General features: G+C 71.5%; 37 protein-coding genes (1 of these 37 running past the window's edge). 13 read left to right on the top strand and 24 right to left on the bottom strand.

What is annotated here, in order from left to right; all coding sequences use genetic code 11:
• Positions 1-98: 98 nt before the first annotated feature.
• Entirely contained in the window at positions 99-917 is an 819-nt protein-coding gene (locus AB0F52_RS35765; RefSeq protein WP_360180574.1) for an inositol monophosphatase family protein, read from the bottom strand.
• A 67-nt stretch (positions 918-984) separates the two neighbouring features.
• Between AB0F52_RS35765 and ppgK the strand changes: the two genes are divergently transcribed.
• Both ppgK and AB0F52_RS35755 read left to right on the top strand, forming a co-directional pair.
• Complete coding sequence (ppgK, locus tag AB0F52_RS35760; RefSeq protein ID WP_285993743.1) at positions 985-1,749, top strand: polyphosphate--glucose phosphotransferase; 765 nt, start codon at positions 985-987, stop codon at positions 1,747-1,749.
• A 172-nt stretch (positions 1,750-1,921) separates the two neighbouring features.
• A complete protein-coding gene (locus AB0F52_RS35755) occupies positions 1,922-3,325 on the top strand; it encodes an RNA polymerase sigma factor (protein ID WP_360180572.1) in 1,404 nt (467 codons plus the stop codon).
• A gap of 78 nt (positions 3,326-3,403) precedes the next feature.
• Here the strand turns inward: AB0F52_RS35755 and AB0F52_RS35750 are convergent, their stop codons facing one another.
• From AB0F52_RS35750 to AB0F52_RS35700, 11 genes are all read right to left on the bottom strand, one after another.
• On the bottom strand, positions 3,404-3,796 hold the full coding sequence (locus AB0F52_RS35750) for a hypothetical protein (protein ID WP_360180570.1): 393 nt from the start codon (positions 3,794-3,796) through the stop codon (positions 3,404-3,406).
• A 167-nt stretch (positions 3,797-3,963) separates the two neighbouring features.
• A complete protein-coding gene (gene glgB / locus AB0F52_RS35745; protein ID WP_360180568.1) occupies positions 3,964-6,171 on the bottom strand; it encodes a 1,4-alpha-glucan branching protein GlgB in 2,208 nt (735 codons plus the stop codon).
• Positions 6,168-7,547, bottom strand: coding sequence for an aminoglycoside phosphotransferase (locus tag AB0F52_RS35740; RefSeq protein ID WP_360180566.1), 1,380 nt, complete (start codon positions 7,545-7,547; stop codon positions 6,168-6,170). Before AB0F52_RS35740 ends, glgB begins: the two co-directional genes overlap by 4 nt.
• Before the next feature lie 5 nt (positions 7,548-7,552).
• Positions 7,553-9,361, bottom strand: a complete 1,809-nt coding sequence (treS, locus tag AB0F52_RS35735; RefSeq protein WP_360180564.1) for a maltose alpha-D-glucosyltransferase — start codon at positions 9,359-9,361, stop codon at positions 7,553-7,555.
• Positions 9,362-9,399: 38 nt separating this feature from the next.
• The gene (locus AB0F52_RS35730) at positions 9,400-11,382 is read right to left on the bottom strand and encodes a maltotransferase domain-containing protein (RefSeq protein WP_360180562.1); all 1,983 of its coding nucleotides are present in this window, start codon (positions 11,380-11,382) and stop codon (positions 9,400-9,402) included.
• A 371-nt stretch (positions 11,383-11,753) separates the two neighbouring features.
• On the bottom strand, positions 11,754-13,904 hold the full coding sequence (gene glgX, locus AB0F52_RS35725; RefSeq protein ID WP_360180560.1) for a glycogen debranching protein GlgX: 2,151 nt from the start codon (positions 13,902-13,904) through the stop codon (positions 11,754-11,756).
• A 71-nt stretch (positions 13,905-13,975) separates the two neighbouring features.
• A complete protein-coding gene (gene treZ, locus AB0F52_RS35720) occupies positions 13,976-15,688 on the bottom strand; it encodes a malto-oligosyltrehalose trehalohydrolase (protein WP_360180558.1) in 1,713 nt (570 codons plus the stop codon).
• Positions 15,685-17,970 carry a malto-oligosyltrehalose synthase gene (treY, locus tag AB0F52_RS35715; protein WP_360180556.1) on the bottom strand — a complete coding sequence of 762 codons (2,286 nt, stop codon included), beginning with the start codon at positions 17,968-17,970 and terminating at the stop codon, positions 15,685-15,687. The genes treZ and treY overlap by 4 nt, the downstream gene beginning before the upstream one ends.
• Entirely contained in the window at positions 17,967-20,093 is a 2,127-nt protein-coding gene (gene glgX, locus AB0F52_RS35710) for a glycogen debranching protein GlgX (RefSeq protein ID WP_360180554.1), read from the bottom strand. The genes treY and glgX (AB0F52_RS35710) overlap by 4 nt, the downstream gene beginning before the upstream one ends.
• 72 nt (positions 20,094-20,165) lie before the next feature.
• Positions 20,166-22,121 carry a 4-alpha-glucanotransferase gene (gene malQ / locus AB0F52_RS35705; protein ID WP_360180552.1) on the bottom strand — a complete coding sequence of 652 codons (1,956 nt, stop codon included), beginning with the start codon at positions 22,119-22,121 and terminating at the stop codon, positions 20,166-20,168.
• 586 nt (positions 22,122-22,707) lie between these two features.
• Positions 22,708-23,280 (bottom strand): hypothetical protein, encoded by a 573-nt coding sequence (locus AB0F52_RS35700; protein WP_360180550.1) that lies wholly within the window; start codon positions 23,278-23,280, stop codon positions 22,708-22,710.
• A 109-nt stretch (positions 23,281-23,389) separates the two neighbouring features.
• On the opposite strand from AB0F52_RS35700, the gene AB0F52_RS35695 reads away from it, so the two are divergent.
• From AB0F52_RS35695 to AB0F52_RS35685, 3 genes are read left to right on the top strand one after another with little or no spacing between them, the layout of a single operon-like run.
• Positions 23,390-24,553, top strand: coding sequence for a histidine kinase (locus tag AB0F52_RS35695; RefSeq protein ID WP_360180548.1), 1,164 nt, complete (start codon positions 23,390-23,392; stop codon positions 24,551-24,553).
• The gene (locus AB0F52_RS35690) at positions 24,550-25,230 is read left to right on the top strand and encodes a response regulator transcription factor (RefSeq protein WP_360180546.1); all 681 of its coding nucleotides are present in this window, start codon (positions 24,550-24,552) and stop codon (positions 25,228-25,230) included. The genes AB0F52_RS35695 and AB0F52_RS35690 overlap by 4 nt, the downstream gene beginning before the upstream one ends.
• Before the next feature lie 17 nt (positions 25,231-25,247).
• Complete coding sequence (locus AB0F52_RS35685; RefSeq protein WP_360180544.1) at positions 25,248-26,711, top strand: amino acid permease; 1,464 nt, start codon at positions 25,248-25,250, stop codon at positions 26,709-26,711.
• Here AB0F52_RS35685 and AB0F52_RS35680 read toward each other — a convergent pair.
• From AB0F52_RS35680 to AB0F52_RS35670, 3 genes are all read right to left on the bottom strand, one after another.
• Positions 26,689-27,471, bottom strand: a complete 783-nt coding sequence (locus AB0F52_RS35680; protein ID WP_360180543.1) for a hypothetical protein — start codon at positions 27,469-27,471, stop codon at positions 26,689-26,691. The genes AB0F52_RS35685 and AB0F52_RS35680 overlap by 23 nt on opposite strands.
• Before the next feature lie 8 nt (positions 27,472-27,479).
• Entirely contained in the window at positions 27,480-28,832 is a 1,353-nt protein-coding gene (locus tag AB0F52_RS35675; RefSeq protein ID WP_360180541.1) for a glutamine synthetase, read from the bottom strand.
• 813 nt (positions 28,833-29,645) lie between these two features.
• Positions 29,646-30,449: an EamA family transporter gene (locus tag AB0F52_RS35670; protein ID WP_360180706.1), complete on the bottom strand. Its 804-nt coding sequence runs from the start codon at positions 30,447-30,449 to the stop codon at positions 29,646-29,648.
• A gap of 341 nt (positions 30,450-30,790) precedes the next feature.
• Between AB0F52_RS35670 and AB0F52_RS35665 the strand changes: the two genes are divergently transcribed.
• Positions 30,791-30,970 (top strand): hypothetical protein, encoded by a 180-nt coding sequence (locus AB0F52_RS35665; RefSeq protein ID WP_020645063.1) that lies wholly within the window; start codon positions 30,791-30,793, stop codon positions 30,968-30,970.
• Between the two features lie 130 nt (positions 30,971-31,100).
• On the opposite strand, the gene AB0F52_RS35660 is transcribed toward AB0F52_RS35665, so the two are convergent.
• The 5 genes from AB0F52_RS35660 to AB0F52_RS35640 all read right to left on the bottom strand — a co-directional run bounded on the left by AB0F52_RS35660 (position 31,101) and on the right by AB0F52_RS35640 (position 38,064).
• Entirely contained in the window at positions 31,101-32,282 is a 1,182-nt protein-coding gene (locus AB0F52_RS35660; protein ID WP_360180539.1) for an ROK family transcriptional regulator, read from the bottom strand.
• Positions 32,283-32,293: 11 nt separating this feature from the next.
• On the bottom strand, positions 32,294-33,757 hold the full coding sequence (locus tag AB0F52_RS35655) for an ABC transporter permease (RefSeq protein ID WP_360180537.1): 1,464 nt from the start codon (positions 33,755-33,757) through the stop codon (positions 32,294-32,296).
• Positions 33,758-33,777: 20 nt separating this feature from the next.
• A complete protein-coding gene (locus AB0F52_RS35650) occupies positions 33,778-34,551 on the bottom strand; it encodes an ATP-binding cassette domain-containing protein (RefSeq protein ID WP_285989855.1) in 774 nt (257 codons plus the stop codon).
• A 90-nt stretch (positions 34,552-34,641) separates the two neighbouring features.
• Positions 34,642-35,781 carry a substrate-binding domain-containing protein gene (locus AB0F52_RS35645; RefSeq protein WP_360180535.1) on the bottom strand — a complete coding sequence of 380 codons (1,140 nt, stop codon included), beginning with the start codon at positions 35,779-35,781 and terminating at the stop codon, positions 34,642-34,644.
• A gap of 546 nt (positions 35,782-36,327) precedes the next feature.
• Positions 36,328-38,064, bottom strand: coding sequence for a DEAD/DEAH box helicase (locus AB0F52_RS35640; protein ID WP_360180533.1), 1,737 nt, complete (start codon positions 38,062-38,064; stop codon positions 36,328-36,330).
• Positions 38,065-38,308: 244 nt separating this feature from the next.
• Here AB0F52_RS35640 and AB0F52_RS35635 point away from each other — a divergent pair, with 244 nt between their 5' ends.
• Both AB0F52_RS35635 and AB0F52_RS35630 read left to right on the top strand, forming a co-directional pair.
• A complete protein-coding gene (locus AB0F52_RS35635) occupies positions 38,309-39,463 on the top strand; it encodes a YihY/virulence factor BrkB family protein (protein WP_360180531.1) in 1,155 nt (384 codons plus the stop codon).
• A 96-nt stretch (positions 39,464-39,559) separates the two neighbouring features.
• The gene (locus AB0F52_RS35630; protein ID WP_360180529.1) at positions 39,560-42,700 is read left to right on the top strand and encodes an efflux RND transporter permease subunit; all 3,141 of its coding nucleotides are present in this window, start codon (positions 39,560-39,562) and stop codon (positions 42,698-42,700) included.
• A 118-nt stretch (positions 42,701-42,818) separates the two neighbouring features.
• On the opposite strand, the gene AB0F52_RS35625 is transcribed toward AB0F52_RS35630, so the two are convergent.
• Positions 42,819-43,655: a hypothetical protein gene (locus AB0F52_RS35625; protein WP_360180527.1), complete on the bottom strand. Its 837-nt coding sequence runs from the start codon at positions 43,653-43,655 to the stop codon at positions 42,819-42,821.
• Positions 43,656-43,818: 163 nt separating this feature from the next.
• Entirely contained in the window at positions 43,819-44,061 is a 243-nt protein-coding gene (locus AB0F52_RS35620) for a DUF3039 domain-containing protein (RefSeq protein ID WP_034284335.1), read from the bottom strand.
• A gap of 68 nt (positions 44,062-44,129) precedes the next feature.
• Here AB0F52_RS35620 and AB0F52_RS35615 point away from each other — a divergent pair, with 68 nt between their 5' ends.
• From AB0F52_RS35615 to AB0F52_RS35600, 4 genes are read left to right on the top strand one after another with little or no spacing between them, the layout of a single operon-like run.
• The gene (locus AB0F52_RS35615) at positions 44,130-44,915 is read left to right on the top strand and encodes a sporulation protein (RefSeq protein WP_360180525.1); all 786 of its coding nucleotides are present in this window, start codon (positions 44,130-44,132) and stop codon (positions 44,913-44,915) included.
• Positions 44,915-45,532 (top strand): HD domain-containing protein, encoded by a 618-nt coding sequence (locus tag AB0F52_RS35610; protein ID WP_360180523.1) that lies wholly within the window; start codon positions 44,915-44,917, stop codon positions 45,530-45,532. Before AB0F52_RS35615 ends, AB0F52_RS35610 begins: the two co-directional genes overlap by 1 nt.
• A 9-nt stretch (positions 45,533-45,541) precedes the next feature.
• Positions 45,542-46,447: a pseudouridine-5'-phosphate glycosidase gene (locus tag AB0F52_RS35605; RefSeq protein WP_360180521.1), complete on the top strand. Its 906-nt coding sequence runs from the start codon at positions 45,542-45,544 to the stop codon at positions 46,445-46,447.
• Positions 46,444-47,316: a sugar kinase gene (locus AB0F52_RS35600; RefSeq protein ID WP_360180519.1), complete on the top strand. Its 873-nt coding sequence runs from the start codon at positions 46,444-46,446 to the stop codon at positions 47,314-47,316. Before AB0F52_RS35605 ends, AB0F52_RS35600 begins: the two co-directional genes overlap by 4 nt.
• A 3-nt stretch (positions 47,317-47,319) precedes the next feature.
• Here the strand turns inward: AB0F52_RS35600 and AB0F52_RS35595 are convergent, their stop codons facing one another.
• Together AB0F52_RS35595 and AB0F52_RS35590 are read right to left on the bottom strand one after the other, a co-directional pair.
• On the bottom strand, positions 47,320-47,655 hold the full coding sequence (locus AB0F52_RS35595; protein ID WP_360180517.1) for a DUF3099 domain-containing protein: 336 nt from the start codon (positions 47,653-47,655) through the stop codon (positions 47,320-47,322).
• 17 nt (positions 47,656-47,672) lie between these two features.
• Positions 47,673-48,938 carry an amidohydrolase gene (locus tag AB0F52_RS35590; RefSeq protein WP_360180515.1) on the bottom strand — a complete coding sequence of 422 codons (1,266 nt, stop codon included), beginning with the start codon at positions 48,936-48,938 and terminating at the stop codon, positions 47,673-47,675.
• Positions 48,939-48,966: 28 nt separating this feature from the next.
• On the opposite strand from AB0F52_RS35590, the gene AB0F52_RS35585 reads away from it, so the two are divergent.
• On the top strand, positions 48,967-49,268 hold the beginning of the coding sequence (locus AB0F52_RS35585; protein ID WP_360180513.1) for a methyltransferase. 1,201 nt of this gene lie beyond the right edge of the window; the window shows 302 of its 1,503 coding nt (coding positions 1-302); the start codon lies at positions 48,967-48,969; its stop codon lies off the right edge, out of view.

Below are 49,268 nucleotides of genomic sequence, written 5' to 3'. Positions count from 1 at the left end.
CGCCCGGGGGCCGGGCCCCGTGGGCCCCCAACCCCCCCTGGCGCACCGCCCCGCCCCCTAATTCTTAATTGCCCCACCTCCCGCGCCCCGCGGAAGAGTCAGACCTCCGCCGCGCCGCAGTCCGCCAGCACCGTCCGCAGCGGGTCCGCGATCGACGGGGCCGCCGCGTAGGTCGCGTCCGCGCCCAGCTCCGGCGCCGTGCCCGGGAGGGACACCGCCGCGCCCGCCTCGGCCGCGATCAGCGTCCCCGCCGCCCAGTCCCAGCGGTTGAGCCCGTGCTCGACGTACGCGTCCAGCCAGCCCGCCGCCACCGCGCACAGGTCCAGTGACGCGGCGCCGTTGCGGCGGATGTCCCGCACCCGCCCGAGCAGCTCCGCCGCGAACCGCGACTGCCGCGTCCGCCGCTCGCGCGCGTACGCGAACCCGGTTCCGACCAGCGTCACTTCCAGGCTTGGCGGCGCGGACACCGCCAGCCGCCGTCCGTCCAGGAAGGCACCCTGCCCGCGGGCCGCCGACCAGACGCGCCCGCTCGCCGGCTCGACCACCGCTCCGGCCACCGACTCGCCGCCGACCTGCGCGGCCACCGACACCGCGAACCACGGCAGCCCGTAGAGGAAGTTGACCGTCCCGTCGATCGGGTCGACCACCCACGTCACGCCGTCGCCCGCGGCGCCGCCGCCTTCCTCGCCCAGCACCGGCTCCCCCGGCCGCAGCGCGGCCAGCCGCGCGCGCACCAGGCGTTCGGACTCGTGGTCCACCGCGGTCACCACGTCGGTGGCCCCGGACTTGGTGCCCACGGCCACCTCCCGGCCCTCCGCCATGCCGGCCCAGGCCTCGCGGACCAGGGCGGCGGCTTCCGTCGCGACCTGCACCGCGACGCTTTTCAGCAACGACTCGTCAACTCCCACGTCCGACATGTCACCACATCCGGTTAAAGTCTCCGAGGCAGGCTTCTGAATCGTGCGAGAAGGGACCACGTCCGTGGTGGAGGCGACCCGCCGAGGTTTCGGCATCGACATCGGCGGCAGCGGGATCAAGGGCGCCTTGGTCGACCTGGACAAGGGGCAGCTCATCGGCGACCGCATCCGGATCGAGACGCCGAAGCCGTCCACGCCGTCGGCGGTGGCGGACGTCGTGCACGACATCGTCACGCAGGCGGGCTGGGACGGCCCGGTCGGCGTGACCCTGCCGGCGGTCGTCAAGAAGGGCGTCGCGCACACCGCGGCCAACATCGACAAGCAGTGGATCGGCACCGACGCCGACGCGCTGTTCGCCAAGCGGCTCGGCCGCAGCGTCGACCAGGTCGCGATGCTGAACGACGCCGACGCGGCGGGCATGGCGGAGATCCGCTTCGGCGACCCGGTCGCGCGCACGGGCGTGACCGCGCTGCTCACCTTCGGCACCGGGATCGGCAGCGCGGTGTTCCAGGACGGCAAGCTCGTCCCGAACACCGAGTTCGGCCACCTCGAGATCGACGGCCACGACGCCGAGAAGCGCGCGGCCGCTTCGGTGAAGGACAACGAGGGGCTCTCCTACCCCGAATGGGCCAAGCGCGTGCACCGTTATCTGACCGTGCTGGAGAACCTGATCTGGCCCGACCTGTTCATCGTCGGCGGCGGGGTCAGCAAGAAGGCCGAGAAATGGGTGCCGCTGCTGGACATCCGCACTCCGGTGCTGGTGGCGAGCCTGCAGAACAACGCCGGGATCGTCGGCGCCGCGGCCGCCGCGGCGGAGGGCATCCAGCACTGATTCGGCGCTGAGGGTGATCGCTTCGCACCGCATGCGCGTACCGTCGTTACAATGGAACACGGCCCACGGCTGCGGAGGTCAAAACCGCAGGCCGAGGCGTGATCCCCGAATGTGAGGCAGCAGTGGCCCCAGGCCGTTGCTCGTCGTGATCGACCGCTGCGAAAGGGCGTAAGTGGCAGCCGCAAGAACCGCAACCCGAGGCGGGACGAAGACAGCGACCGCAGCCGGCGAGCCGGCCGAAGAGGCAGCCACCGGGACGGCGAAGCCGGCGGCCCGCAAGACCACCACCACCGCCAAGAAGGCCCCGGCCAAGAAGGCCCCGGCGAAGAAGGCCGTGACCAAGGGCGGCAAGACCGAAGACGGCGAGCCCGACGGTCCCGCCGACCTCGAGGACGACGAACTGGGTACGCCCGACCTGTCGGACCTGGAAGAGGTCGAGGTCGACGTCGTCGAAGAGACGGTCGCCGACGAGCCGGACGCCGACTCGGCCGACGACGACGATGACGACGACGAGTCGGACGAGGAGACCCCGGCGCAGCGGCGTCGCGGCGCGGCGGCCGACAAGGCCGCGGCCAAGGCCGACAACCCGGACTTCGTCTGGGACGAGGAGGAGTCCGAGGCGCTGCGCCAGGCGCGCAAGGACGCCGAGCTCACCGCCTCCGCCGACTCCGTGCGTGCCTACCTCAAGCAGATCGGCAAGGTCGCGCTGCTGAACGCGGAGGAGGAGGTGGAGCTGGCCAAGCGGATCGAGGCCGGGCTCTACGCCGCCGAGCGCGTGCGCACCGCCGAGGAGGAGGGCGAGAAGCTCGTCACCCAGATGCGCCGCGATCTCAAGTGGATCGTGCGTGACGGCGAGCGCGCCAAGAACCACCTGCTCGAGGCGAACCTCCGGCTCGTGGTCTCGCTGGCCAAGCGCTACACCGGCCGCGGCATGGCGTTCCTGGACCTGATCCAGGAGGGCAACCTCGGCCTGATCCGCGCGGTGGAGAAGTTCGACTACACCAAGGGCTACAAGTTCTCGACGTACGCCACGTGGTGGATCCGCCAGGCGATCACCCGCGCGATGGCCGACCAGGCGCGCACCATCCGCATCCCGGTGCACATGGTCGAGGTCATCAACAAGCTGGGCCGCATCCAGCGTGAACTGCTCCAGGACCTCGGCCGCGAGCCGACCCCGGAAGAGCTCGCGAAGGAAATGGACATCTCCCCGGAGAAGGTCCTGGAGATCCAGCAGTACGCGCGGGAGCCGATCTCGCTCGACCAGACGATCGGCGACGAGGGCGACAGCCAGCTCGGCGACTTCATCGAGGACTCCGAAGCGGTCGTCGCGGTCGACGCGGTGTCGTTCACGCTGCTGCAGGACCAGCTCCAGTCGGTGCTGCAGACGCTGTCCGAGCGCGAGGCGGGCGTGGTCCGGCTGCGCTTCGGCCTCACGGACGGCCAGCCGCGCACGCTCGACGAGATCGGCCAGGTGTACGGGGTGACCCGCGAGCGCATCCGGCAGATCGAGTCGAAGACGATGTCGAAGCTGCGCCACCCGTCGCGGTCCCAGGTCCTGCGGGACTACCTGGACTGAGTCTCCTTACGGGACAACGGAAAACCCCGCCACCGGCCTCCGGTGGCGGGGTTTTCCCGTGGCGGCTCGAGGGCAGGCTCAGGGCACGGCCAGCCCGCGCTCCCGCAGCGACTGCTCGACGCGCAGGCGTTCGATCTCGCGGTCCATCCCCTCGGGCAGCTCCCCGAGCCGGTGCGGGACGCCGACCTGGCGGCAGGCCACGGTGAGGAGTTCGTCGTACGCCTGCCGGGTGCCGAGCCGGCGCGCGGCCGGCGTCCCGGACGGGTAGCCGGCGAGCAGCCGGTGCACCCGCCGCAGGTCCGCGGCGACGCGTTCGATCGGCGGCCCTTCCGGCTGCGGCTGCGCCCGCTTCTCCCGGACCCAGCCGACCACCTTGGGGACGCGCAGCGCGCACCAGAACAGCACCGTGGGAGCGAGGCAGACCACGGCGAAGAGGATCAGGTTCGCAAGGACGTCACCGGTGCCGCCCATCCCCCGATGGTAAGCCCGCAACGCCCACCCCGCGGAGCCCTTTTCGCGTGATCGAAGGGGCATCATCCGTGATTGAAGGGGCATCTCGCGTGACTGGAGGGGCATCTCGCGTGATGCCCGCCCAATCACGCGAGATGCCCCTCGGGACACGCGTGATGCCTCTTTCGTTACGGGAGTTCGGGGGTCTCCGGGGACTCTTCGACCAGCCAGAGGACGCCGGTCGGGGGGAGCTGGAGGACCGCGGAGGCCGGTTGGCCGTGCCACGGGTCCTCCGTCGCCTCCACCGCGCCCATGTTCCCGACGCCGGATCCGCCGTACGCCTCGGCGTCGGTGTTGACGACCTCCCGCCAGCGGCCCGCCGCGGGCAGCCCCACCCGGTAGTCGTGGTGCGGCACGCCCGCGAAGTTGGCCACACAGGCCAGGCGTGAGCCGTCGGCGCCGATGCGGAGGAAGCTCAGGACGTTGCCGCTCGAGTCGTTCGCGTCGATCCAGCGGAAGCCGTCCGGCGAGGTGTCCTGGCTGTACAACGCCGGCGACGACCGGTACACCGTGTTCAGCGACCGCAGCAGCTCCCAGACGCCCAGGTGCAGCGGCTCGTCCATCAGGTGCCAGTCGAGCGACTTCGACTCCGACCACTCCCCCGGCTGGCCGAACTCGCCGCCCATGAACAGCAGCTGCTTGCCCGGGTGCGCCCACATGAACGCCAGCAGCGACCGCAGCCCGGCCGCCTTGTTCCAGGCGTCACCCGGCATCCGGCCCCACAGGGATCCCTTGCCGTGCACCACTTCGTCGTGCGACAGCGGCAGCACGAAGTTCTCGCTCCACGCGTACACGAGCGAGAACGTCATCTCGTTGTGGTGGTACGCGCGGTGGATCGGCTCGTGGGAGAGGTACCGGAGCGTGTCGTGCATCCAGCCCATGTTCCACTTGAAGCCGAACCCGAGGCCGCCGAGGTGGGTCGGGCGCGTGACACCCGGCCAGGCCGTCGACTCCTCGGCCACCATCACGATACCCGGGTGTCGCTTGTAGACGGTCGCGTTCAGCTCCTGCAGGAACCGCACGGCGTCGAGGTTTTCCCGCCCGCCGTACTGGTTGGGCAGCCACTCCCCTTCGTTGCGGGAGTAGTCGAGGTACAGCATCGACGCCACCGCGTCGACCCGCAGGCCGTCGAGGTGGAACTCCTCGATCCAGTACAGCGCGTTGGCGACCAGGAAGTTGCGGACCTCGTTGCGGCCGAAGTCGAACACGAGCGTGCCCCAGTCGGGCTGCTCGCCGCGGCGCGGGTCCGCGTGCTCGTACAGCGCGGTGCCGTCGAACTTCGCCAGCGCCCAGCTGTCCTTCGGGAAGTGCGCGGGCACCCAGTCCACGAGCACGCCGATCCCCCGCTGGTGCAGGCGGTCGACGAAGTAGCGGAAGTCGTCCGGCGAGCCGAAGCGGGACGTCGGCGCGTAGTACGACGTCACCTGGTAGCCCCACGAGCCGCCGAACGGGTGCTCCGACACCGGCAGCAGCTCCACGTGCGTGAAACCGGTTTCGACGAGGTAGTCGCCCAGCTGGTCGGCCAGTTCCCGGTAGTCAAGGCCGGGCCGCCACGAACCGAGGTGGACCTCGTAGACGCTCATCGGCGCCGCGGCCCATTGCGTGGCTTCGCGCTGAGCGACCCACTCGTCGTCTTCCCACAGGTGCGCCGAGCTGGTGACGACCGAGGCCGTCGCCGGCGGCTGCTCCGTGCCGAACGCCATCGGGTCGGCCTTTTCGTGCCAGTTGCCGTCGGCACCCAGGATCCGGAACTTGTAGCAGGTGCCCACGCCGACGCCGGGCACGAACAGCTCCCAGACCCCGGAGGAGCCGAGCGAGCGCATCGGGTGCCCGCGCCCGTCCCAGCCGTTGAAGTCGCCGATCACGCGGATGCCGCGCGCGTTCGGCGCCCAGACCGCGAACGACGTCCCCTCGACGACGCCGTTCGGCGTCTCGTACGACCGGACGTGCGCGCCCAGCACCTCCCAGAGCCGCTCGTGCCGGCCCTCGCCGATCAGGTGCAGGTCCAGCTCGCCCACCGTGGGCAGCCAGCGGTACGGGTCGTCGGAGGTGGCGGTGTGCCCGTCGTACTCGACTTCCAGCCGGTAGTCGCCGGGGTGTTCGGGCACGGCGACGGCGAACAACGCGTCGATCACCGGTTCCATCGGGTACTTGTGCTCGCCCGCGCACAGCGTGACGGCTTTCGCGCCGGGCAGCAGCGCCCGGGCCGCGAAGCCCTTGCCCACCGCGTGCACGCCCAGCACCGAGTGCGGGTCGTGGTGGGACCCGGCGAGCAGCCGGTCGATGTCCGCGGCCGGCGGGGCCGCGGCCGGGAGGCCTTCGGGAGCCGCGTTCACGGTTTCGTCCCTCCGCTAGTGATCCGGGCGATCGAGGCGAGCGGCACGCCCAGCCAGTCCGGCCGGTTCGCGTGCTCGTAACCCACTTCGTAGACCGCCTTGTCCAGTTCGAAAGCGCGCAGCAGCTCGCCCTGCTCCCGCGGGTCCGCCGCGATCGCGGCGTAGCCCTCGCAGAACGCCGCCCGGTTGCGCTCCGACCACTCGTGGGCGCGCTCGGCCAGCGCCGGTTCGTCCGGCTGGCCGACCAGCATCTGCTGGGCCGCGTAGTCGAACGACCTCAGCATGCCCGCCACGTCGCGCAACGGCGACCGCAGCGCGTGGCGTTCCTCGACCGGGGCCGCGGGCTCGCCCTCGAAGTCGATCAGCAGCCAGCCGCCGACGGTCCGCAGCACCTGACCGAGGTGCAGGTCGCCGTGGATGTACTGCATGGTCACCGAGCCCGCGGGCAGCGTGCGCAACCCCTCGAACGCCGCCCGCAGCTTGGGGGCGTGCGGGGCCAGCTCGGGTACCCGCCCGGCGAGCGTGTCGAGCCGGTCGAGCATCGCCTTCGTCGAGCGCTCGAGCTCGTCGGCGTCGGCGGGCTCGGTGCCGAGCGCCTCGGCGAGGTCCGCGTGCACCTCGGCGACGGCGCGCCCGAGCCGCTCGGCCTCGCCGGCGAAGTCGCCGCCGACCTCCTCGGGATGCAGTTCGGGGGCGGCCATCAGGTCGCGGACGCTGGTGGTGGCCATCGCCCAGCCGTCGACCGCGTCCGACACGAACTGCTGGAGCATGCCGACCGTGGTCGGCTCGCCGTTCAGTTCGCCGGTGACCGACCCGAGCACCGGTGCGATGTGCTTGCTGCCGACGCCCTGCAGCGCGCGGTGCAGCAGCAGGTCCTTGTTGTTGCCCGGCGACAGCTTCCGGAACAGCTTGAGGATGTACTGCCCGCCGTAGACCAGGGACGTGTTGCTCTGCTCCGACGTGATCGGCCGGGCGCGCAGGCCGGTCTCCAGCTCCACGCCGGGCTCGTGCTCGAAGACCAGCGCACCGACCCGCTCCTCGCGGGCCATCAGGTCCAGCAGCACGCCGGTGACGTCCAGGTCACCGGACGCCTCGTAGGCGTTGAGATCGCCGCCGGCGCCGATCCAGCTGGTCGAGGCGATCTCCGGCGGGTGCGTCCGCCGGCCCACCAGCAGCTGGTAGGGCTCGCGCCGGTCGTCCTGCACGACCTCGATGACGACGTGCAGCAGCTGCGGATCGCCGGCCACCAGCTCGGTCACGCCGAGCGGCCGGACACCGGTCACCGGCCGGTCCTTGCCGGCGAACCACCGCTGTTCCGGCAGCCAGCGCTTCAGGTCGCCGGTCAGTTCGTCGACCAGCTCGCGCGGGTCGGACAAGGGACTCACCTCGCTTCGCCTTCGTCTCCCGGGCTCGTCAGCTGGAACCAGTAGAAGCCGTGCCCGGGCAGCGTCAGCAGGTACGACAGGTCCCCGATGCTGGGGAACCGCACGCCGCCGGTGAGCTCCACCGGCGTGCACCCGCGGTGCGCGGACAGGTCCAGCTCCACCGGCTGCGGGAACCGGGAGAGGTTGTTCACGCAGAGCACGACGTCTTCGCCGCCGTCCGGGCGCCGCCACTGGCGCTTGTAGGCCAGCACGCTCGGGTTGGACCCGCCGAGGTCGACGAACTCGCCCTCGGCGAACGCGTGGTGCTGCTTGCGCACCTCGATCATCCGGCGAGTCCAGTTGAGCAGCGAAGACGCGTTGTTCGACTGCGCCTCGACGTTCAGGCCCTGGTAGCCGTACACCGGGTCCATGATCACCGGCAGGTAGATGCGGCCCGGGTCGCAGGAGGAGAACCCGGCGTTGCGGTCCGGGGTCCACTGCATGGGGGTGCGCACCGCGTCGCGGTCTCCGAGCCAGATGTTGTCTCCCATGCCGATCTCGTCACCGTAGTACAGAACGGGCGAACCGGGGAGCGACAGCAGCATCGCGGTGAACAGCTCCTGCTGGTTGCGGTCGTTGTCCAGCAGCGGGGCCAGCCGGCGGCGGATGCCGATGTTGGCCTTCATGCGCGGGTCCTTGGCGTACTCCGCGTACATGTAGTCGCGCTCGTCGTCGGTGACCATCTCGAGGGTCAGCTCGTCGTGGTTGCGCAGGAAGATGCCCCACTGGCTGCCGCTGGGGATCTCCGGGGTCTGGGTCATGATCTCCGAGATCGGGAACCGCGACTCCCGCCGCACCGCCATGAAGATCCGCGGCATCAGCGGGAAGTGGAACGCCATGTGGCACTCGTCGCCGCCGACCGCCGGGTCGCCGAAGTACTCGACGACGTCCGAGGGCCACTGGTTCGCTTCGGCCAGCAGGATCCGGCCGGGGTACTCGTCGTCGACGACCTTGCGGCAGCGCTTGAGGAACTCGTGCGTGCGCGGCAGGTTCTCGCAGTTGGTGCCCTCCTGCTCGAACAGGTACGGCACGGCGTCCAGGCGGAACCCGTCGATGCCCAGGTCCAGCCAGAACCGCAGGGTGTCGATCATCGCGTTCTGGACGTCGACGTTCTCGAAGTTCAGGTCGGGCTGGTGGGAGAAGAACCGGTGCCAGTAGAACTGGCCGCGCACCGGGTCGTAGGTCCAGTTCGACGTCTCGGTGTCGACGAAGATGATCCGCGCGTCGGCGTAGCGCGAGTCGTCGTCGCTCCACACGTAGTAGTCGCCGTACGGGCCGTCGGGGTCGCTGCGGGACTGCTGGAACCACGGGTGCGCGTCCGAGGTGTGGTTGAGCACCAGGTCGGTGATCACCCGGATGCCGCGCCGGTGCGCCTCGTTGAGCAGGAAGACGAAGTCCTCGACGCTGCCGAACTCCGGCAGCACCGCGCGGAAGTCGCTGATGTCGTACCCGCCGTCGCGCAGGGGCGACGCGTAGAACGGCGGCAGCCACAGGCAGTCGATGCCCAGCCAGGCCAGGTAATCGAGTCTCCCGGCCAGGCCGCGCAGGTCGCCGGTGCCGTCGCCGTTGGAGTCGGCGAACGCGCGCACCAGCACCTCGTAGAACACCGCGCCCTTGAACCACTCCGGGTTGCTCGGCGCCTGCTGCGCCGACCGGAAGTCCCCGGCCTGCGGTTCGACCAGCATGCCGTCGGCGGTCATCGCCTCACCGGTGTGCGGGACACCGTCCAGCCCCAACGCCGCGTCGGGCCGGGCTTCTTCCGCCATGTGTTCCACCTCGTCCCTCGAGTGCCTGTCCTTCCACCTCAGCCGGCCAGCCGGCGTCTCACCGAAACCACGTGTGCCACCGCCCGCCAGGGTTCGAGCCGGACGTAGTTCGCCGGCCCCCAGTCCCAGGTGTCGCCGGTGACCGCGTCGTGGGCGATCAGCCGCTCGTGCGCTTCGAAGCCGAGCGCCGCGGTGTCGAGCCACAACGTGCCCTCCTGCGGCCCGTACGGGTCGAGGGTGACGACGGTGACCACGGTGTCGCCGGTGGCCGGGTCCTGTTTGGAGTAGGCCAGCAGCGCGTCGTTGTCGATGTGGTGGAAGTGCAGGGTGCGCATCTGCTGCAGCGCCGGGTGGGCGCGGCGGACGGCGTTCAGCTTCGCCAGCCACGGCTCCAGCGAGCGGCCTTCGGCGAGCGCGCGCTCGAAGTCGCGCGGGCGCAGCTGGTACTTCTCGGAGTCGAGGTACTCCTCGCTGCCCTCGCGGACCGGGACGTGCTCGAACAGCTCGTAGCCGGAGTAGACGCCCCACGTCGGCGAGATCGTCGCCGCCAGTGCCGCCCGCAGCGCGAACATGCCGGGGCCGCCGCGCTGCAGCGACTCGTGGAGGATGTCCGGGGTGTTGACGAACAGGTTCGGGCGGCCCTCGTTCCAGTGTTCGCGCAGGTCGATGGCGAAGTCGATCAGTTCCTGCTTGCCGGTGCGCCAGGTGAAGTAGGTGTAGCTCTGGGTGAAGCCGAGGCGGGCCAGGCCCCACAGGCGCGCCGGGCGGGTGAACGCCTCGGCCAGGAACAGCACGTCCGGGTGGGCGTCCTTGACCGACTGGATCAGCCAGGCCCAGAAGTCCGGCGGCTTGGTGTGCGGGTTGTCGACCCGGAAGATCTTCACCCCGTGGTCGATCCAGACGGTGATGACCCGCAGCATCTCTTCGTAGACGGCCTTGGGGTCGTTGTCGAAGTTGATCGGGTAGATGTCCTGGTACTTCTTCGGCGGGTTCTCCGCGTACGCGATCGAGCCGTCCGGGCGGGTCGTGAAGAACTCGGGGTGCTTGAGCACCCACGGGTGGTCGGGCGCGGCCTGCAGCGCGAAGTCGAGCGCCACCTCCATGCCGAGCTCGCCGGCCCGCGCGACGAAGGCGTCGAAGTCCTCGAAGGTGCCGAGGTCGGGGTGGATGGCGTCGTGGCCGCCCTCGTCGGCGCCGATCGCCCACGGCGAGCCGACGTCTTCCGGCTTGGCGTCGAGGGTGTTGTTGGGCCCCTTGCGGTTGACTCGCCCGATCGGGTGAATCGGCGGGAGGTAGACGACGTCGAAGCCCATCTTCGCGACGCGGTCGAGCGCGGTAGCGGCGGTGGCGAAGGTGCCGTGCACCGCCTTGCCCTCGGCGTCGAGCCCGCCGGTCGAGCGGGGGAACAGCTCGTACCAGGAGCCGTACGCGGCGCGGCGGCGGTCCACCCACACCTTGTGCGGCTTGCCCTTGGTGATCAGTTCCCGCACCGGGAACTCGTGCATGATCTGGCGGACCTCGGGCGAGAGCGCGGGGCCGACGCGTTCGGCGAGGCTGCGCTCTTCATCGCGCAGGGCCTTCACCGCGCCGACCAGCAGCGCCTTCTCGCCCCGGCGGTCCGGTCGGCGGGAGACGCGCTCGATCAGCCGGGCGCCGTTCTCGATGTCGTTCTCGAGGTCCTCGGGCCCCTGCCCGGCGGCGATCTTCACCTCGACGTTGTGCTCCCACGTCGCCCAGGGATCGCCCCACGCGTCGATCCGGAACGTCCACAGGCCGGTGATGTCCGGGGCGATCACCGCGGCGAACTCGTCGGGGTGATCGGGGCCGCGCGGCGCCATCCGCGTCTGGCGCGTGAGCCGGTCTTCCGGCCCGCGCCACGCGACGGTGGCCGCGACCGCGTCGTGGCCCTCGCGCCAGACGGTCGCGAAGACCGGGATGTGTTCCCCCACAACGGCTTTGGCCGGATACCGGCCGCAGCTCACGCTGGGGGAGACGTCGTCGATGCCGAGCCGGCCGGTCATGGGCAACGCCCTTCGATATGTCGGTTGGACGCAGACGGCGTCAGTCTGCCTGACTCGATCAAGCGCCCACACGGCAGGGTTCTCTTCCCGGGTACCCAAACCGGATCAGGTGAAACGCTGTCCGCGCAAGGAGTTCCGCCCACGTGTCCGGCAGGTTACGACCGGACGCCGCCGCGGCCGCCGGCCCCGCCCGGACGACACGCGAACCCGAAGGGCCAAAACCCGTACCCCAACGGACGACTCGCGTACCCGAGTGGACGACACGCGTACGCCGATGGACGACACGACGCCGGGCTCGCCCCTCGCCGTGTCGTCCGGCTGGGTACGCGCGTCGTCCCGCTGGGTACGCGTGTCGTCCGGCTGGGTGCGGGTCAGTAGGGCTCGGGGTGGTGGGGTTCGGCGGCCAGGCGGGGGGCGCGGAGCAGGAGCAGGGAGCGGGACTGGAGCGTCAGCCGGCTTTTGGCTTCGAGGGGGCCCGGGTTGGCCGGGCTGCCGTCCGCGGTGCTCGTGTCGAGGGTCGGCTTGAACGTCTCGCCGTACTCGCGCCCGGGCAGGACGACCTCGCCCGGGGCGTCGCCGGCGTGCAGCCACAGCAGCCACGAGTGGTCGGGCACCAGCGCGCCTTCGCGGTTGCGGGCCTGGCTGTTCGAGCCGTCGATCCACATACCCAGCGTGTGCCGGTCCTCGAACCAGTCGCTTTCGCCGAACTCCTCGCCGTCCGGGCGGAACCAGACCAGGTCCGGCTTGCCGGTCGGCGTCGTCCGGCCTTCGAAGAACTCCGGCTGCCGCAGCGCCGGGCTGTTCGCGCGCAGCCGCACGACCCGGCGGGCGAACGCGAGCATGGCCTCGGCCTCCGGGTCGTCCGGCGTCCAGTCGAACCACGACGTCTCGTCGTCGAGGCAGTACGCGTTGTTGTTGCCGTGCTGGGTCCGCCAGAACTCGTCACCCGCGGTGAGCATCGGGGTGCCGGTGGACAGCAGCAGCGTGGCGAACATGTTGCGCGCCTGCCGGGCCCGCAGGTCGCGGATGCCCGCGTCCGCCGTGTCACCCTCGGCGCCGTGGTTCCACGAGCGGTTGTCGTTGGTGCCGTCGCGGTTGTCCTCGCCGTTGCCTTCGTTGTGCTTTTCGTTGTAGGACACCAGGTCCCGCAGCGTGAAGCCGTCGTGGGCGGTGACGAAGTTGATCGACTGCCACGGCCGGCGCAGGTTGTGGTCGTACAGGTCCGACGACCCGGACAGCCGGTAGGCGAGGTCGCGGACGCCGGTCGCGCCGCGCCAGAAGTCGCGCACGGTGTCGCGGTAGCGGCCGTTCCACTCCGCCCACTGGGCGCCGAAGCCGCCGACGCGGTAACCCTCGCCGGTGGCGTCCCACGGCTCGGCGATCAGCTTGCAGTGCGAGAGCACCGGGTCGGTGGTGATCGCGGTGAGCAGCGTCGACGCCGGGTCGAACGCGCCGCCGCGCGGCCGCCCGAGCGTGCTGGCGAGGTCGAACCGGAAGCCGTCGACGCCCATCTCCTGCGTCCAGTACCGCAGCGAGTCGGTCACCAGCCGGACCACGGTCGGCGAGCCCGCCTCGAGGGTGTTGCCGCAGCCGGTGATGTCGGCCATGTGCCCGCGCTCGGTGTGCAGGTAGTACACCGGCGCGTTCAGCCCGCGGAAGCTCAGCGTCGGCCCGTCCGGGCCGCCCTCGCAGGTGTGGTTGAACACGACGTCGAGGATCACTTCGATGCCGGCCGCGTGCAGGGCGGCCACCATCAGCCGGAACTCCTCGACCTCGTGGCCCGGTTCGCTGGCGTAGGCGGCGTGCGGGGCGAAGAAGCCGAGCGGCGAGTAGCCCCAGTAGTTGTGCCGCCCGGCGCGGACCAGCGACGGCTCGTCGAGGAACGAGTGCACCGGCAGCAGCTCCACCGACGTGACGCCGAGCCGGGTCAGGTACTCGATCGCGACCGGGTGGGCCAGGCCGAGGTAGGTGCCGCGCAGGGCCTCCGGGATGAACGGGTGCTGCTGGGTGAACCCCTTGACGTGCAGCTCGTAGACCACCGCCTCCTCGAACGGGACCTCCGGCTTCGTCCCGGTGTCCGGGCCGCCCGGCGAGGTCACCACCGACAGCGGCACACTGCCCCGGGAATCCACAGTGGACATCGGCCCGCGCTCCGGGTCGCCGGTGAAGCCCTGGGCCGCGCGCAGGTCGGTGAGGCCGCCGGTGATCTGCCGGGCGTACGGGTCGAGCAGCAGCTTGTGCGGGTTGCACCGCAGGCCGCGGGCGGGGTCGTACGGGCCGTGGATCCGGTAGCCGTACCGCTGCCCCGGCGTCACCCCGGGCACCAGGCCGTGCCAGACGCCGAAGGTGCGCTCGGTCAGCGCGATCCGGCGTTCCGACCCGTCGGCGTCGATCAGGCACAGCTCGACGGCGTCCGCGACGGCGGACGTGATCGCGAACCGCACCCCGCCGGCCTCGGGGTGGGCTCCGAGGGGGAAGGGGCGGCCGGCGAGGACGTGGTCGGCGGAGGGTCGTGTGGCCATTCCTGAATCGTCCCAGATCGGCGGTGGTCCGTGCGCGCCATGACCGGACAGTTACCCGGAGGTAACCGCGGTCAAGGTGTCGTATCGGCCACGACGAAGGTGTCCGGGGGCAGGTGGGCGGCCCCACCGTCCACGGTGGCCTCCCCCCACGTGAGCAGCGACACGGTCGCCCCGAGCGGCAGCGTCACCGGGCCGGGCCCGAAGTTGACGGCCAGCCGCAGCCCGCCGCGGTGCAGCACGAGCCAGGAGCCGTCCGGCGCGGAGTCGACGCGCAGGTCCGCGACCCACGGGTCGGCCAGCTCGGGCCGCTCCCGGCGCAGCCGGATCAACGCGCGGTACAGCTCCAGCATGTCCCGGTGACCGGGACGTTCCGGCTCCGCCCAGTCCAGCCGCGAACGTTCGACGGTGGCCGGGTCCATCGGGTCCGGCACGTCCGATTCGCCCCAGCCGTGCCGGGAGAACTCGCGACGGCGGCCGGTGCGGACGGCCTCGGCCAGCTCCGGGTCCGGGAAGGACGCGAAGAACTGCCACGGCGTGCTCGCCGCCCACTCCTCCCCCATGAACACCATCGGCGTGTACGGCGAGCAGAACAGGACCGCCGCACCGCAGGCCAGCCGGCCCGGGGCGACCGTCGCGGACAGCCGGTCGCCGGTCGCGCGGTTGCCGATCTGGTCGTGGTTCTGCAGGTAGCCGAGGAAGCGGTGGCCGGGCACGGTCCGCGTGTCGACCGGGCGGCCGTGGGTCCGCTCCCGGAAGGACGACCACGTGCCGGCGTGGAAGAACACCTCGCGCAGCACCCGCTCGAGCGCGTCCGGCGCGGCGAAGTCCGTGTAGTAGCCCGTCGTCTCGCCGGTCAGCTTGACGTGCAGGACGTGGTGCAGGTCGTCCGACCACTGGGCGTGCAGGCCGTACCCCCCGCGCTCGCGGGGGGTGACCAGCCGCGGGTCGTTGAGGTCGGATTCGGCGATCAGGGTCAGCGGCCGGTTCAGCGCCGCCGACAGCGCGTCGACCTCGGTGGCGAGCTGTTCGAGCAGGTGGACGGCCCGCCGGTCCAGCAGCGCGTGCACGGCGTCCAGGCGCAGCGCGTCGATGTGGAAGTCGCGCAGCCAGCTCAGCGCGTTGTCGATCACGTACCGGCGGACCTCGTCGGAGCCGGGTCCGTCGAGGTTGAGGCCGGGGCCCCAGTCGTTCTGGCCGGCGAAGTACGGCCCGAACTTGTCGAGGTAGGCCCCGGACGGCCCGAGGTGGTTGTAGACGACGTCGAGCACGACGGCCAGGCCGCGCGCGTGGGCCGCGTCGACGAACCGCTTGAGCCCGTCCGGCCCGCCGTAGGGCTCGTGGACCGCGCCCCAGAGGACGCCGTCGTAACCCCAGCCCGCGGTGCCGTCGAAGGCGTTGACCGGCAGCAGCTCGACGTGGGTGATGCCGAGGTCGACGAGGTGGTCGAGCCGGTCGATGGCCGCGTCGAAGGTGCCACCCTCGGTGAAGGTGCCGACGTGCAGTTCGTAGAGGACGGCGCCGGGCAGCTGCCGCCCGGTCCAGGCGTCGTCGGTCCAGGCGAACTCGCTGTGGTCGTAGACGCGCGACTCCGCGTGGACGCCGTGCGGCTGCCACCGCGACCGGGGGTCGGGCAGCGGCTTTTCGTCGTCGAGCAGGAAGGCGTAGTTGATGCCCTCGGCCTCGGCGTGCCACCAGCCGCCGTCGGCTTCGGTCATCTCGTGCACGCCGGCGTCGACGCTCACCCGGACCCGGCGGGCCGCGGGGGCCCACACGCTGAACCTCATACGTCTCCTCGCACCAGCAACGCGACGGGATAGCGGTCGAACAGGGCGGCGACGCCCGAAGAGGCGTCGCGACCGGTCAGGACGTCGGTCCAGGTGCCGTCCGGCAGCGGTAGCACGGTGTCGCGCCAGCCGCCGCCGGCTTCGAGGCCGACGGGCAGCCGGGTGACCACCACCGCGAGGTCCGGGCTGCGCGTGTAGGCGAGGACGTGCTTGGCGGCCGCGCCCTCGGCCCGCAGCGGCCGGTAGCCGCGGAACAGCGCGGGGTGCTCCTGGCGAAGCTTCAGCGCCTTGTGCACGACGAGGAGCTTGGCCGCGCCCGACGCGTCGATCTCCGGCAGCTCGCCGTCGGCGATCCGGGCCAGCAGCTCGCGACGCAGGGCGTAGTCGACCGGGCGGCGGTTGTCCGGGTCGACCAGCGAGAAGTCCCACAGCTCGGTGCCCTGGTAGACGTCCGGGACGCCGGGCGCGGTCAGCTGGACGAGCTTCTGGCCGAGCGAGTTCGCGTAACCGGGGCCCTCGATGCGCTTGACGAACGCCTCGACGTCCGCCGCGAGCTCGGCATCGTTCATGACGTCTTCGGGCCACGCGGCGACGTCGGCCTCGAAGGCCTCGTCGTGGTCGGTCCAGCTGGTCCGGAGCTTGGCCTCCTTGGCCGCCTTGTCGAGGTAGTCCCGCAGCCGGGCCGGCTCGATCGGCCAGGTCGACACCAGCGTCTGCCAGGCCAGCAGGTCGAGCGAGGGTTCGTCGATCCCGCGCCGGGCGGTCCACCGCCGGACGGCCTGGGCGAACTCGCCGGGCACTTCGGCCAGCACCGCCATCCGGGCGCGGGTGTCCTCGGAGCGCTTGGTGTCGTGCGTGGTCAGCGTCGTCATCGCGGCCGGGTAGCCGGCCTCGCGCTCGGCGGCCAGCCGGTGGAACTCCTCGACGCCGAGGCCGAACCGGTCCGGGTTGCCGCCGACCTCGTTGAGCGCGGCGAAGCGCGTGTAGCGGTAGAAGGTCGTGTCCTCGGTGCCCTTAGCCACGACCATGCCGGAGGTCTGCTGGAGCCGGGTGGCCAGCTCGCTGTCCGGGTTCTTGCGCATGACGGCGTCGAGCATCGCCAGCGGCTCGGCGAGGTCGGGCCGGGCACGGCGGGCCCCGTCGATCGCGGCCGCCCAGTGCGCCGCCCCCTCCGGGAGGTAGGAGCGGTAGACGGGGAAGGCGATCATGGTCTCGGCGACCGCCTGCCGCGCCGCTTCGGGGTCGACGTCCCGCAGCTGCGCGGCGATCCGCCGGACCTCGGCGACCAGGATGCGGTCGGTGACCAGGCGCCGGGCCTCGGCCTCGACGCGGTGGTAGCCGGTCTTCACGCCCAGCTCGTTCGCCAGCGCGGTGAAGTCGGGCTCGCCCGCCGGGTCGATGAAGACGCCGGCGATCTCGCGCAGGGCGTCGTAGCCGGTGGTGCCGTCGACCGGCCAGCTCTGCGGCAGCGGCTCGCCCGGGTGCAGGATCTTTTCGGCCACGATCCACGCGTTCGGCGCGTTCTCGCGCAGCCGCCGGAAGTAGCCGCCCGGGTCGGCGAGGCCGTCCGGGTGGTCGACGCGCAGGCCGGTGACGTCGCCGTCGGCGACCCAGCGCAGCACCTCGCCGTGCGTCTCGGCGAACACCTTCGGGTCTTCGACGCGGACCGCGGCCAAGGTCGTGATGTCGAAGAACCGGCGGTAGGTCAGCTCGGCGTTGCCGCGGCGCCAGCCGACCAAGCGGTAGTGCTGGCGCTCGTGGATCTCTTGCGGCGTACCGGTTCCCGTGCCCGGAGCGATCGGGAACCGGTGGTCGTAGTAGACCAGCTCGTCGCCTTCGACCGACAGTTCCGAGACGGCTCCATCCTCGCTGTCGTCGCCCAGGACCGGCAGCAGGATCGGGCCGCGGTCCCAGTCGATGTCGAAGAAGGACGCGAACTCCGAGTCGCGGCCGTGCTCGAGCACGTCCCACCACCAGCGGTTCGCCTTCGGCACCTCGACCGACATGTGGTTCGGCACGATGTCCACCACCAGGCCCAGCCCGAGCTCCTTCAGCAGCGCGGAGAGCTCCTGGCGAGCCCCCTCGCCGCCGAGGGCGGGCCGCGCGCGGGTCGGGTCGACGACGTCGTAACCGTGCGTCGAGCCCGGCGCCGCGTCCAGCACCGGCGACGCGTACAGCGCGCCGATGCCGAGGTCGCGCAGGTAGCCGGCGATGCCGGCCGCGTCGGCGAAGGTGAACTCCGGGCGCAGCTGCACCCGGTAGGTCGACTCCGGCACCGTCATTCGGCTTCCGTCTCCGTCCGTTGCAGCACGATCAGGGACCGGGCGGGGAGGGTGAGCCGGCCGCCGCCTTCGATCGGCTTCGCGTCGGCGGGCTCCACCTCCCCGGTCGCGGTGTCGACCACGACGGTCCAGCTCTCCCCGTAGCCGTTGCCCGGGAGCGTGGCGTCGATGTCTTCGTAGTGGGCGTTGAAGGCGAGCAGGAACGAGTCGTCCTCGACCTTCATCCCGCGCTGGTCGAGGTCGGGGATCGCCTTGCCGTTGAGGAAGACGACGACCGCCTTGCCGAAGCCGTCGTCCCAGTTCTGCTCGGTCATCTCCTCGCCGGCCGGGGTGAACCAGGCGATGTCGCCGAGCTTTTCGCCCTTGCCGACCGGACCGCCCTGGAAGAAGCGGCGGCGGCGGAAGACCGGGTGCCGGTGCCGGAACGCGCCCAGCCCGCCGGTGAACTTGACCAGGTCCGCGTTCTCCTTGGCCAGTTCCCAGTCCATCCAGGACAGTTCCGAGTCCTGGCAGTAGACGTTGTTGTTGCCCTGCTGGGTGCGGCCGAACTCGTCGCCGTGCAGGATCATCGGCACGCCTTGGGACAGCAGCAGCGTGGCCAGCATGTTCCGCTGCTGCCGGACGCGCAGGGTGAGGACCTCGGCGTCGTCGGTGTCGCCCTCGACGCCGCAGTTCCACGACCGGTTGTCGTCGGCGCCGTCGCGGCCGTCCTCACCGTTGGCCTCGTTGTGCTTTTCGTTGTAGGACACCAGGTCCCGCAGCGTGAAGCCGTCGTGCGCGGTGACGAAGTTGATCGACGCGAACGGGCGGCGGCCGTCGTCCTGGTAGAGGTCCGACGAGCCGGTGATCCGCGAAGCGAACTCCCCCAGCGTCGAGGGCTCGCCGCGCCAGAAGTCGCGGACGGTGTCGCGGAACTGCCCGTTCCACTCCGTCCACAGCGGCGGGAAGTTGCCGACCTGGTAGCCACCGGGGCCGACGTCCCACGGCTCGGCGATCAGCTTCACCTGGCTGACGATCGGGTCCTGCTGCACCAGGTCGAAGAACGTCGAAAGGCGGTCCACGTCGTAGAACTCGCGCGCCAGCGCCGAGGCGAGGTCGAACCGGAAGCCGTCGACGTGCATCTCCGTCACCCAGTACCGCAGCGAGTCCATGATCAGCTGCAGGGTGTGCGGGTTGCGCACGTTCAGCGAGTTCCCGGTGCCGGTGTAATCCATGTAGTACTCGGGCTCCCCCTCGACCAGGCGGTAGTAGGCCTCGTTGTCGATGCCGCGCATCGACAGGGTCGGCCCGAGGTGGTTGCCCTCGGCGGTGTGGTTGTAAACCACGTCGAGGATCACTTCGATGCCCGCCTCGTGGAAGGCCTTGACCATGCCCTTGAACTCCTGGACCTGGCCGCCCTCGCCGGGCATCGCCGAGTAGGAGTCGTGGGGGGCGAAGTACCCGATCGTGTTGTAGCCCCAGTAGTTCGTCAGGCCCTTTTCGGCCAGGCCGTGGTCGGTGACGAACTGGTGCACCGGCAGCAGTTCGACGGCCGTCACGCCGAGTTTCTGCAGGTGCTCGACGACGGCCGGGTGCGCGAGGCCGGCGTACGTGCCCCTCAGCGCTTCGGGCACGAACGGGTGATGCACGGTCATGCCCTTGACGTGGGCCTCGTAGATGACCGTCTCGTTGTACGGCCGCTTCGGCTGCCGGTCGTTGCCCCAGTCGAAGAACGGGTTCGCCACCAGCGAATACGGCACGCGGCCGGCGCTGTCGGCGTCGTTGCGCTCGTCCGGGTTGTCGAACTGGTAGCCGAACAGCGACTCGTCCCACTTCACGCCGTGCGAGACGGCCTTCGCGTACGGGTCGATGAGCAGCTTGTTCGGGTTGCAGCGCAGGCCGCGCTTCGGGTCGTACGGGCCGTGCACGCGGAACCCGTAGCGCTGGCCGGGACCGACGTTGAGCAGGTAGCCGTGGTGGACGAAGCCGTCGACCTCTTCGAGCGCGTAGCGCGTCTCCTTGCCCTCTGCGTCGAACAGGCACAGTTCGACGCGCTCGGCCACCTCGGAGAACAGGGCGAAGTTCGTCCCGACTCCGTCGTAGGTGGCGCCGAGCGGGTAGGGCGTTCCGGGCCAGGGCCGCACTGGGTTTCTCCTCGAGCTTGGGTCGTGCCGGTGGCGTCCGCGTATCGGGGGTCGCGCGCGACGGTGTGGTCGTTACCGGGGCAGCGGCCGGGCCGCCGCCAGCGGTGCGACCGCTGCGCGGACCCCCTGCGCGGTGAAGAAGCCGTCCACGCTGACGGGCAGGCGAATCCGCCAGTTAGGGTACTGGTCGACCGTTCCGGGCAGATTCGGCTGCCGCACCTGGCCCGCGACGTCGGCCGGCGAGGTCAGCACGAGCCGCGACGCGGCCTTCGCGAGCAGGGTGTGCAGCGCGACGACCGGGTCGTCGTCCGGAATCCCTTCCCGCGCAACGAGTTCCAGCAGCGCCTTGCGCTCCCCGGCGGCCGCTTCTTCCTCGGCTTCGACCCCGCGGTCCAGCAGTCCGAGCTCGGCGCGGACCCGGACGTGCTCGCTCTTCAGCCAGCCCGAGACGGTGGGCAGGTCGTGTGTGGAGATGCTGGCCATGGCGTCCGGGTCCCAGCTGCCCGGCGGCGTGAACGGCTGGCCGGGCGCGTCCCAGTCCCGCTCGAACCACAGCACGGCGGAGCTGAGCATCCCCCGTTCGTGCATGGTGTCGGTGACGACCTCCTCGACGGTCCCGAGGTCCTCCCCCACGACGACGGCGCCGGCGCGGTGCGCTTCGAGCGCGAGCACGCCGACCATGGCTTCGGCGTCGTAGTGGACGTACGTACCGCGGTGGGCGGGCTCGCCCGGCGGGATCCACCACAGCCGCCACAGGCCCGCGATGTGGTCGACGCGGATGCCGTCGGCGAAGCGCAGGACGCCCCGGATGACGTCCCGGAACGGCGCGTACCCGGCCTCGGCCAGCTTGTCCGGCCGCCACGGCGGCAGGTTCCAGTCCTGCCCCTGCTGGTTGAACGCGTCCGGCGGCGCGCCGACCCGCACGTCGGCGGCGAAAACGTTTTTGAGCGCCCACGTGTCGGCCCCGCCAGGGTGCACCCCGACCGGCAGGTCGTGCACGATCCCGACGCTCATCCCGGCCTCGCGCGCAGCCGATCGAGCCGCCTCCAGCTGGACCCGGCAAAGGTGCTGAAGCCACGCATGGAAGGCGACGCGGTCCTTGAGCTCCTCGCGCGCCTTCGCGGTGGCCGGTCCGGCCGGGTCGCGCAGGTCCTCGGGCCAGGCGCGCCAGTCGGCGCCGTGCTGCTCGGCGAGGGCGCAGAAGAGGGCGAAGCCGAGCAGGTCCCCGTCCTCGGGCACCGCTTCGACGCGGTGCGGCCACAGCAGCTCGAGCGCGGCCCGCTTGGCGGTCCAGACGGCGTCGTAGTCGATCAGTTCGCCTTCGCGGTCCGGGGCCAGGGACTCGACGGCCGACCGGGTCGCCTCATCGGCTTGCTCGAACGTCTCGGTGGCGGTGACGCGCAGGTAGACGGGATTGGCGAACCGCCGGCTCGCCGGCGAGTACGGCGACCGTTCGATCGGGTGCGCGGGGCTGATCGCCTGCACCGGGTTCACCAGCAGCACGCCGGCGTCCAGTTCCGCGGCCGACCGGGCGGCGAAGGTGGCGAGGTCGGCGTAGTCGCCGATGCCCCAGGATCCGGCCGAGTGCAGGGCGTAGAGCTGCAGCATCCACCCCCAGGCGGGCGTGACTTGCGGCAGCTTCGCCGGCACCACGGCCAGAACGACGTCCTGGTCGGCGGTGACGACCCGGTGCCACCCGAGCGGCAGGTCCGCGGGCAGCCGGCCATCGGCCCGCCGCCGCGTCCCGTCTTCGAGGACGATCTCGGCGTCGACGCCCAGCGCTTTGCCGGTGCCCTCCCGCACGACGATGGTCGGCGGCAGCGCGGCCGGCGCTTCCCGCGCGGCGGTGAGAGCGGCGGCGATGGCCGGGTCGCTGGTCGCATCGACGCCGAACTGTCCGAGGACGGCGACGACGACGTCATCGTCCACGTCGACCCAGACCCGATCGGCGTTCTGGTACCGGGTGGCGACCCCGTGGAGGTCGGCGAGCTCGTGCAGGGCGCTGCGGGCGGGGATCTCTTCGGGCACGGGACCAGCATTCCGGTGCCCGGCCGTTCCCGCCATCTGCACGGGCGACGTCACTCCCGGCACCCGCTGCCCGCGGCGGGAGCGGCAGTCCCCCGGCCGCTCCCGCCGCCCTCCCCGGCCCCCTGTGGACCTTGTCCGGCCGCGGTTCGCGGGCGGCTCACCCTCGTTCGCGGGCCGCTCACCCCTCTGGCGTGCGCGGGCACCCGCCGGCCAGCACGCTCTCGAGCGGCCCGTCTGCCGCCGCACTCCTCCCTCCAGCCGACCAGCACGCCTGATCAGCGCGGCACCTCCTCGCCGTGGCCGATCGGCACCCACCCAAGCAGCTCAACCGCCGCAGCACCTCGCCCGCCCGCCGACCAGCACGCTCTCAAGCGGCCGCCTATTGCCGCACTCCGCCCGCCGGCCGAACAGCACGCCACTCAACCAGCCGGATCACCACCGCCCCTTCCTCGCGGCCAGCCGGCACCCTCCGACCAACCCGATCACCGCCGCACCTCCTCACCGTGGCCGGACAGCACGCCCGCCAACCAACCCAATCGCCACATCGCCTTCCTCCCAGCCGGTCAGCGCCCTCCGGCCAGCCCGATCACCGCCGCACCTTCGCCCGCGTACCGGACAGCTCCTCCCAGAGCGGCCCCGTGACCAGCCAGATCGCCGACACGGCGCCCAGCCGGGGGAACCAGTCCCACAGCGGTGCGACCTGCTCCGGCGTGCCGACCGCGAAGATCGCCGCCAGCAGGGCGGCCGCCGCGATCCCGCAGGCCAGCAGGCACTTCACGAACTCCCTCCACTCGTGGTGCAGCCTCTCCTTCCCCTCCCGCTTCGGTGGCGCCGGGCCGCCGGCGAACCGTTGCGCGAACCGCACGTCGGCCCAGCGGACCAGGCTCGGCCCGAACACCACGCTGAACCCGAGGTACACCGCCGCGAGACCGTGCGTGAAGTTCGCCTTCGCGCCGCCGGCCAGGTCGGCGGCGGCCGCCACCAGCACCACGACGTCGATCAGCGGCACCAGCGCGAGCAGCACCGCCGACGTCCGCCGGGCACGCAGGCCGTACCGCGCGGCGAGCCCCGCCGCGATGAGGACCCAGAACCCGGCCTCGCCCGCCGCGATGACGGCGGCCGTCGGGTTCTCCGCGATGAACTTCCCGATTTCGTCCACTTCTCCACGCTCTCCCAGGCGCCCGGCCGGCCGCGTCGGCGGAGAGGAGGACCGGGCATCATCACTTCGTAGGACGCACACCAGGCACCCGGTGTGCTGGGATGGTCACATGCAGTTCCCCCGCCTCCGCTCACTCCCGGTGTGGCAGCAGGACGCCCTGATCGCCCTCGCCACCTGGGTGGTCGGCTTCGGCATCTACGCCACCGGCAACCACCGGCTGCTGGGCGGCCACGACAACGCGCCGCTGTGGGTGCGGCTGATCGAACTCACCGTGCTCTGCGGCCTGGCGATGCTGCGCCGCTGGGTGCCGGGCGCACTGATCATCGCCACCGCGGTGCTCGCGGTGGACGTCTGGATCAGCGCGTCGCTGCCGGCGTTGATCGTCTACACCGACTTCCTGTACGCGGCGACGCTGTACGGCTCCCGGCGCACGAGCCGGGTGATGATCGGCCTCGCCGCACTGTCGGTGGCCGGCGCGCTCGTTGCGGTACTGGTGCTCGCGCACGAGTGGCGCACCGCGGTGCTGGCCGCGGTGACCGTGCTGCCCTTCGCCGTCATGCCGGTGTGGTGGGCGACGAACGTCCGGCAGCAACGCGACATCGCCGAAACCGAGCGGGCGAACGCCCGGCAGCTCGCGAAAATAGCGGAGCTGGACCGGCGGGCCGCGGTCGCCGCCGAGCGCGGGCGGATGGCGCGCGACCTGCACGACGTCATCGCCGGGCACCTTTCGGCCATCGCGATCCAGTCGGAGGCGGCGCTGTCGATGCCCGATCCGAAGCTGGCGAGGACGGTGCTGCGGTCGGTGCGGGAAAACAGCGTGAGCGCCCTGGAGGAGATGCGCGCGATGATCGGGTTGCTCAAAACGGACGGCGGAACCGCGGAAACGACCGCGCCGGCCCGGCTCACCGAACTGCTCAAACTGGTGGAGTCGGCGCGGGCGAGCGGGCTGGACGTCGCCGTCGGGTCCACTGTGGACGTGGTGCTGCCGGCGGCGGTCGACCTGACCGCGTACCGGATCGCGCAGGAGGCGCTGACGAACGCGGCCAAGCACGCGCCCGGCGGCCGGGTCGACGTCGACGTCTGCTTCGTCGACCAGGTCCTGCAGGTCGAGATCCGCAACGACGTCTTCCACGCCGACACCGAGCCCGCCGACGGCGCCGGTCTGCTGAACATGCGCGAACGCGCGGACGCGGTCGGCGGCACGCTGACCGCGGGCCCGGCGGACGGGGGCTGGCTGGTTCGCGCGGACCTCCCGGTGAGCGACCAGCGATGACCGTCACCGTGCTCATCGCCGACGACCACGAAGCCATCCGGTTCGGTCTCACCACCATCCTCAACCACGCCGAGGGCATCGAGGTCGTGGGCGAAGCCGCCGACGGCGCCGCCGCCGTGCGGAAGGCACGCGCCCTCCGTCCGGACGTCACCCTGATGGACGTCCGGATGCCGGGCACCGACGGCATCGCCGCCACCCGGCAGCTGGTCGCCGAAGGGCTCACGCAGGTGCTCGTGCTGACCACGTTCGACCTCGACGAGTACGTGGACGGGACACTGCAGGCAGGCGCCGCCGGGTTCCTCCTCAAGTCGGTCGAAGCACCGCAGCTGATCGAGGCCGTGAAGCTCGTAGCGGCCGGAAAGGGCGTGCTCGCTCCGCAGATCACCCGGCGGCTGATCACCGCCTTCGCCGCGTCGAGCCGGGAACCGGCGCCGGCACCCCAGGGCCTCGGCGACCTCACCGAGCGCGAGCGCGAGGTGCTCGGCTGCCTGGGTGAGGGCCTGTCCAACGCCCAGATCGGCACCCGGCTGTACATCGGCGAGACGACGGTGAAGACGCACGTCTCGCGCGTGCTCGCCAAACTCGACCTGCGCTCCCGCGTGCAGGCCGCGATCCTCGCCCAGGAGAACGGCCTGACCCGGGAAAACTCCGTCGCCGATCTGCGGGAGGGCCCATGACCTTCTAACTTCTCCTCATGGGTGAGCGGCGAACGCTGAACGTGGACGAGGTCCTGGAACGTCAGGACTCCGGGGAGCTCAAACGGCGGCTGCGCGGACGCGACCTGGTCGGGTTCGGCGTCGGGATCATCATCGGCACCGGCATCTTCACCTTGGCGGGCGTCGAGGCGAAGACCCACGCCGGGCCCGCCGTGACGCTGTCGTTCGTGCTCGGCGCGGTCGTCGCCGGGCTCGCGGCGCTGTGCTACGCCGAGCTCGCCTCCAGCGTCCCGACGGCCGGAAGCGCTTACACCTACGCGTTCGCCACCCTCGGCGAGGTGTTCGCCTGGATCATCGGCTGGGACCTGCTGCTGGAGTTCGCGCTCGGCGCCGCCGTGGTGTCGCGGGGCTGGTCCGGGTACCTGGCGAACCTGCTCGGGCTGTCGCCGGAGTGGTTCGGCGAAGACGCGAAGGTCAACATCGGCGCGGTGCTCATCATCGCCGTGCTGACCGTCGTCGCCGTGCTGGGCATCAAGGAGTCGGCCTGGCTGACCAACCTGCTGGTGTGCGTCAAGGTCGCGGTGTGCGTGCTGGTGCTCGCGGTCGGCTTGTTCTTCGTCAAGGGCGCGAACCTGACGCCGTTCATCCCGCCGGCGAAGGCGCCCGAAGCCGGCACGACGGTGCTGGAACAACCGGCGGTCCAGGCGGCGCTGGGGCTGGAGCAGTCGGTTTACGGCATCGCCGGGATGATCACCGCGGCGGCCGTGGTCTTCTTCGCCTACACCGGTTTCGAGGCGCTCGCGAACCTCGGCGAGGAGACGCTGAACCCGCGCAAGGACCTCCGGGTCGGCATCCTCGGCGCGCTGGCGGTGTGTGCGCTGCTCTACATCGGCGTCTCGATCGTGCTGACCGGCATGATCCCGTTCACCGACATCGACACGGGCGCGCCGCTGGCCGACGCGTTCGACCGGGTCGGCCAGCACTGGGTCGGCGCGCTGATCTCGCTCGGCGCGGTGACCGGGCTGACGTCGGTGATGATGGTCGAGCTGGTCACGATCGGGCGGATCGGGTTCGCCATGGGCCGCGACGGCCTGCTGCCGAAGGCGCTCGGCACCGCGCACCCGCGCTGGGGCACCCCGCACCGGATGACCATCGGCGGCGCCGCCCTGATCGCGGTGCTGGCCGCGTTCATCCCGATTTCGGAGCTGGCCGACATGGTCAGCATCGGCGCGCTGTCGGCGATGATCATCGTGGCCGTGGCGGTCCCGGTGCTGCGCCGCCGACGTCCCGACCTCGATCGGCCGTTCCGGGTGCCGTTCTCCCCGGCGATCCCGGTCGTGGCCGCGCTGGCGTGCCTGTACCTGATGCTCAACCTGAACGTGCTGACGTGGCTGCGGTTCGCCGCGTGGCTGGTGATCGGCCTGGTGATCTACTTCGCCTACGGCCGCCGCCACTCCCGCTTCGCGCCCGGAGCGCCGGTCAGTCCCAAAAGGACGGACTGAGCCCGGCGGCGCGAGCCGCCGCGCGGACCACGTCGGCTTGGTCGGCGTCGACGACCACGAGCACGCCGAGGCCGGCCAGTGCCGCCGTCACCCATTCGACCGGCTGGTCGTGGCGGCCGTGGTCGCCGAGGGACGGGTAAGTGTCCACAACGGACAGCAGGGTGCCCTCGGCGCCGATGCGGATGCCCGCCAGGAGCACGAAGTGGCCGCCGGGCGGGCGCCAGCGGGACGTCCACAGTGGCGGGACGCCGGTGTCGAGGTAGTCGAGCAGCGCGCGTTCCGGGGTGTCGTGGGCGCCGAGCTCGGCGCCGTCGATCCGGGCGAGCACCGCCACGCGCGGGACGTCCCACAGGCCGACGAGCAGGTCGAACAGGGCCTCGGTGGTCCACTCCCCCGTCACCGGCACCGCCGCGAGCGCGCTCCGCGACAGCGACCCGAGGGCCGCCGCCAGCCCGGAAACCCGGGTGCCGGCCGCGGCCGGGTCGTCGACGACCGGCAGCGGCAGCCGGAAGTCGTGGCGGCCGGGCTCACCCGGCGGGCGCACGGCCGGACCCCGGACCGTGCCCGCGGCCGCCGCGACGGCGTCCTGATCGGCCACGTCGAGCCCGGCCGCCCGGAGCGCGGCGAGCCCGCAGAACGCCGCGGCCAGTCCGTCCTTCTGGGGCAGTTCCGCCTGGGCCACCGCGGCCAGCCGGGCGCCGCCCGGCAGCCACCGCACCCCGGACAGGTCGAGCTGCCCGCCGTCGATCCCCGAAGACATCGGTCCCCTCAGTAGCGCCAAAGATGGGCGGCGACGATCTCGTCGGCCGTGCGTTCGACCGCCCACGCCGCGTCGGAGGCCCGGACGGCGCGGAAGGCGCCCAGCAGCTCGTCACCGAGCACGCCGGCGATCCGCGGCGACGCCACGAGCGCGGCGTCCTGCTCGGCGGGGTTCGTCGGCAGCCGGCACACCCCGCGGACCTCCCGTTCTTCGTCCGTCCAGACACCCGGGTCTTCGTCGATCGGCTCCGGCAGCGCGGGCGCGTCCTCGATGCCGGCCATCCCGGCGGCGAGCACCGCGGCCAGCGCGAGGTACGGGTTGGCCGAGGCGTCGGACGTCTTGAGCTCGACGTTCGCGTGGCCCTCGCCCAGCAAGGCCGAGCCGGGGACGTACCGCAGCGGCGCTTCCCGGTTCTCGACACCCCAAAACGCGTACGCGCCCGCGAAGTAGCCGGGCCGCAGCCGCAGCGTCGAAGGGACGCTCGGCGCGGTGATCGCGGTCAGGGCCGGCAGGTCGCGCAGCAGCCCGGCGAGGTAACCGGCGCCTTCCCCGTCCGGCCGCCCGTCGCCGTCGAGCAGGTTGCGCCCCTTGCGGCGGACCGAGGTGTGCAGGTGCCACCCGTTGCCGGCGGCGCCGAGGCCGATCAGCGGCGCGAAGCTGACGGCGAGACCGTGCACGCGCGCGGCGGCGTGGATGGTCTGCCGGGCGAGCAGCTGGTCGTCGGCGGCGGAGACGGGATCGGTGGCGGCCAGCGACAGCTCGAGCTGCGCGACGCCGTACTCGGCGTGGAGCTGGCCGATCCGCAGGCCGTTGGCCGCGAAGTCGTGCAGGAGGGCGCCGACGAAGCCGTCGAGCCCGATGAGGGCGTGCGGGCTGTAGGCCGGCCCGGGGTGACCGGGAGCGGCCAGGACGTCGACACTGCCGGCGGGAGCGACGGCGAACTCCAGCTCGTAGCCGGCCCGGAATTCGAGCCCGCGCTTGCCGGCCTCGGCCACCTGCGCTTCCAGGACGGCGCGCTGGCAGTAGGGCCAGGGATCGCCGTCCCGGGTGAGCTGCCGCACGGGTGCCCAGGCGAGCGCGGGCTGCCCCGCGAGCCGCCGCAGTCGCTCGACGACGGGCACGAGCCGGATGTCGCCGGAGGGCGTGCCGAGGTTTTCGTGCCGGTAGGTGATGGAGTCGTGGGTGTCGAGGACGGCGAAGAGCGAGGTCGCCCCGACACCGCGAGTGGCGGCATCCGCCAGCCCGGAGACGGGCACGATCCGCGAGCGCGGAATGCCGTTGTTGTCCGCCCAGGCAAGGTGCACCCCACCCACTCCGGCCGCGGCGAAGTCCTTCGCCGCGGCCGACGCCGCCTTGGTCATGGCCACCCGCTTCCTGCCGCCCGCGCTCAGTATCCCGGGCGCGCGCGGCGGGGGCCATCACGATCCGATCCTGGCGCGGGCCAGGGCTTCATCGGCTGCCGATCCGGCCGTCGCGCCGGGGTGGCATGCCGTGCGATGGCGCACGGGTGGCCGAGTCCGGGCAGGACGGCGAGGTCGGGGAACATCGGGAGGTCGCTGGGGCCGGAGCGCCCGCCTCCAGCGGCCCGCACCGTGCGCGGTCGGGAACATCGGGAGGTCGGCTGGGCCACCGCAGAGCCCCCACCGCAGAGCCCCCACCGCAGAGCCCCCACCGCAGAGCCCCCACCGCAGAGCCCCCACCGCAGAGCCCACCCTCCCTGGGGGATCCGCCCCGCTTCAGCCTATCGGGGGCAGCCGACGGAAACGGCCGAAAAGCACTCGCTGCGGAGAGGTTGTCCACAACGCCGGAGGCATGTGGACAACTCGCCTCGGCCACCCGAATCGGGTACTCGGAGCGCCGCATTCACCTCACCTGGTGCACAGGACACCCCGGTCACCCACGAGGCCATCGAGCGCGCCCACCCACCCAACCAGGCCAGCCAGCACAACCCACTCACCCACGTGCCCGCTGAGCGCACCCGCTCGCCCACGCCCAGCGCCCCCCCACACACATGGCCACCCAGCACCCCAGCGCCCAGGCACCCAAAGCCCAGCTCGGCACCCCCGGCCGAAACCCGACCGAAGCACCCGCCCCAGCCCCCAGGTCACCCCAGCCCGCAGAAACCCTCGCACCCCACCCGCAGCCCCGCAAAACCCACCAAAGCCCCCAGAGGGTCACCCCGGCGGCTCCACCGCCCGCGACCCCCGCCCCTCCCGGCTCCGCAACCCCACCCCCGCCACGACAGCCAGCGTCCCCGCCGCCTCCGGGACGCTCGGCACCTGCGCCAAGAGCACGAACCCCATCACCCCCGCCGTCACCGGGAGCAAGGCCAGGAGCGTCGCGAACCGGGCCTGGCCCACGCGTCGCAGCACCAGCTGGTCCAGTGCGTACGGCACCACCGTCGACAGCACGCCCACCCCGATGCCCAACCCGAGCAACCGTGGCGAGGACCACACCGGCCCCGTGCCCAGCGCCAGCGGGGACAGCACGACCGTCCCCGCCGCGAAGCCGATCGCCAGGCTGTCGATGCCGTCGCCGTCCGTGGCGACCCTCTTGCCGAGGAGGATGTAGCCCGCCCACGCCGCCGCCGCTCCCAGGGCGAACACCACTCCCCAGAAACTGCCGCCGAGGTGGACGTCCGCGATCGCCACCACCCCCGCCGCCACCAGGAGCAGCGCGAGGACGTCGCGCACGGTGCGGGAGCCCAGGGCCGCCACCACCACCGGGCCGGCGAACTCCACCGCCACCGCCGTGCCCAGGGGCAGGCGGGCGATCGACTCGTAGAACAGCACGTTCATGCCCGCCGTCACCACGCCGAACACGATCGCCAGCAGCAGGCGCCTGCCGCGCCACGCCGCGCGGCCCGGGCGGCGCCAGGCCAGCAGGACCACCGCCGCGCCCAGGCAGCGGAGCCAGGCCACCCCCGCCGGGGTCGCGTGGCCGAAGAGGTCGACCGCCACCGCCGCTCCGGCGTACATCGAAATTCCGCTGAGAACGAACAAGAGCGGAGCGGGCACCGCGGAAAGCCGTCGTGGGGAAGTCACCGAACTCACCAGCCCATGGTGCCTGACCACGGAAAATGTAACTCTCCGGGTAATCGTCTCCTGGAATGCGGGACAGCGCTACGGCATCCGGGGTAAATCGACGTGACTCAGGTCCCACCGGCGCGGGAACACTTGCGAGCCGCGAAACGTCTGGAACAGTGGAAGCACGAACACGCGGAGCCGGAGGCGATCGCCGTCACCGGTAGCAGTCCCGAAGTGGGCGTAGCTGGATCGATGGCACCGGGCGACCGGTGCCGGGACGGAGGGAGACCCCCATGACATCGCCGACGCTCACCCGCCCCGAACTGACCGCCACCGACCGCTGTGACCGGTGCGGAGCAGCAGCTCAGGTACGAGCCATCCTCAGTACGGGTGGCGAACTACTGTTCTGCGGGCACCACGCCCGCGAGCACGAGGCCAAGCTCAAGGAACTGTCCGCCGACATCCAGCGGTAACCCTGCAGACGCGAAAGGCGGTCGGTGCGCACAGGCACCGGCCGCCTTTCTGCATCTTGCAGATTGCGTGGTATAAATCACGGTTCGGCCGCGATAAGTGGTGATTCCGGACACGAAACCGGACAGGAAATCAGACAGAATCCAGCACGACTTCGAACGCCACCTCGGCGGCGCCGAGCAGCTTCCCGTCGGCTCCCAGCGCCGAGCTGATGATCCGCGTGCCGCCGACCGCCCGGCTCACCAGGCTGCGCCGGCGGACCTCGGTGCCGACGTACCGCAGCACCGGCTCCGGCAGCACCGTCAGCAGGTCGCCGAGGATCACCAGCTGCGGCCCCAGCAGGTTGACGACGTTGATCAGCCCCAGCGTGAGCCACTCGGCGAACTCCGCGAGCCGCGTCATCGCCGTCTCCGGGTCGCGGCCCAGCTCGCGCAGCTCGAACAGGATCGCCCCGCGGGCGGTGTCCTCGGCCAGGCCGAGCGCCCGGCACAGCGCCGCCTCGCCGACCTCGGTCTCCCAGCAGCCGCTGCTGCCGCAGTAGCAGGGGCGCCCGTCGGGGCGGATCACCATGTGCCCGATCTCGCCGACGTACCCCGAGCCGCCGCGCAACGCCGAGCCTTCGGCGATGACGCCGCCGCCGACCCCGACGTCCGCCGAGATGTACACCACGTCGGACGCCCCGCGGGCGGCCCCGCGCAGGTGCTCGGCGACCGCCCCGAACTCGGCGTCGTTGCCGACCAGGATCGGGATCTGCAGCACCCCGCCGAGCCGCTCGCCGAGGGCGACGTCGGTCCAGCGCAGGTTCGGCGCCTCGTGCACGTGCCCGTCCGCGCGCCGGACGACGCCGGGCACCGACACCCCGGCCGCCACCGGGCTCACGTCGAGGTCGCCGGCCAGGATGGCCGTCGACTCGATGATGTGGGTGATGACCTCTTCGGGCTGGTTCATCCGGCCGCGCAGGTTCCAGCTGTTGCGGCCCAGGATCTGCCCGCCGAGCCCGACGAGGGCGATCGCGACGTGCTCGACCTGCAGGTCGACCGCGAGCACGACCGCCGCGTGGGGCTGGGGCAGGACCAGGAGCGAGGGGCGGCCCGCCCCTCGTCCCGGCCTCGGCACCTTCTCCTCGACGACGCCAGCTTCGGCGAGCCCGTCGACGAGGGTCTTGATCGTGCTCCGGTTGAGCCCCAGCTCGGCGGCCAGGGTCGCCCGGGTGCTCGGCCCGCCGACGTGCAGCAGGCGGAGCAGGGTCGTGCGGTTGTGCCGGCGCACCTCGTCGGGTCGAGCAACGGGCGAGCTGGTCACGGGTTTGATCATCCCATGCTGGTTCAGCGCGCCGACGCAGCCGCGCGGCGCCGGGACAGCGCGTCGACCGTGGCGGCGAGCAGCAGGACCAGACCGGTGATGATGTTGACCACCGCGGCCGGCTGCTTGAGCAGGCCCAGGCCGTTGATCACGACGGCGATCACGAGCCCGCCGACCACGGCGTCGGACACGCGGCCCTTGCCGCCGAACAGCGACGTGCCGCCGATGACGGCCGAGCCGACCGCGAACAGCAGCGTGTTCAGGCCACCGGACTGCGGGCTGACCGAACCGACCTTCGAGGCGGCGACGATGCCGCCGACGGCCGCGACCGCCGAGCCGATGACGAACACGCTCGCCCGGATCTTCGGCACGTCGATACCGGCGCGGCGGGCGGCTTCCTTGTTGCCGCCGACCGCGTAGACGTACCGGCCGTACTTGGTCCGGTTGAGCACGTAGGTCCCGGCCACGAGCAGCACCAGCATGATCGGGATGACGTACGGGACGCCCTCGATCGTGACGACCGCCTTGTTCGGCGAGCGGTTGATCGTCAGCAGCCAGGTGCCCAGCGCCGACAGCACGACGAGCGCGCCGACCTTGATCATGACCAGCGCCGTCGGCTGGACGACCAGGCCGCGCTGGAGCCGCTTGAAGTGGCTGATCAGCGTGATCACCGCGAACCCGCCGGCGGCGATGAGGAAGAAGATCCAGCTGCCCAGGATGTTCAGGTTGCCGTTGGCGATCTTGTACAGGACGTCGGAGTTGCTGATGCCGATCGTGCCGCCCTCACCGATGAACTGCAGCAGGACGCCCTGCCACACGATGAACAGCGCCAGCGTCACGACGAAGGACGGCATGCCGATCTTCGAGACGAGGAAGCCGGTGATGCAGCCGATCGCGGTACCGACGCAGATGGCCAGCAGCATTTCGAGCCAGGCGTTGGCGGGCACGCCGATCGCGACGATCAGCAGCCCGATCAGCGAAAGCGCGGCACCGGCCCAGATCCGCTGGTAGGCCGACAGCAGCATGGCGACGGCGAGAACCCCGATGAACGTGATGAACACGCCGGTCCCGAGGGTGCCCAGCAGGTTCCCGGCGTGCACGTAGTGCAGGGCCATCACGGAAGCGGCGACACCGGAGGCCACGCCGGCGGCGAGGTCGATCTCGCCGAGCAGCAGCACGAACACGATGCCCATCGCGATGATGATGACGCCCGCGCCCTGCGGGAACACGTTGGCGATGTTGGCCAGCGTGAAGAAGTTGTCCGACAGCGCGCTGAACAGGATCACCAGCACGAGCAGGCCGAACAGCGACGGCAGCGCGCCCAGCTCGCCGGCCCGGAGGCGGGCGAAGTAGTCGCGGACCGCCTCGCCGGTTGACATCGATGTCGTGTCGATCCCGAAGTCGGTGATCGCCGCGGACGGGTTCTGGGTCTGCGCGAGCGCTTCGGCGGGGGTGCCGACCTCGTGCTTGGCAGGGGTTTCAGTCATTTCCGGTTCTTTCTTCCCGCTCACAGGACCACGGCTTCGGGCCGGGCCAGGCCGAGGTCACCGGAGCGACCCGCGGTGATCAGCTCCACGACCTGGCCGTGGGAGACGTCCTTCGTGTGCACCTCGGCGACGAGCCGGCCGAGGTAGAGCACGGCGATGCGGTCGGCGACCTCGAACACGTCGGCCATGTTGTGGCTGATGAGCACGACCCCCAGCCCCTGCTCGGCCAGCCGGCGGACCAGGTCGAGCACCTGCCGGGTCTGCGCGACACCGAGGGCGGCGGTCGGCTCGTCGAGCACGACGACCTTGCTGTTCCACAGCACCGATTTCGCGATGGCGACGGTCTGCCGCTGGCCACCGGACAGCGAGGAGACCGGCGTGCGGACCGACTTCACGGTCCGCACGGACAGGGAGGCCAGCGTCTCGCGGGCGGCCTTCTCCATGCTGGCTTCGTCGAGCTTCCACGAACTACCGCGCTCGCGGCCGAGGAACATGTTCTGGACGATGTCGAGGTTGTCGGCGAGCGCGAGGTCCTGGTAGACGACCTCGATGCCGAGGTCCGCGGCGTCGCGCGGGCCGCGGATGTGCGTGTCCTCGCCGTTGAACCGCACGGCCCCCGAGTCGTACGGGTGGATGCCGGCGATGCACTTGACGAGCGTCGACTTGCCGGCGCCGTTGTCGCCGACCAGTGCGGTCACTTCGCCCGCACGCACGTCGAAGTCCACGTCGTGGAGGACGTGGACCGGGCCGAAACTCTTGTTCAGGCCCTTGATCTCGAGAATGGGCTCACTCATGGATGGGCTTTCTCCTGGGTGGGGACCGGGCCGGGACGCGCCGTCGGGGTGCGCGTCCCGGCCCGGCTGTTCATGGGGTACCGCGGGTGCTCAGGAGATGCCGAGCGAGGTGCACTTGGCGGCGAGGTCGCCACCGCAGATCTCGGCCGCCTTCACGTAGCCCTGGGTCACGACGGTCTTGATGTCCTTCGCCAGGATCGTCGTCGGCGTGAGCAGCACCGACTTGATGTCGCGGTTGCCCTTCGGGTCGTGCAGCTTGCCCGTCGCGATGGCGTCGGCACCGGCCTTGTCACCCTTGGCCAGCGCGGCGGCCAGCTTCGCGGTCGCCTCGGCCTCTTCCTTGATCGGCTTGAACACGGTCATGTACTGCTCGCCGCGCATGACCGCCATCAGGCCGTCGGCGGTGGCGTCCTGGCCGGTGACCGGGACCTTGCCGTTGAGGCCGTTCTTCTTCAGGATGGTGATCACCGCGCCGGCCAGGCCGTCGTTCGCCGCGACGACGCCGTCGACCTTGCCGCCGTTGGCGGTGAAGATCTGCTCGAACGTCGTGCCGCCGAGCTGGTTGTCCCAGTCGTTGATCGGCTGCTTCTGGATCCGCTTCAGCTTGCCGCTGGTGAACAGCGGCTCGAGGACGGAGTCCTGGCCGTTGGTGAACAGCGTGGCGTTGTTGTCGGTCGGGGCGCCCTCGATCTGGACGACACCCGCGCCGGCCTTGTCCTTCAGCGCGTCCGCCATGGCCTGGCCCTGCAGCTGGCCGACCTTTTCGTTGTCGAACGAGACGTAGTACTCGGCGGTGCCGCCGAGGCTCGGCCGGTCGTAGTCGATGACCGGGATGCCCGCGGTCTTCGCCTTGGCCTCGACCGCGGCACCGACGGCCGGGTCGGCCGGGGCGATGATCAGGGCCTTGACGCCGGAGCTGATGAAGCCGTCGGCCAGGCTGCTGAACTTCTGGGCGTCGCCCTGGGCGTTCTGGACGTCGGCGTCGAAGCCCTGCGCCGCGAGGGCGGCCTGCAGCATCGGCTTGTCGAAGGCCTCCCAGCGAGCCGAGCTGGCGGTCTCCGGCAGGATGACGCCGACCTTGCCGTTGGCGCCACCACCGGCGGCCGGGGCGGACGAGGAAGCGGAGTTGCTCCCCGTGCCCCCGCTGTTCGAACTGTTGGTGCCACAGGCGGTCAGCGCCAGGCCGGCGCTCACCGTCGCGGCGAGGAGGGTAAGGGTTCTGCTGCGCATCCTCGTTCCTTCCGGATCCAAGCATTGGTGACGAGTGGCCGTCGGCGTGTGCTTCGGGCCAGCGGGACGGTGATCCGGGGAGGCCCGGCGCACCGTCGCGCATATGTTGTGGGCGACAACATATGCCGCTGAGCGGCTGCGGGGAAGATAGCTGGATCGATTAAATGACACCAATTGGACACGGTTCGGCAACACAGGCTGAAGCTCGCCCGGAAAGAGTAGATCCGCTGACGATGTGATCGCCAGCACTCACGTTAAGTTACATCGATGTTTCACGGGGCCGCGAGATTGCTCCGGTCGTGTGCACCCAGCGCAACCCGTGGCCCGTCCACGACTCTGCGGCGCGATTGGTCGCCGACTTGCGAAATCGGGGCGATGAGGTGCCCGGGAGGCCATCCGGCGGGGCACGGAGGGGCAGCCCGCTGGTGACAGCGCGATACGCAGCGTCACAAGCCTGGCGGTGGAGTGATCACGGCGTCCCGGAGACGGACGGTGATCGCCGGAACTTCAGTCTCCCGGGCGACAGCGCACCGGGACCGGCCACCCTCACCAGGAGCGCAGCGTGACGATCCGTTCTTCCAGCTGCTCGACGGTCGCCATGGCGGTCACCGGGCCGCCGCACACCCGCCGCAGCTCGTTGTGGATCGCGCCGTGCGGCTTCTTCGTGCGGTGGTGGTACATCCCCACCAGCGCGTTCAGCTCCTTGCGCAACGCACCCAGCCGCTCGCTCACCGACTGCGGGCGGGCCGTCGGCGGCGGTGCGGCCTCCTTGGCCGGCTTGCGGCGCTTCTCGTCCGCGACCTGCTCTTCCTGCCGCTTCCGCAGCAGCGCCCGCACCTGGTCCGGCTCCAGCAGCCCCGGCAACCCCAGGTACTCCTGCTCTTCGTCCGACCCGGAGAACACCGCCGTGCCGAACGAGTTGCCGTCGTAGATGACCTGGTCGAGCTCGGCGGAGGCGCCCAGGGACGTGAACGCCTTCTCCTCCTCGCCCGGCTCGTCCTCGGTGCGGTTGGCCTGGGCGAGGAGCTCGTCCTCCCAGCCTTCCTTCTCCCGGTGCGGCTTGCCGAGCACGTGGTCGCGCTGGGCCTCCAGCTCGCTGGCCAGCTCCAGCAGCACCGGCACCGACGGCAGGAACACGCTCGCCGTCTCGCCCTTCTTGCGCGCCCGCACGTACCGGCCGATCGCCTGGGCGAAGAACAGCGGCGTCGACGCGCTCGTCGCGTACACGCCCACCGCCAGCCGCGGGACGTCGACACCCTCCGAGACCATCCGGACCGCCACGATCCAGCGCTCGTTCGTCTCGGAGAACTCCTTGATCCGCCCCGAGGCCTTCGGGTCGTCCGAGAGCACCAGCGTCGGCATCTCGCCGGAGAGGCGCTCCAGGATCTTCGCGTACGCCCGCGCCGACTCCTGGTCCGTCGCGATCACCAGGCCGCCCGCGTCCGGGACGCTCTGGCGGACCTGCGACAACCGCGTGTCGGCGGCCTGCAGCACCGCCGGGATCCACTCGCCCGCCGGGTCGAGGGCCGTGCGCCACGCGCGGGCATTCTGCTCCGCGGTCAGCGGCTCGCCGAGCCGGGCGGTGAACTCCTCCCCCGCGCTGGTGCGCCAGGAGGCCTCGCCCGAATACGCCAGGAAGACGACCGGCCGGACCACGCCGTCGGCCAGCGCGTCCGCGTAGCCGTACGAATGGTCGGCCTTGCTGCGCTGGAAGCCGCCCGCGTCCGGCTCGTACGTCACGAACGGGATGGCCGAGTCGTCGGACCGGAACGGCGTGCCGGTCAGCGACAGCCGCCGCACGGCCGGGGTGAAGGCCTCGCGGATCGCGTCGCCCCAGGACTTCGCGTCGCCGCCGTGGTGGATCTCGTCGAGGATGACCAGCGTCTTGCGGTTCTCCGTGCGCACCCGGTGCAGCGTCGGGTGCGCCGCGACCTGCGCGTACGTCAGCGCGACGCCGTTGTAGTCGGACGAGGTGACGCCGGTGGTGTTGCGGAAGTTCGAGTCGATGGCGATGCCGGCCGCCGCGGCCGAGGCCGCCCACTGGTGCTTGAGGTGCTCGGTCGGGGTGACGATGGTGACCGCCTCGATCGTGCGGTCGCTGAGCAGCTCCGCGGCGATCCGCAGGCCGAACACCGTCTTGCCGGCCCCCGGCGTCGCCACCGCGAGGAAGTCCTTGGGCTTCTGCGTCAGGTACTTGGTGAGCGCCCGCCGCTGCCACGCCCGCAGCGGGCGCGCGGTCGAGTCCTTCTCCGCAGGAGGCGCCCCGAGCTGCGTCTCCGTCATCGCCGGTCCTCCCCCTCGCTCAACTGCCTCAACTGCCTCAAGTGCTGTGACGTGCGAAAACCCTCACTGTGGTACCGACTTCTGCTGCATTGATCGGTCGGCGACTGCGGTGAGGGCACTGGAGCGAGTCTACCGGCCGGGTCCGACAGTTCCCGGCACCGGCACGGGTGACGTCCGCCGACACGCCCGGCCGCAGGGGGTGTGACGAGCCAAATCAGCACGGATGGACCATGCTGGACACGTCATGGGTGAGGTGCAGCCGTCCGCAGCGACGAAGGTGGCCCGCAAGGGGCCGTGGCGGCTCGTCACGCGCACGTTCGCCAAGGCCTGGGAGGGCAACATCTTCTCCGAGGCCGCCGAGGCGGCCTTCTGGCAGACGCTGTCGCTGCCGCCGCTGCTGCTCGGCCTGCTGGGCAGCCTGGGCTTCGTCGGCGAGTGGTTCGGGCAGGACGTCGTCGCCGCGGTGCACGACCGGATCATCGGCTTCTGCCGGACGGTCTTCAGCCAGAACGCGGTCCACGACATCATCGAACCGACCGTGAACAGCATCCTCACCGTCGGCAAGGGCGAGATCGTCTCGGTCGGCTTCCTCATCTCGCTGTGGGCGGGTTCGTCGGCGATGTCGTCGTTCGTGGACGCCATCACCGTCGCGCACGACCAGTACGGCGTCCGCAACGACGTCTGGCAGCGGATCTTCGCGCTCCTGCTGTACCTGTGCGGCCTGGTGATCCTGGTGGTCGGGCTGCCGCTGCTGGCGATCGGCCCCGACCTGCTGCCGGAGTTCTTCCCGACCGCGTGGCGCCCGACCGTGACGTCGTGGGTGAGCGCGCTGTACTTCCCGGCGCTCGGCGCGATGATCACCCTCGCGCTGACCACGCTGTACAAGCTCGCGCTGCCGCGGAAGCTGCCGTGGCACCGCGGGCTGCCGGGCGCGGTGCTCGCCATGGTCGTGTTCCTGCTGTCCTCGATCGGCCTGCGCGTCTACCTGAACTGGATCACCAAGACCGGCTACACCTACGGTGCGCTCGCCGCGCCGATCGCGTTCCTGCTCCTGATGTTCTTCATCGGGCTGGCCGTGGTCGGCGGCGCGTACTTCAACAGCGCGATCCAGGAGCTGTGGCCGGCGAAGGCGACCCGGCGGCAGCGGCGCAAGTGGCGGCGGCTGGAGATGGAACGCGCCTCCGAGCGGCTGCGCTCGGAGGAGGGCCGCAAGCTGTGGGACCGCTCGACCACGCCGCTGCGGCGCCCGCGCACCGAAGACGACGTCGCCGCGAGCGGCGGCGAGCCTGAGCCGTCCGAAGAGGACACGTCGTCACCGAGCGCGCCGGAGCCGGCACCCAGCGCAGCTCAGGGGCGCGGGTCCTCCGAAGGGAGGACCCGGAATCCACCCTCAGACTGAGTCGCTCTCAGCAACGGCGTGAAAAGCTCAGCGGGCCATTGACGCCGGCGGGGGCCACTGTGCCTTTTACGTCGTTCACGAGGGGGTTTTCACGTCATGTCCGTGCTGGCCAGACTGAGCCTGCGCAACCGGAGCCTGATCGGCCTGCTCGCGCTGGTCGTCGTCGGCTTCGGCGCCTTCGCGCTGCCGCAGCTCAAACAACAGCTCTTCCCGTCCCTGCAGTTCCCGCAGGCGCAGATCGTCACCGCGTACCCGGGGGCGTCGCCGGACGCGGTCGACCGGCAGGTCTCCGAGCCCCTCGAAGGCGGGCTCCAGGGGCTGAAGGGCCTCGAGCAGGTCACTTCGACGTCGTCGGACGGGGTTTCGCGGGTCGTCGCGAAGTTCGAGTTCGGCACGGACATCGACGCCGCCGTCTCGCAGATCCAGCAGGTGGTGAACCAGGTCCGGTCGCGGCTGCCGCAGAACACCGAGCCCGCCGTGTCCGCGGGCAGCACCGACGACCTGCCGGTGGCGCTGGTCGCCGCGGGCACCGCCGGGGACCCGCAGGCGCTCGCGCCCGCGCTGACCGACCAGGTCGCGCCGGAGCTGCGGAAGATCGAGGGCGTCCGCACGGTGACCGTCACCGGCGTGCGCCAGCCGCGCGTCACCATCACGCTCGACTACGCGAAGCTCGCCGCGGCGGGTGTCGACCCGGCGTCGATCGCGACCACGCTGCAGACCGCCGGCGCCGCGGTGCCGGCGGGGACGCTGAGCGAAAACGGCAAGACGCTGTCGGTGCAGGTCGGCGGCGGGCAGACCACTGTGGACAGTCTGCGCAACCTGTACCTGACGCCGAGCGCCGCCGCCACGCGGGCGGGCGCTCCGGCGCGCGGCCCGGTGAAGCTGGGTGACGTCGCCGACGTCCAGGCCGGGTTCGCGCCGCCGACGTCGATCACGCGCACCAACGGCAAGCCGAGCCTCGGTCTCTCGATCACCATGGTGGACAACGGGAACGCCGTCGCCATTTCCGGCGCGGTCCGCGACAAGCTGCCGGACCTGGCGAAGAAGACCGGCGCCGAGATGAGCGTCGTGTTCGACCAGGGCACGCCGGTGAAGGACGCGATCAGCGGCCTGACCACCGAAGGCCTGCTGGGGCTGGCGTTCGCGGTCATCGTCATCCTGCTGTTCCTGCTCTCGGTGCGCTCGACGCTGGTGACCGCGGTGTCGATCCCGCTGTCGGTCGTCGTCGCGCTGCTGGCGCTGTGGACCGGCGACCTGTCGCTCAACCTGCTCACCCTCGGCGCGCTCACCATCGCGATCGGCCGGGTGGTCGACGACTCGATCGTCGTGCTGGAGAACATCAAACGACATCTCGCGTACGGCGAGGAGAAGGAACGTGCGGTGCTCGACGGCGTCCGCGAGGTGGCCGGCGCGGTCACCTCGTCCACGCTGACGACCGTCGCGGTGTTCCTGCCGATCGCGTTCGTCGGCGGGTTCGTCGGCGAGCTGTTCTCGCCCTTCGCGATCACCGTGACGGTGGCGCTGCTGGCCTCGCTGCTCGTGTCGCTGACCGTGGTTCCCGTGCTGGCGTACTGGTTCCTGAAGCAGCCCGCGATCCCGGCGGACGCCATCGAGGCCGAGCGGGCGCGCGAGGCGGCCGTCGAGAAGGAACGCCGCAGCATCCTGCAGCGCGCCTACCTGCCGGTGATCCGGTTCGCGACGCGGCGGCGGCTCACCGTCGTGCTGCTGGCCCTGCTGATCTTCGCCGGCACGGTCGGGCTCGCGACGCGGTTGAACACGAACTTCCTCGACCAGTCCGGCGGCACCACGCTGAACATGACGCAGAAGCTGCCGGCCGGCACCAGCGTCGAGGCGAAGGAGAAGGCGGCCACGGCCGTCGAGCAGGCCCTCGCGGCCGAGCCCGCGGTGCAGACCTACCAGGTCAGCATCGGCGGCGGCGGGGCGTTCGGCTTCGGCGGCGGGACCAACACGAGCATCTCGGTCACCGTCGCCAAGGACACCGACCTCGACGCGCTGTCGGACCGGCTGCGGTCGAAGCTGACGTCGCGCCCGGAGCTGGGCGAGATCAAGATCGGCGCGGACGCGTCCGGGTTCAACTCCGACCAGGTGTCGGTGACGGTGACCGCGCCGTCGGAGGCCGCGCTGAAGCCGGCGTCCGACCAGGTGGCGCAGGCGCTGCGCGGGGTGTCCGGGCTGACCGAGATCTCGAGTGACCTGGCCGTCGGCTCGCCGCGGGTGCAGGTCGAGGTGGACGACGCCGCGGCCGCCGCGCGCGGGCTGTCGGCGAGCACCATCGGGCAGATCGCCAACCAGGCGATCGCCGGGCGCACGGTGACGCAGCTGCCGGTCGACGGGCAGCGCACGGACATCGTGCTGCGCGCCGGCACGGCACCGGTCACGGTGGACCAGGTGAAGGGCCTGCAGATTCCCGGCCCCGGCGGCGTCGTCCGGCTCGACGAGGTGGCCAAGGTGTCCACTGTGGACGGGCCGGCGTCGGTGCACCGCACCGGCGGTGACCTGAGCACCACGGTGACCGCGAAGAACACCGGTGACGACCTGACCAAGACCACCGCGGACATCAAGTCCAAATTGGACGGACTGACGTTCACGAGCGGAGCGGCGTACTCGCTCGGCGGCGTCAGCCAGGACCAGCAGGAGGCGTTCTCCAACCTGTTCCTGGCGCTGCTCGCGGCCATCGCGATCGTGTTCCTGATCATGGTGGCGACGTTCCGGAGCCTGATCCAGCCACTGATCCTGCTCGTGTCGATCCCGTTCGCGGCGACCGGCGCGATCGGGCTGCTGCTGGCCACCGGCACCGCGCTCGGCCTGCCGTCCCTGATCGGCATGCTGATGCTGGTCGGCATCGTCGTGACCAACGCGATCGTGCTGATCGACCTGATCAACCAGTACCGCGCCGAGGGGATGAGCGTCGCCGACGCCGTCACCGAAGGCGGCCGGCGCCGGCTGCGGCCGATCCTGATGACCGCGGCGGCGACGATCTTCGCGCTGGTCCCGATGGCGCTGGGCATCACCGGCCAGGGCGGGTTCATCGGCCAGCCCTTGGCGATCGTGGTGATCGGCGGCCTGGTCAGCTCGACGCTGCTGACCCTGGTCCTGGTCCCGACCCTCTACACGATGGTCGAGACCCGGAAGGAACGCCGCCAGAGCCGTCGCGCGGCCCGCCGCACCCCGGCCCAGGCCCCGGAATCGGAGTCCCTGAACCCCGAACTCGCGTGATCCGAGGGGCACCACTCGTGATCAGAGAGGCATCTCGCGTGATTGGCAGGGCATCTCGCGAGATGCCCCTCCAGTCACGCGAGATGCCCCTCCAATCACGGGTGATGCCCGTTTCCGCTCACTGGCGGAAGCGGTAGGTCTTGCTGTCGAAGAGGATGCAGATGCTCGGGGACATCACGACCACGCGGAGGGTGTTGTCGCGCTCGTCGAAGTCGATGCCCTCGACCTCGAACGAGCCCGAGCAGCCGCTGCGGAGCGGGAGCTGGCCCAGGGACGTCACGTGGCCGGTGACGTCCGAGCCGGAGAGCGGGCCGGCCAGGTCGACCTGCAGCAGCGGCTTCGTCGTGCCGAAGAGGCTGCCGTCCGGGTCGTCGGACGCGCAGAGCAGGCGGGTCGCGGTCTGGAAGTCGCAGCCCTGGACGTCGCGGACCGCGTGGTCCAGGCGGATGGTGCCGGCCAGAGGCAGGTTCTGGGCCGGGTTCGTGGCGACCACGCCGGGCATCGGGTGCACCAGCAGCCGGTCCATGGTGCCCCACTCCCCCGCCACCAGCCAGCGCGCGTCCGGCGACACCGCGGCGAAGGAGTTGTTGTTCGCTTCCCACGATTCGAGGTTGTGCTTGTAGCCGGCCCACGAGCCGTCCGGGGCCTGGACGCGGAAGAGCTTCGCGCCGCGGTCGTCACGCTGGTAGGGCTCGACGTACCAACCCTGGGCCGAGCCCGGGTCGCCGACGTGGTTCCAGCCCTGCGAGTTCAGGTCGGCCGGGATCGTGCCGATCCCGGTGTAGCGGATCGTCGTGCCCGACGGACGCACGATCGTCGCGAGCCCCTGGCTCTCGTCGAGGGCCCTGGCGTTGTCGGAGCCGACCTCCGTCCAGCCGGTGACGGCCTGGGCCAGCGCGGGCGAGACCACGGCGAGCAGGGCGACGAGGGTGAGCACGATCCCGGTTCTGCGCATGTGCGACTCCGGTGGGTGAGGGAACCTGGTCCGCTGGATCTACCAGGACTCCCACACCCGGCGCACCCGCCGAATGAAGGTTTTTCACGTTTGTTCGGCTATCTGTCCGTTTCCGGACAGCCGAAAGACCCGGCGGGCTCACCCGCCGGGATTCAGGCCCGGATCACTTACCGGGGCGGAGGCTGTCGTAGATCTCCTTGCAGGCCGGGCAGACCGGCGACCCGGGCTTCGGCGACTTCGTCACCGGGAAGACCTCGCCGCAAAGCGCCACCACGTGAGTGCCCATGACCGCGCTCTCGGCGATCTTGTTCTTCTTCACGTAGTGGAACATCTTCGGGGTGTCGTCGTCGGTGGTGTCCGTGCCCTCGGGCGTGGTTTCCGGCTTCGTCAGCGTCTCGGTGCTCACCCGCCCATTGTGCCCGAGTCCCGCCGAACCTCCCGCGATCGGCCCCTCGGCCTGGCAGGATCGGCCGCATGTTCCAGAAGGTGCTCGCGACGTTCGGCTCGGGCGGGGCGCGGATCGACGCCCGCCTGCTGGACTCCACCGCTGCCCCCGGCCGCCCGCTGCACGGCGAGGTGCTGCTGCTCGGGGGCGAGGTCGACCAGGAGATCAAGGGGCTCGCCGTGACGCTGCTGGCCCGCGTCCAGGTGCCCGGCGACCGGACCGAAGACCTCCCGTTCGAGACCCGGCAGCTGGTCGGCAGCGAAGTCATCCGGGCCGGGCAGCGGATCCGGGTGCCGTTCGAGGTGCCGCTGCCCTGGGAGACACCGGTGACCAGCGTCTACGCCAAGCCGCTGACCGGCGTGGCGGTCGGCGTCCGGGCCGAGCTCGACCTGGCCGCCGCGGTCAGCGACCCGTTCGACGCCGACGCCGTCGCGATCGAGCCGCTCCCGGCGCAGAAGCGGATCCTCGACGCGCTGAGCCGGCTCGGCTTCACCTTCCGCGAGGCGGTCCTCGAGCAGGGCCGGGTCGACGGCGCCCGCCAGCAACTGCCGTTCTTCCAGGAGATCCGCTTCACGCCTTCGCCGCGCTTCGCCGGCGTCTTCGCCCAGGTCGCGGTCACCTTCCTGACGTCGGCCGAGCGCACCGACGTCGTGCTGGAGGTCACCAAGCGGGTCCGCGTGAGCAAGAGCGGCGGGTTCGGCGGCCGTGGCCAGGACTTCCTCGGGATGTTCACCGTGCGGCCGGACGTGCAGTGGGAGAAGCAGCTCGAGGACTGGCTCGACCAGGTGGCGCGGCCACGCGGGATCTTCGACTGATGCGGTGGCACGACGCGGTGGCCGCGCTCGGCGGCGAACCCGGTGCCTGGCCGCGGCTCGAAGCCCGGTACGCCGAGCCCCACCGCCGCTACCACACGCTCACCCACGCGGCCGCCGTCGCGCGCGACTCCGCCTGGCTGGCGGCGGGCCTCGGGGAGACCGACCGCGCGATCCTCGCCGTAGCGGCCTGGACGCACGACGTCGTCTACGACGCGAAGCCCGGCGAAGACGAACGCGCCAGCGCCGCCTGGGCCCGCGAAGCGCTGGCGGGGGTGGCCGCGGCGCACGTCGAGCGCGTCGAAGGCCTGATCCTCACCACGATCGGGCACGACGCACCGCCGGACGACCTCCTGGCCACCGCCCTCCTCGACGCCGACCTCGCCATCCTCGGAGCGTCCGAAGAGCAGTACGCGGGGTACGCCCGCGGCGTGCGCGAGGAGTACGCGAAGCACCCCGACGACGTCTGGCGCGAAGGGCGCATCGCCGTCCTCGAGCGCATGCTGTCCCGGCCGCTTTACCGCAGTGAAACCGCGCGAACACGCTGGGCGAGCGCCGCCGAAAAGAACCTGACCGCCGAGCTGACCCACTGGCGCCGTGCGCGGGGCGATCACCGATGATGGTCCCTCGTGACTACCGCACTCTCGCTGCACGAAGAGGTCGCCTCGGCGCTGCGTGACGGGCACCCCGTCGTCGCGCTGGAGAGCACCATCCTGTCCCACGGCCTGCCGCCGGGCCGCAACCTCGACGTCGCCCGCCGCCTCGAAGGCGTGGTCCGCGACGGCGGGGCCGTCCCGGCCACGATCGCGGTGCTCGACGGCCGGGTCGTCGTCGGCCTCTCCCCCGCCGAGCTCGATCGCGTCTGCGCCCCGGACGCCGGGCTCGACAAGCTTTCGCTGCGCGACCTCGGCCCGGCCGTCGGCCTCGGCCGCTCCGGCGCGACGACCGTGGCGAGCACGTCGGCGCTGGCCGCCGCGGCGGGGATCGGGATGTTCGCCACCGGCGGGCTCGGCGGCGTGCACGTCGGCGCCGCGCAGAGCTGGGACGTCTCGGCGGACCTCGGCGTGCTGGCGAAGGTGCCGACCGTGGTCGTCTGCTCCGGCGTGAAGTCGGTGCTCGACATCCCGGCCACCCTCGAAGTCCTCGAGACGAACTCGGTGCCGGTGCTGGGCTACCGCACCGGCGACTTCCCGGCGTTCTACCTGCGCTCGTCGGGGCACCGGGTCGGCTGGCGGGTCGACGACCCGAAGCAGGCCGCCGCGGTCATCGACGCGCACCGCGCGTACGCGAGTTCCGGTGTCCTGCTGGCGAACCCGATCCCGGAAGCGTCCGAAATGGACAAAGAACTGCACGACCGGCTGCTCGCCGAGGGCCTCGCGCTCGTCGAGGAACGCAACGTGCACGGCGCCGAAGTCACGCCGGTGCTGCTGGAGCACTTCCACACCGCGAGCGGCGGGGTCAGCATCGACGCGAACGAAGCACTGGTGCTGAACAACGCGAAGCTGGCCACCGAGGTCGCGGTGGCGCTGGCATGAGCGGGATCGTGGTGGTCGGCGATGCGGCCCTCGACGTGATCGCGCGGCACGACAAGCCATTGCCGCACGGCGGCGACGCCCGCGCGAAGATCCGGTTCACGGGCGGCGGCGCGGGCGCCAACACGGCGCTGTGGCTGCGGCACCTCGGCGCGGAGACGACGCTGCTCGCGCGGATCGGCGACGACCCGGGCGGCCGGCTGATCAAGGCCGAGCTGGAAGCGGCGGGCGTGCGGTGCGCGTTCTCCGTCGACCCCGAGGCGCCGACCTGCTGCGTCGTCGTCATGGTCGACGGGTCCGGGCAGCGCAGCATGCTGGCCGACCGCGGCGCGAACCAGCGCTTCGCGCCCGAGGACGTCACCCCCGAGGCGCTCGCCGGCGCGAGCCACCTGCACCTTTCGGGGTACGTGCTGCTCGACCCGCCGTCGCGCGCCGCCGGCCTCGCCGCACTGGCCGCGGCGAAGGAGGCGGGGTTGACCACGTCGGTCGACCCGCAGGCCGCCGCGCACATCACCGATCCGGCCGCGTTCCTGGCCGACGTCCGCGGGGTCGACCTGCTGATGCCGAACACCGAAGAGCTGGTCGCGCTGACCGGTTCGGCCGACCCGGTGTCGGCGAAGGAACTGCTCGGCACGGTCGGCGCGGTGGTCGTCACCGCCGGGCTCGACGGGGCCAGCTGGGTCGACGCGGGCGGCGTCACGAGCGTGCCCGCGGTCGAGGCGGAGTGCCTCGATTCGACCGGCGCGGGCGACGCCTTCGACGCGGGCGTGCTCACCGGCTGGCTGGCCGGGGAGTCCACTGTGGACGTCCTGCGGCACGGGACGCGGCTGGGCGCGCTGGCCGTCGGGAAGGTGGGTCCCCAGCCGGTCTGAGCCTCAGCCGTCGATGACGCGGTGGGTGGTGCCCTCGATCGCCGTCGCCTCGCGCTGGTAGGTGTTGACCTGCTCGGACTTGCGGGGCGGGCGGTCGTTGGCGATCAGCACCGCGATCCACGGCAGCGGCACCGAGATCGCCAGGAAGCCCAGCGCCAGCCACCACACGTGGTAGGTCAGCCCGGCCGCGATCAGGCACGGGATGCGGCAGCCCATCATGATCACGTACTTGCGTTTGCGCGTGGCGAGCTGCTGTTCGTACGACGGGGCTGCCCCGGTGATCAGCACCGGGTCCGAGTCGTTGGCGGGCATGGTCACTGCACCACCTCCGCTGTCCATCGTCCCACTTGCGGGGTTCATCCGACACCGGGGTGACGCATCTTGCTCAAGGCGGCTGCGACGAGCGTCTCGATGCCCGTGCGCAGGGTCGGGTGCAGGACCGGGGCGAAGCGCGGCGAGTGGTTGGACGGGACGTCGCGCTCGAACCGGCCCTCGGTCATCGCGGTGATCACCGTCTGCGGGTCGAAGCCGCCGACCAGCCAGAACACCGACGGCACGCCGGCCGCGCGGCCGAACTCGCTGAAGTCCTCACTGCCGGTGATCAGCGGCGCCGGCAGCACCACGTCGGTGCCGAAGTGGCCGCGGAAGACCTCGGTGAGCGCGTCGTTGGCGGCCTCGTCGTTTTCGGTGATCGGGTACGAGCCGGACCGGACGATTTCCGGCGGCTTCGGCGCGCCGGCCGTCGCCGCCTCGCCGTTGACGATCCGCTCGACCGCGGCCAGCACCCGCTCGCGGACAGCCTGGTCGAACGACCGGACGTTGACCTCGAGCACGGCGTCGTCGGCGATGACGTTGCTCGCGGTGCCCACGTGCAGCGAACCGACCGTGACCACGGCCGAGTCGGTGGCGGCGATCTCGCGCGACACGATCGTCTGCAGCTTGAGCACCACGGACGCGGCCAGCACGGCCGGGTCGACGGTGGTCTCCGGGCGCGAGCCGTGGCCGCCGCGGCCGTGCAGGGTGACGCGCAGCGTGTCGGTGGCGGCCATGATCACACCGGGCCGGGTGAGCACCCAGCCGGCCGGGCCGGGGACCAGGTGCTGCCCGAACACGACGTCCGGCTTCCCCGCGACGTCGAACAGGCCGTCGCGGACCATCGCCACGGCGCCGCCCGCGCCCTCCTCCCCCGGCTGGAACACCACCAGCAGCGTGCCGGCCCAGGTGTCGCGGCCCTTCGCGAGCAGCGCGGCGGCGCCCGACAGCCAGGTGGCGTGCATGTCGTGCCCGCAGGCGTGCATGACGGGGACGTCGTTGCCGTGCTCGTCGGTGCCGCGGACCGTGCTGGCGTAGGACAGCCCGGTCTTCTCCTCGACCGGCAGCGCGTCGATGTCGGCGCGCAGCAGCACGGTGGGTCCCTCGCCGTTGCGCAGCACGCCCAGCACGCCGGTGCCGGCGATGCCGGTGTGCACCTCGTAGCCGTCGCCCTCCAGCCGCCGGGCCAGCTCGGCGGCCGTCCGGGTCTCGGCGAACGACAGCTCCGGGTGCCGGTGGAGGTCGATGTACAGCGCTTCGAGCTCGGGCAGCGCCGCGTCGAGCGGGGCGAGGACGCGTTCAAGGGTCACGGTGGCCATCGTGGCAGCATTACCCACCGTGAGCACGCGAAGCGTACTGCCCGACCTGTCCGACGACGTCTGCGCGCGGCTGCGCGAGGCCTTCCGGCGCACTTCCTACGACGCCGACGGCGTGGTGGCCGCCCTCGGCGGGGCCGCGCACGCGGCGCTGGGCCGCGGCGAGCCGGTGCCGGCCGAACGCGCGAGCCGGGACGCGGGGGACCTCGGCACGCTGATCCGGCTGTTCCTGCTGGGCGGCACCGAGCCGGAGACCGCGGTCAAGGCCGCTTTCGCGCCGCTCGCGCCCGAGGACGCCGTCTCGGCCGGGGTGCTTTCGGCGGC

Origin of the sequence: Amycolatopsis sp. NPDC024027 (assembly GCF_040638975.1) — a bacterium.
In the GTDB taxonomy this organism is placed as follows: domain Bacteria; phylum Actinomycetota; class Actinomycetes; order Mycobacteriales; family Pseudonocardiaceae; genus Amycolatopsis.
The sequence above is the reverse complement of the archived record's forward strand: the minus strand, read 5'-3'. Positions and strand labels throughout refer to the sequence as shown.

Bases quoted from the DNA above. Each gene is read 5' to 3' on its own strand.
- AB0F52_RS35765 (WP_360180574.1), bottom strand. From the start codon at position 917: ATGTCGGACGTGGGAGTTGACGAGTCGTTGCTGAAAAGCGTCGCGGTG.
- AB0F52_RS35750 (WP_360180570.1), bottom strand. From the start codon at position 3,796: ATGGGCGGCACCGGTGACGTCCTTGCGAACCTGATCCTCTTCGCCGTG.
- treS (WP_360180564.1), bottom strand. From the start codon at position 9,361: ATGGCGGAAGAAGCCCGGCCCGACGCGGCGTTGGGGCTGGACGGTGTC.
- AB0F52_RS35730 (WP_360180562.1), bottom strand. From the start codon at position 11,382: ATGACCGGCCGGCTCGGCATCGACGACGTCTCCCCCAGCGTGAGCTGC.
- glgX (WP_360180560.1), bottom strand. From the start codon at position 13,904: ATGGCCACACGACCCTCCGCCGACCACGTCCTCGCCGGCCGCCCCTTC.
- treZ (WP_360180558.1), bottom strand. From the start codon at position 15,688: ATGAGGTTCAGCGTGTGGGCCCCCGCGGCCCGCCGGGTCCGGGTGAGC.
- treY (WP_360180556.1), bottom strand. From the start codon at position 17,970: ATGACGGTGCCGGAGTCGACCTACCGGGTGCAGCTGCGCCCGGAGTTC.
- AB0F52_RS35695 (WP_360180548.1), top strand. From the start codon at position 23,390: ATGCAGTTCCCCCGCCTCCGCTCACTCCCGGTGTGGCAGCAGGACGCC.
- AB0F52_RS35690 (WP_360180546.1), top strand. From the start codon at position 24,550: ATGACCGTCACCGTGCTCATCGCCGACGACCACGAAGCCATCCGGTTC.
- AB0F52_RS35685 (WP_360180544.1), top strand. From the start codon at position 25,248: ATGGGTGAGCGGCGAACGCTGAACGTGGACGAGGTCCTGGAACGTCAG.
- AB0F52_RS35680 (WP_360180543.1), bottom strand. From the start codon at position 27,471: ATGTCTTCGGGGATCGACGGCGGGCAGCTCGACCTGTCCGGGGTGCGG.
- AB0F52_RS35675 (WP_360180541.1), bottom strand. From the start codon at position 28,832: ATGACCAAGGCGGCGTCGGCCGCGGCGAAGGACTTCGCCGCGGCCGGA.
- AB0F52_RS35670 (WP_360180706.1), bottom strand. From the start codon at position 30,449: ATGTACGCCGGAGCGGCGGTGGCGGTCGACCTCTTCGGCCACGCGACC.
- AB0F52_RS35665 (WP_020645063.1), top strand. From the start codon at position 30,791: ATGACATCGCCGACGCTCACCCGCCCCGAACTGACCGCCACCGACCGC.
- AB0F52_RS35660 (WP_360180539.1), bottom strand. From the start codon at position 32,282: ATGATCAAACCCGTGACCAGCTCGCCCGTTGCTCGACCCGACGAGGTG.
- AB0F52_RS35655 (WP_360180537.1), bottom strand. From the start codon at position 33,757: ATGACTGAAACCCCTGCCAAGCACGAGGTCGGCACCCCCGCCGAAGCG.
- AB0F52_RS35650 (WP_285989855.1), bottom strand. From the start codon at position 34,551: ATGAGTGAGCCCATTCTCGAGATCAAGGGCCTGAACAAGAGTTTCGGC.
- AB0F52_RS35645 (WP_360180535.1), bottom strand. From the start codon at position 35,781: ATGCGCAGCAGAACCCTTACCCTCCTCGCCGCGACGGTGAGCGCCGGC.
- AB0F52_RS35640 (WP_360180533.1), bottom strand. From the start codon at position 38,064: ATGACGGAGACGCAGCTCGGGGCGCCTCCTGCGGAGAAGGACTCGACC.
- AB0F52_RS35635 (WP_360180531.1), top strand. From the start codon at position 38,309: ATGGGTGAGGTGCAGCCGTCCGCAGCGACGAAGGTGGCCCGCAAGGGG.
- AB0F52_RS35630 (WP_360180529.1), top strand. From the start codon at position 39,560: ATGTCCGTGCTGGCCAGACTGAGCCTGCGCAACCGGAGCCTGATCGGC.
- AB0F52_RS35625 (WP_360180527.1), bottom strand. From the start codon at position 43,655: ATGCGCAGAACCGGGATCGTGCTCACCCTCGTCGCCCTGCTCGCCGTG.
- AB0F52_RS35615 (WP_360180525.1), top strand. From the start codon at position 44,130: ATGTTCCAGAAGGTGCTCGCGACGTTCGGCTCGGGCGGGGCGCGGATC.
- AB0F52_RS35610 (WP_360180523.1), top strand. From the start codon at position 44,915: ATGCGGTGGCACGACGCGGTGGCCGCGCTCGGCGGCGAACCCGGTGCC.
- AB0F52_RS35600 (WP_360180519.1), top strand. From the start codon at position 46,444: ATGAGCGGGATCGTGGTGGTCGGCGATGCGGCCCTCGACGTGATCGCG.
- AB0F52_RS35595 (WP_360180517.1), bottom strand. From the start codon at position 47,655: ATGGACAGCGGAGGTGGTGCAGTGACCATGCCCGCCAACGACTCGGAC.